We start from the raw sequence: 56,957 nt of genomic DNA, 5'->3' as shown, positions 1-56,957 counted from the left end.
GTGCTGTGCAGCGCTCACGGCATTGCGCTCAACGGTATTGGCGAGCCATTCCTGGTAACCACCGGTCGCCAGCTGCGCGACACAGGCTGGCCGCCAGGTGTGGACACGCTCGTCGTCATGCTTGACGGGCAATGCTCCTTCCAGCAAGTAGCGCAAGAGCCGGGCGCCACCATCTACTGGGGCGCCTACCTGGGCATGCCGCAGCAGTTGCTGATGCACGGGCCTTTGGCGCAGCTGGCGCCGGGGATTGTGCAAGCGCGGCAAGCGGCGCGGGAGCGGCATGGGTGGATCATGGATATTTATTTGTTGCGGAAAGGGGGCTGACTGGGCTGAGTCAGCGGGGCAGGTTTTGATTGCTTGCAGCTGCTGACCGGGGCTTGCGGCGGACGCGTGGCGGCGAGCCACTGTTGTCTCTACAAGGAGGTCTGCGCTTCGCGCAGAAGCCGGGATTTCGCCCCGGCGGGCGACTGACTTTCTTGCTGCACGTCCGGTGTGCCGGCCCAGAAGAAAGTCAGCAAAGAAATGTGCCCTACATCCAGCGTCCCCGACCGCCCCGCGAAGCGGGGCAATCGGGGCAACCTGCGCTCGAAGCAAACGGCGGCGTGCGGCATAACTTACTGCGCGCCAAGGCGCTCCGTTCGAACAGATGCCGCAAGTCAGTTCACGAAGTTTGGCTGTCCTGCGGCAGCCAAACCGCCGCCGTTTACTCCGATCGCAGGCGCTGGCTGAAAGGGTGGGGAGGGACATCCTGAACAGCCAACAGCCCGCGAGAGCTGCGCTCACTGATCTCGGTATATGCGTGGCGCTGCCATCCACTCACGGCGCAACGCGCCATGCCATAACATCGATTTCTGCCGCGTTGGCAGCCCTGGGGCGCGCTTTTGCAAACCGCCAAATCAACAGTGCTATCCCATTGCATGGGCATTGCAGGCGGCAAGGCGAGCAATGCAAATGAAAAACTGCACAGGGCGAACCGTGCGCAGTGGCAGTGTTTTGCGGCTGTAACGGGCGCTGCGCAGGGCGTGTGCAGCGCCTTTTGCTCAGGCGCGGCGGCGCAGCACGCCTGCGCCCAGCACTGCTGCGATCAGGCTGAGCAGCGCCAGCGCGGCCGGGTGCAGTGTGGGAATGGGTTTGGCTGCGACCGGCGTGGTGCCGCCGTTGCCGACGCTAAAGCTTTGCGTTGCCTCTGCTGCGGCCAGCCAGCTGGCATTGCCGGCCTGGTTGGCTGCCAGAGTGCAGGTGCCCGCTGCGTGCAGGGTGACGAGGCCGTTGGCGTCGACCGTGCAGACGCTGGGCGTGGTGCTGGTTAGCACCGCGGGCAAGCCGGAGGTGGCGCTGGCCGTGGCCTGGTAGGTGCCGCCTGTTTGTGCAGCGGTTGGCGCTAGGCTGGTGAAGCTGACCGTTTGTGGCGCTGGAGCCGGTGGTACGGGTTTGACGCTCACCACAAAACTTTGCGTTGCTTGTGCTGCGGCCTGCCAGCTGGCATTGCCGGCCTGGTTGGCTGCCAGGATGCAGGTGCCCGCTGCGTGCAGGGTGACGAGGCCGTTTCCGTCGATCGTGCAGATGCCGGGGGTCTGGCTGCTGAGCGTGGCGGGCAGGCCCGATGTGGCGCTGGCTGCAGCCTGGTAGCTGCCCCCGGCGTAAGCCGGTGAGGGCGCCGTGCTGGTGAAGCTGACGGTTTGTGGCGCCGGTTGCTTTTTAACGACCAGCCAAACCTCGTTAGGCACCGAGGTGTCGATCTGCACCGTCAGCCCCAGCGGCGTGAGCAAGCTGCTGTCGAGCGTGGCGCTGTTGCTGAGGTTGCCGCCGTAAGTGAAGATTTTGTAGGCGCCTTCGGCCATGCCCGGGCTGGGAATGGGCCGGATGGTGCCGTTCATCAACAGATCGCCACTGACGGCGACGAAGTCGCCCGTGCCGTCGGCCACGGGCGTGCCGGTGGTGGGCGTGGCAGCGGTGGGGTCGTTGAGCTCAAACTGGCTGGTGGAGCTGGCATCGAGCTGCAGCGGGCCGTTGACGCTCAAGGTGCCCATGCTGCTGGTGGCCGTGGGCAGCGAATTGCCGGGGGCAAACTGGCTGCCCGACTGGGCCACGACAGGGCCGAGCACGCCGTCGCCGCCCAGCGTGGCCCCACTGAGCACGGTGGTGGCCGAGGTGGCGATATTGCCTTGGCCTATGCCCGATTTGATGACCAGCAGCGTGCCCGTTTGCACGGTGGTGGGGCCGGTGTAGACCATGGGCATGCCAAACACGGTGGTGCCTGCCGAGGTTTTCAGCACCTGGCCGGCACCTTCAATAAAGGCGTTCGAGCCAGCCGGCCCGTAGACATTCAGAAAGGTTTGCACGGTATTGGCGGCCGGGTCCAACTGCACCGTGCTGCCCAGGTTGTTGGTGATGCTGCCGCTCAGTCGGCCGGTGTTGTCGGTCACTTGCACCAACAGCAGCCCGGGTAAAGCACCGCTGGGGCCATTGACAAAGGCGTTGGGAGCGGAGCCTTCAAAGTCGGTGTTGGAGGTGGCTGGCGCTACGCCCGGCAGAACAATGTAGGTGCCACTGTTGTGAAAGGGGGCACCCTGGCTGATGCCGGTGGTGTAGTTGGTGAAGTCGCCGCTGTTGCTCATGGTGCCGGTATTGACCACGGGGAAGAGGGTGCTCCAATAGCTTGTCGAGGTGGCCAGGTTCAAGGTGCCACGGTTGATCCAGGTGCCGCTGTTTTGAAAAGTAAGCGTCGCAGGCGAATTAACCGACAGGTTGACTGTGGATTGCGTGCCATCGTTGGTGATGGTTCCTGCGTTGCTGATGTTGTCGGTCAGCAGGGAAGAGCCGCCCGCATTGACAGTCAACTGGCCCGTGCTGTTGACCGTGAGGTTGGCGATGTCGACGTTGCCGCCACTGGCAATGGTGTATTTGCCGTCGATGGTGCCGGGGTCGTAGTACTGGCTGCCAGATTCGGTGATGTCGTCGCTGCTGTTTACCACCAGCGCAGTCTGGCCCCAGGCCAAGCCGGCTCCGGCCGCCAGGCCCACAGCAACGGCATGGCGCAGGGCACTGGCCCAGGGGCGTGTTGGCAATGGGGGGCTGAAAGCAGCGAGCAGCTTGCGTTGGGGAAGGCGGTGCATGACGAAGGGTTCCTCAAGAGGCCATGTGCTGCAACAGAGATGAATGCTGGCTGAGCGAAACGGGAGCTGATGGGTTCGGCAGCGCTTTCAGCGCAGGCCACAGGCACAGTTTCAGTGGCCCTTTGAGGCTGCATTTTGGGCCCTGAGGCCGCGCCAGACAAGGGTTTTGAGCTTGGGGCCACGGCGCAAAAACGACAGCGCCAGCCCGCTGCCTGGGCTGTGCAGGCAGCTTGGAGTACGGCGCAAAAGTGAAAAGTGAAAAGTGAAAAATGATGAACCGCGCAGGGCAAGCCTGCGCAGTGCTGGTGTTGGTGGCTAGCGGCGTTACAGGGCCTTGCACAGGCGCTGCGCCGGGTGGCGCAGTGGCAAGGCCTCAGCGCATCAGGCCTTCTCGCCCAGCATGGCCAGGGCCAGCTCCAGGCCGGAGACAAAGGCGTCTTCCACGCGGTAGCCCAGGCACCAGTCGCCAGCTATGCCGACGGATTGGCTCGCATCCCAAAGGTGGCTGCGGGCTTGGCCTTGGGCGTCTTTGGGCAGGGGGTTGATGGTTTTGGCGTAGCCCCATTGAACCACGCGCATTTCGGTGGGCGCAGCGTGGATGCGGGTGAGCTCGGCAAAGGCTTGCAGCATTTTGGCGGCAACGCGCTGGGGTTCGTCGTTTTCGTGCTTGCGCGCCCAGTCGGGGCTGGCTTGTACGGTCCAGCGCTCCATTTTGCCGCGGCCGGGTTTGGACGATTCGCGCGCCAGCCAGGTGATGCGCGGGTGCTCTGTGCGGGCGGCGTTCCACTGCGGGCCCATGCTGGTGATGCTGGGGTCGACCGCGTGGCCAAAGCTGAGCAGCAGCGTCCAGCTCGGGGCGATGTAGACCTCGCCCAGGTTCCAGCTGGCGGGGGTGTCGATTTCGCTGTCTTGCAGCAGCGCCTCGGCCTCAGGCGCGGGAATGGCGAGCACCACGCCGTCAAGCCCGGCGTAAACGTGCACGCCGCCGTCGCGGTCTTCGGTGCGGATTTGCCACTGCGTGGGCTCGAGCGCATCGCGCTCAAAGGCAATGGCTTCTTGCGCCAGGTAGATGTTGAGCGGCGCAGCCCAGGCTTGGAGCAGGCTGTCCATGGTGGGCATGCCTACCAGGTGCGGCTCCATGGTGGCCTGGCTGATGACGGCTTTGCCGCCCGCGTCGAGCGTGCGGATGGCGTTGACGCTCCAGCGCCGGGTGGCGCCGGGCACGGTGTCGAGCGCGGTCTGGAAGCGCGGGTCGCGCACGGTGAAGAACTGCGCGCCCAAGTCAAAGCTGCCATGGTTGCCTTCGCGGCTGGCCATGCGGCCGCCCACATGGGCCTGGGCCTCGATCACGGTCACCTGGTGGCCCGCCTGCTGCAGCGTGCGGGCGCAGACAATGCCGGCCATGCCGGCGCCGACCACGGCGAAGTGCTTGCGCTCGGTAGCGGCAGCAGCCTTGCTGGCTGCAGGTGCGCCAGCGCGTTTGCGGGTGGCGGTGGTTCGTTTGGGTTTGGAGGGGATGCGAGCAGGCATGAAGGGCTTTCGGTTCTGTTTCGGCTAGCGGGTTATGTGCGGTGGGCGCCAGTGCAAGCACGGCGCCGGGCAATCCACTCTACACGGTCTGGAGAGCGGTTTTGCTCAGGATTTATCCGGTACGCTCAAAAGGTGTCTCTGGCATATCCCGATGACAAGCTTTCGTTCAATCCAGGGGCGGCCTTTCCCGGTATTCCGCGACGATCTTAAATCGCTGGCGGGCACAGGCCACAGCGTGTTTTCAGCCCACATAGTGGTTGTTCAGCAGCGATTCGCGCGTAGTGGGCGATTGCAGCTGGTCCAGCCACCATTGCAGAGCCTTGCCGGGCGCAGTGTTGCACCAGGCGTAGCGCAGTTTGATTTTGCGCGGCGGGCGCATCAGCTCGCGCTCTACCAGCTGGCCGCTGCGCAGGTAGGGCAGGGTCATGTTGTCGGGCAGAAAACCGCCGCCAATGCCGCGCAATTGCGCTTGCAGTTTGGCTTGCATGGTGTCGACGGTGAGCACGTCTTGCCCGTTGAGCACGCCCATGGTCTGGCCATGGCCGCTGCGCGAGGAGTCGGCCACGGCGATGATGCGGTGCTGGCGCAGCACGTCGTCGCTGATCGGCTGCAGCTCGTCGGCCAGGCGGTGGTGCGGCGCCACCACGTAGCGGAAGGTGATGTCGCCCAGCTCCAGCTGCTGCAGACCGGAGACGTTGGAGGCATCGACCGCAATGCCAATGGCCAGATCGGCCCGGCCGGAGGTGAGCGCCTCCAGCGTGCCGGCCAGAATGCTGTCGATGATTTTCAGGCGCGTGGGCGGCGCAATGGCGTAGAAGGCTTCCACCAGCTCCAGCAAGGTGGTGCGCGAGATGACGCCATCCACCGCAATGCGCAGCTCCGGCTCCCAGCCGGTGGCCACGCGGCGCACGCGGTTGGCTACGGCATCCACCTCGTGCAGCAGGCGCGCGCCCTCGCGCAGCAGCTCTTCGCCGGCCTCGGTGGGGCGGGCCTGGCGGGCGCTGCGGTCGAACAGCAGCACGTCGAGCGCGTCTTCCACCTGACGGATGCGGTAGGTCAAGGCGCTGGGCACCAGGCCCAGTTTGCGGGCGGCGGCGGCAAAACTGCCGGTGTCGGCCACCAGCTGCAGCAGGGCCAGGGTGTCGGGGGTGAGTACGTCGCGGTCGCGCAGGCGGGCCATGGCAGGGCTTTCTCTAGTCGCTCAGAATTTTTGAATGATGCCATCAAACCGGCTGTCACACAGGCGAGGCGCGCAGTTTTACAGTAACGGACATGGTGATGAACAGCCCATATCGGTGCTGTTTCACAGACAGGAGATCAAAAATGTTGATGGTTCGTAAATCTGCTGATCGTGGCCATGCCGACCATGGCTGGCTGCGTTCCAATCACAGCTTCTCGTTCGCGGGCTACTACGACCCCCGCTTCAACGGCTGGGGCAATCTGCGCGTGATCAATGAGGACCGTGTGGCACCAGGCAAGGGATTTGGCACCCATGGCCACCGCGACATGGAAATCATCAGCTACGTGCTGGACGGCAATTTGGCCCACAAGGACAGCATGGGCAACGTCGAAGGTCTGCCACCCGGCGAAGTGCAGCGCATGAGCGCCGGCACCGGTGTGCAGCACAGCGAGTTCAACCATGCTGAAGGCCAGGAGACGCATTTTCTGCAAATCTGGATCGAGCCCAGCAAGCGCGGCATTGCGCCAAGCTACCAGCAAAAGGCTTTTACCGATGCAGAAAAACGCGGCAAGCTGCGCCTGGTGGTGTCGCCCGACGGCGCAGACGGCTCGCTCTCGATGACGGCAGACGCCCGCATGTACGCCGGCTTGCTGGACGGCAGCGAAACCGCCGAGGTGGCCATTGCGGCCGGCCGCAAGTCTTATGTCTATGTGGTCAAAGGCCAGGTGTCGGTGAACGGCACGCCGCTGCAAACCGGCGACGCCGCCTACATGGACAACGAAACCGCCGTCAAGCTGGACCAGGCGCACCAGGCCGAAGTGCTGGTGTTTGACCTGGAGGCCTGAGCCAACTGACAGACTGCCAGCCAGCTGGCAGTTCTGTAAAAACGCCGGGCGCCACGCGCTCGGCATCCCGGCCTACAACCCGTTCACGATCGGCTCGCTACGCTGTGGTGAGCCGATCCTAAACCGGTGGTGGCATTCAAAAAGACAAAGAAAACATCATGAACGCACTGCAAAACCCTCTGGCCCTGCTGGGCCGCATTCTGATTGCCTGGTTTTTTATCATCCCAGGTATTGGCAAACTGACCGGCTTTGCCGGCGCCGTGGGCTACGCCAAATCGGCAGGCATGCCGCTGGCAGAAGTGGGAGTGGCCATCGGCCTGCTGATCGAGATCGGCGGCGGCCTGGCCCTGCTGCTGGGCTGGGGCACGCGCTATGCGGCTGCGCTGCTGGCCTTCTTCACGCTGGTGGCCACCTTCATCTTCCACGCCTACTGGAGCGTGCCCCCCGAAGCCGTGGCCGTGACCAAGCTGCTGTTCAACAAGAACATCGCCATCGTAGGCGGCCTGCTGGCTTTTGCCGCCTTCGGTGCCGGGGCTTGGAGCTTGGACGCCAAGCGCCGGTAATACCGGGGCCCAGTCTCTGCGCAATCCTTTGCAAAAAACCGCTGCCCGAGCAAGGCAGCGGTTTTTTGTTTCTGGCGGGAGCCGCGTTGGCTCCCCGTCACCTAAACGAGCGACTGTCTGCACCACCCATGGCACCATAGCGTGAGTCGAGTGTGTGCCAATCCATAAATAAAGACAGAGACAAGCTCAGTGACCGAGACAAGCCATACCACGCCCCGGCTGGAGCCAGGGCGAATCGAACGGACCCATTTGCTGGCGCGCCTGAGCGAGGCGCGGCACAAGAGCTGTGTGCTGATCCACGGCCAGGCGGGCAGCGGAAAAACGTCGCTGGCGCTGCAGTGGCGGGCGCAGGCACTCACCTGGGGGCACGATGCCGCCTGGGTGACAGCGCAGCCGGGCGACGATGGGCAGGCGGTGCTGACGGCCTTTTTTGCCTCGTTCGACCGCATTGACCCGGAGATTGCCCGCGAGGCGCGCCTGCTCGCCAACCGGGGCAGTGGGGCGCGGGCCGACGCTATTGCCATCGCCTTGCTGCGCGCTTTTCTGGCACGCAAGCGCCCGTTGCAAATGGTGATCGACGATTGGCAGAACGTGGAGGACGAGCACGCCCAGCGCGTGCTGCAGACGCTGCTGGATTTTGCGCCGCCGGCGATGCGGTTTGTGATTGTCTCGCGCAGCCTGCCGCCGCTGTCGTTTGCGCGCCTGCGCGACCAGGGCCTGCTCGAAGAAATTGGCCCCGGCGAGCTGCGTTTCACGTTGGACGAGGTGCAGAGCTTTTTGCAATCGCGGCAACTGCGCACGCCCAGCGCGGCGGTGGCGCGCCAGTTGCTGGAGGTGACCGATGGCTGGGCCGCCGGTTTGCAATTGCTGGCGCTGCAGCCGCGCGCACCGGCCTCGCCCGTGCAGAACGCACAAGACTTTACCGCCTACTTCAACCGCGAGGTGCTGTGTCGTGTAGACAAGGCCGAGATCGACGCCATGACGCGGCTGGCCGCGGCGCGCTGCTTCAACCAGGCTTTGGCCATTGCAGTGGCAGGCGAAGAGGTGGGCGCCGTGCTGCTGGAGCGCTTGCAGCGCGAGAACCTGTTTGTCTTGCCTTTCCAAGAGAGTGCCGGCCAGGGCTGGTACCGCTTTCACCCCTTGTTTCGCGAGCTGCTGCTGGCGCGCTTTGCGGCCTTGCCGCAGGCCGAGCGCCAGCAAACCCATGCCCGCTTGGCGCAGTGGCTGGGTGCCCGCAAGCATTTGCGCGATGCCGTGCACCATGCGGTGGAGGCGGGCGAGCCGGCGCAGGCGGCCGACTGGGTGGAGCGCTGGGCGCGCGAGCTGTTTTTGAATGGCGAGCTGCAGCAACTGGTACGAGCCGTGTCCGAGCTGCCGCGCTCCATCGTCAACACCCGGCCGCCCTTGCTGCTGTGGTGGGCCTGGACGCAGCTGTGCTACTACCAGTTTGCCGCCTGCCACGAGACCTTGGCCGCCTTGCGCAGCCAGCTGCGGCCGGCCGACCACGAAGGCCGCGCCCACTATGTGCTGCTGGCTTTCTCGCTGGCTTTGCAGCAGGACGATCTGCGCACTGCCCAGGCTTTGCTGCCCGAGCTGATGGCCATCCAGCAAGGCGACGACGCGGTGCTGGTAGGCGGCAAGCGCAACCTGCTGGGCTGGATGTACGCACACAGCGCCGAGTACGAAAAAGCCCGCGAGGTATTGCAAGGCACGCCGCCTTTGCGCGAGGACGGTGCGCCGCTGCTCGATTCGGCCTTTGGCTATTTGATGACGCAAGCGTTGCGCGGCCTGTCCTGGCTGTATGCAGGCGATGTGCGCAGTGCTGAGCCGGTGTTGCGCGATGCGCTGGCGCAGTCCGAAAAAGCGCTGGGCCGCTATAGCGAAATGGCCTGCAACGCCGCCGCCTACCTGGCCGCCGTGCTCTACGAGGCCAACGAGCTGGACGAGCTGCGCCAGTTGCTCGACGGCCGGCTCGACACCATGGAGCGCGTGGTACTGCCCGATGCGCTGGTCACGATCGCGCTGGTCTGCTCGCGCCTGAGCCGGAACGACGGCAACCCGCGCGAGGCCCTGGAAGGCCTGGCCCGTGTCGAAGAGATTGCCCAGCGCCGCGAGCTGGACCGCTTGCAGGCCTTTGTCTTGAGCGAGCGCGTGCGCTGCCTGATGCAGATGCAAGACATGGCGGGTGCGCAAAATGTACTGCAGCAACTTTGGGCGCTGGCGCAGCGCCAGGGCGACAGCGCGAGCCCGGTGAGCCTGCGCATTGGCGGCGTGGCCCGCTACATCCAGGCGCTGGTGCACGATGCGCAATTGGAAGACCGCGCCGCGCTGGCCGACCTGGGCGAGCGCGGCCGCGACGACACACCGCTTTTGCAGCGGCGCGACCACTGCGCCACGCGTGTGCTGCGCGCCTTGCTGCTGCAGCGCCAGGGCCGGAACGACGAAGCGCTGGAGGCCATGCGCGAAGCACTGCTGCAAGGCCACCAACTGGGCCTGGTGCGCACGGTGCTGGATTTTGGCGCACCCGCGCTGGCCTTGGCGCAAGCCTGCGTGCAAGCGCATGGCGCGGCCGACCCGATTTTGGCCTTTTATGTCGACCAGTTGCAGCAACAAGCCTTGCGCTACCAGACCGCCAGCAAGGCGCCTGGTGCCCAGCTGGCCGAGCCCCTGTCCGAGCGCGAGCAAGAGATTCTGCGCGCCCTGGCCAGCAGCATGTCGAACAAACGCATTGCCCAGGTGCTGGGCATATCGCCAGAAACCGTGAAATGGCATTTGCGCAATGTCTACACCAAGCTGCAAGTGGTGGGGCGCGACGATGCGGTGGCGCGGGCACGGGATTGGGGTTTGGTTTAAGCGTTGCTGGGCGCAGCATGGCACTTTTTTGGGGTGAGATTGCGGCTCTTGTGCTAATTGCTTGCAGCAGCTGGCCGGACCTTGGCAGGCGCAAAGTGCAAAGGCACCGCCGTCATCCGAGCAATGAGCCGGTGGAAACCCGACCCACCCAGATCGGGTGGGGGTAGGTGGGGGCGGGGGGCTGCAATATCGGGCCAGAAACCAAGCAGGGGCGAAGGCAGCAAGCCAGCCCGGTAAAAAACCGAGACAGGAGACACACCATGAACCGATTCCCCAGCAGCACGCCTCCGCCCAGGCTGGCGTTTTTTTTGACGTCTGCGTTGCGTCGCTCCAGCCCGCTGCTGAGCGTTTAAACCCTCCGGCCATTGCCAAATCAGAGAACACCGCTTGCCCAGCGGTGGGGAGCAACTCGTCCCCAACTTGTTGCTGCCGCTCGGCACTCGGTGCCTGGCTTGGTTGGGCTGGCCTGTATTTGGAGAGCTTTGCCTTATGAATTCGCCTACCCCTGCTTCTGCCGCCGCGCTGGCGTTTGATCCGCAGCGGCTCGACCAGTTTTTGCGCGCCCAGCTGCCAGGGCTGAGCGGCGCCATGCAGTTGCAAGCCATTGGCGGAGGTCAGTCCAACCCCACGTTTTTTGTGAGCTATGGCGAGCGCCACATGGTGCTGCGCAAAAAGCCGGCTGGTGAGGTGCTGCCATCTGCCCACGCGGTAGACCGCGAGTACCGCGTGATGCAGGCTTTGGCCAACAGCACGGTGCCGGTGCCGCAAATGCTGCTGTTCCATGCCGACAGCGATGTGATTGGCACGCCCTTCTATGTGATGGAGCGTGTGGACGGCCGTGTTTTCGATGCCAACGATCTGCCCGGCATGGCGCCTGCCGAGCGCCGGGCTATTTATCTGGCCATGGCCGATACCTTGGCTGACTTGCATGCGGTGGATTGGCGCGCGGCTGGCTTGGAAGGTTTTGGCCGCGAAGGCGGTTACTTCGAGCGCCAGTTGCAGCGCTGGCAAAAGCAGTGGGATTTGTCGCGCATGCAAGCCAACCCGGCCATCGACGAGCTGCTCGTCTGGCTGAAAGCGAACTTGCCGGCGGATGACGAAACCACGCTGACGCACGGCGATTTCAAGCTGAACAACTTGCTTTTTCACCCCACGGAGTCGCGTGTGGTGGCGGTGCTCGACTGGGAGCTGTCCACCTTGGGCCACCCGCTGGCCGATGTGGCTTTCAACACCGTGGCCTGGCGTACCTTGCCCGAAGAGTTTGGCGGCTTGCGCGGCCTGGATCTGGCGCAGCTGGGCATTCCGTCTGAGCAGGATTACCTGGCGTACTACTACCAGCGCGCCGGCCGCACGCAGCCCGGGCAACAGGCCACGGCTTCCCACTGGGCCTTTGCCTTCATGCGCTGGGCCGTGATTTTTGAAGGCATTGCCGCCCGCGCTGCGCGGGGCAATGCCATAGCGAGTAACGCCGCCGAAGTGGGCGCTATCGGTGGCGCTTTGGCGCAGCGCGGGCTCGAAGCCATGCGCACCGCCATGCCTGTGAACTGACCAAGGAGAGTGACTTGAACTTCCAATACCCCGAAGAAACCCAGCAGATGCAGCGCAGCATGCGCCAGTTCATGGAGCGCGAGGTGCTGCCCCAGTACCAGGAGTACGAGCGCCTGGCCGCCAGCGGCGTGTACCCGACGGCGGTGGTCGAGCCGCTCAAGGCCAAAGCCCGCGCTGCCGGCCTGTGGAACCTGTTTTTGCCGGGCCTGCGCGACGACGAGCCGGGCACGCGGCTGACGAACATGCAGTACAGCCCGCTGGCCGAAATCATGGGCCGCGTGCCTTGGGCATCGGAGGTGTTCAACTGCAATGCGCCCGACACCGGCAATATGGAGCTGCTGCACCTGTTTGCTACGCCCGAGCAGCGCGAGCGCTGGCTGCAGCCGCTGCTGGAAGGGCAGATTCGCTCCTGCTTCTCGATGACCGAGCCCGATGTTGCCTCGTCCGACGCCACCAATATCTGCACCACGATCCGGCGCGAGGGCGACGAGTACGTGATCAACGGCCGCAAGTGGTTCACCACCGGTGCGCTGCACCCCAACTGCCGCTTTGCGATTGTGATGGGCGTCAGCAACGAGAGCCCAGATGCCGCCCGCCACCAGCGCCATTCGATGGTGATCGTGCCGCTCGACACGCCCGGCCTGCAGATTGTGCGCAACGTGGCGATCATGCACCACCATGCGCCCGAAGGGCATTGCGAGGTGACATACACCAACGTGCGTGTACCGGTGAGCCATTTGCTGGGCGAAGAGGGCGCCGGTTTTGCGCTGGCGCAGGCCCGCCTGGGGCCGGGGCGCGTGCACCACTGCATGCGCAGCATTGGCCAGTGCGAGCTGGCGGTAGAGCTGATGTGCGAGCGCGCCCTGACGCGGCGCGCCTTTGGCAAGCACCTGAGTGATTACGCCAATGTGCAGGATTGGATTGCGCAGTCGCGGGTAGAGATTGACCAGGCGCGGCTGCTGGTGCTGCAAGCGGCCTGGAAGATGGATACCTACGGCAACAAAGCGGCGCATGTCGATGTCTCGGCCATCAAGCTGGTGGCGGCGCGCTTGCAGACGCAGGTGCTCGACCGTGCCATCCAAGTGTTTGGCGCCATGGGCATTACGCCGGATACGCCGCTGTCGTACCTGTGGTCTTGGGGCCGGGCCATGCGCTTTTTTGACGGGCCGGACGAGGTGCACCTGCGCGCCATCGCCCGAGCCGAGCTGGCCAAGGCACGCGAGAACCTGGGTTCAACCGCCGCTTATTACAGCGCGGTCTGAGGTCTGATTCACCGCGAGATTTTCCCAACCACCGCACCATCACCATGAAAACACGCATCACCGAATTGCTGGGCACGCGCTACCCCATTGTCCAAGGCGGCATGCAGTGGGTCGGCACCGCCGAGCTGGCGTCTGCCGTCTCCAACGCTGGCGGCCTGGGCGTGCTGACCGCGCTCACCCAGCCCAGCCCCGAGGCACTGGAGCGCGAGATTGCCCGCTGCCGCGAGCTGACCGACGAGCCGTTTGGCGTGAACCTGACGATTCTGCCCTCGGTCAAGCCGCCGCCGTACGAGGCCTATCTGGACGCAGCCATTGCCAGCGGCGTGCGTGTGCTGGAGACGGCGGGCAACAGCCCGGTGGCGTTTATCGAGAAAGCCAAGCGCAGCGGGATGCGCATCGTGCACAAGTGCACCAGCGTGCGCCATGCGCTCTCGGCCGAGCGCAATGGGGTGGACGCCATCAGCATCGACGGTTTGGAATGCGCCGGCCACCCGGGCGAGGACGATGTGAGCGGCCTGGTGCTGATCCCGTTGGCCGTGCAGGCTTTGCGCATACCGGTGATCGCCTCGGGCGGCATTGCCGACGGGCGCGGCATGGCGGCCGCCATGGCGCTGGGCGCGGAGGGCGTGAACATGGGCACGCGCTTTTGCGCCACGCAGGAAGCGCCAATCCATGCAGACATCAAGCAAGCCCTGGTGCAGGCCAGCGAGCGCGACACGCAGCTGATCTTCCGCTCGTTTCGCAACACCGGCCGGGTGCTGAAAAACGCAGTCTCCGACCAGGTGGTGGCCGCCGAGCGCCGCCCTGGCGGCTGTGAGTTTGCCGAGATCCAGCCGCTGGTGGCCGGCCAGCGCGGGCGCGCCGCACTGCAAAGCGGCGATGTGCATGGTGGCCTGGTCTGGGCGGGCCAGGTGGTGGGCCTGATCCGCGATCTGCCCAGCTGCGAGCAACTGATAGAGCGCATGGTGGCCGACTGCCGCGCTGCACTGGCCCAGGCCAGCCAACGCGCCGCGCAAACCAGCGCCGTGGCCCAGGAGGCATGAGCATGGCGCAAACCCGACTGGAACAGCATTACGGCCAGCGCGTGGTGCGCTGCTTTGTGGAGCGGCCGAGCGATCTGCTCAGCCTGTGGCAGCAAACCGTGGAGCGCCGGCCCGATGCGCTGGCCCTGGTATGCGGCGCGCAGCGCCTGAGCTGGGCGCAACTGCACGAGCAGGTGATGCGCCTTGCCGCTGGCCTGCAAAGCCTTGGCGTTGGGCGGGGCGACCGCGTGGCACTGCTGCTGGGCAATGGCGTGGAGTTTGTGCTGGCCAGCTACGCCAGCCTGGCTTTGGGCGCGGTCGTAGTGCCGCTGAGCGTGCGCGAGCAAGCCGCCGGCATTGGCTACATATTGCGCAATTGCGGCGCGAGCGTGCTGGTGCACGAAGCAGCGCTGCAGCCGTTGGTAGACAGCCTGGTTGAGACGCCTGCGCTGCAACACCGCCTGGCCGTGGCCGGCCCTGGCGATGCGCCGAGCGCCGCACCTAATGCCTTCACCGCCTTGCTACAGCACGCGCCCTTGCCGGCCTGCGTGACCGTGCAGGAAGAAGACCTGGCCATGCTCGTCTACACCTCGGGCACCACGGGCTTTCCCAAAGGCGCCATGCTCACGCATCTGGGCATCGTGCACACCATCTTGCATTACGCGCTGGCGCTGGGCCTGGACGACCAGGTGCGCGGCTGCGCCGTGGTGCCGCTGAGCCATGTGACCGGGCTGGTCGCCATCATGGCGGTGACGCTGGGCTTGGGCGGCACGCTGGTGGTGGTGCCGCATTTCAAGGCGGCCGAGTTTTTGCCGCTGGCAGCGGCCGAGCGCATCAGCTTCAGCATCATGGTGCCGGCCATGTACCAGCTCTTGCTGCTGCAGCCCGATTTTCAGCAACACGATCTGTCGGCCTGGGCGGTGGGCGGTTATGGCGGCGCACCCATGCCGCCCGAGACCATCGACCGGCTGGCGCACTGGTTGCCGGGGCTGCGCCTGTCCAACTGCTATGGCGCTACCGAAACTACCTCGCCCGTGGCTGTGATGCCCGCACACCTGACCCGCGACCACCTCGACAGCGTGGGCCCGGCCTTGCCTTGCGCCGAGATCGCGGTGATGGACGAGCAAGGCCGCGCCGTGCCCACGGGCGAGATTGGCGAGCTGTGGCTCAAAGGCCCGATGGTGGCCCGGGGCTACTGGGACAACCCGCAGGCCACGAACGAGCAATTTGTAGGTGGCTACTGGCGCAGCGGCGATGTGGGCCGCATGGACGAACAAGGCTTTGTCTACGTGCTCGACCGGCGCAAAGACATGCTCAACCGCGGTGGCTACAAGATCTTCAGCGTGGAGGTGGAGAACACCTTGTGCGAGCACCCCGCTGTGCTGGAAGCGGCCGTCGTAGGCAAGCCCTGCCCGGTACTGGGCGAGCGCGTGCACGTGTTTGTTACCTTGCGCGATCAGCAATCTGCCGAGGCCGATGTCTTGCGCCGTTTTTGCGCCGAGCGCCTGGCCGATTACAAGGTGCCCGAGAGCTACACGCTCAGCCACCAACCACTGCCCCGCAATGCCAATGGCAAGTTGCTCAAGCGCGTGCTGCGCGAGGCCTTGCTGGCCAGCGCCGCCTGAGAGACAAGGAGACACCCATGCAAGAACCCGCTGCTTCCATCCATGCGCTGGAGCCCGGTATCGCGCTCTTACGCCTGGAGCGCCCCAGCCGCCTCAACGCGCTCAGCGTGCCCGATCTGCAGTCGGTGCACAGCCAGCTCGACCAGGTGTTGGCCGACCCCGCTTTGCGCGTGCTGCTGCTTACCGGCGCAGGCAAAGGCTTTTGCGCTGGGCTCAACCTGCAATCGCTGCTGGGCGAAGACGGCGCCATGCACGCCACGGTGCGCGAAAACATGGAACTGCAACACGCCTACGCCGGCCTGGTGCAACGCCTGCGCGATACCAGCGTGGCGGTGATTGCCGCCGTCAACGGCGTGGCAGTGGGCGCGGGCATGGCGCTGGCTTTGGCGGCCGATGTGCGCTTTGCGGCCGAGCAGGCTTCGTTCCACATTGGTGCCATCAAGATCGGTATCACCGCGGGCGAATGCGGCATCAGCTACCACTTGCCGCGCTTGGTAGGCGCTGGCCGCGCCTTTGAGCTGATGCTGACGGGCCGCCCGGTGACCGCAGACGAGGCCTTGCGCATTGGTTTGGTGGCCGAGGTGGTGGGGCAAGACCAGTTGCTGGAGCGCGCACTGCAATGCGCCCGCCAGATTGCGGCCAACGCGCCTTACGCCACGGCCCACACCAAGCGCCTGATGTGGCAAAACCTGGATGCCCCCAGCCTGCAAGCCGCCATTGAGCTGGAGAACCACGCCCAGGTGCTGGGCCTGATGACCGCCGATTTCCAAGAAGCCGTGCAAGCCTTTGTGCAAAAGCGCGCGCCGCAATTCCAAGCCCCTTGAGGAGACAAGATGGATCAGCTAGCCACAGAGCAAACGCGGCGCACGCCGGTTTGCCACGATGTCCCAAGCCTGCTGGCGCTGGTGGGCCAGCCGCTGTACTGCAGCCCCTGGCTGGAAGTGGGGCAGGAGCGCATCAACCGCTTTGCCGAGGCGACGGGCGATTTTCAGTGGATCCATGTGGAGCCCGAGCGCGCTGCGCAAGAGTCGCCTTTTGGCGGCAGCATTGCACACGGTTTTCTCACCTTGGCGCTGCTGGGCAAGCACTACGAAGACTTTCTGCCGCAGCTGCTGCCGTTTTGCGACATGGGCATCAACTACGGCCTCAACCGCGTGCGCTTTCTGCAACCGGTGCCCGCTGGCAGCCTGGTGCGCAGCCGTTTTGAGCTGGCCGACGTGACCGAGGTGCCAGGCGGCGTGCAAATGCTCTTCAACGCCACGGTCGAGCTGCAAGGCCAGAGCAAGCCCGCTTGCGTGGCCGAATCGGTGGTGCGCCGCATGTTCAAGAACGGAGGCCAGGCATGAAAGCATTGCTGTGCCAACAGTTTGGCCCGCCCGAGTTGCTGCAGGTTGAAGAGCTGCCCGCCTTGCAGCCGGCGGCGCACGAGGTGGTGGTAGATGTGAAGGCAGCCGGCATCAACTACCCGGACACACTGATCATCGAAAATCGCTACCAGATCAAGGCGCCACTGCCTTTCAGCCCTGGCGGCGAGTTTGCCGGCGTGGTGCAAAGTGTGGGTGCTGATGTGAGCGGTATCAGCGCCGGGCAGGCGGTGATCGGCTTTGTCGGCTGGGGCGCCTTTGCCGAGCAGATCTGCGTGCAGCCACCAGCGCTTTTCCCCATGCCAGCCGCTTTGCCTTTTGAGGTGGCCGGCTCTTTCTTGATGACTTACGGCACCGCTTACCACGCGCTGCGCGACCGTGCTGCGCTGGCCGAAGGCGAGACGGTCTTGGTGCTGGGCGCTGCGGGCGGCTTGGGCATTGCCTCCATAGAGCTGGCCAAGGCCCTGGGTGCTCGGGTGATTGCCGCAGCTTCGTCGCCCGAAAAGCTGGCCGTCTGCCGGGCCCACGGCGCAGACGAAACCATTGACTACGAGCGCGAAGACCTGCGCGAGCGGCTCAAAGCCTTGACCGGCGGGCGCGGAGTGGATGTGGTGTGCGACGCCGTAGGCGGCCGCTACAGCGAGCCCGCTTTGCGCAGCACCGCCTGGCGGGGGCGCTTCCTGGTACTGGGCTTTGCAGGCGGCGAGATACCGCGCATTGCGCTCAACCTGCCACTGCTCAAGGGCTGCGCCATTGTGGGCGTGTTCTGGGGCGATTACTTGAGCCGCGAGCGCGCCAACGTGGAGGCCGATATCACAGCCCTGGCCGCGCTCTACCAGGCGGGCCGCATCCGGCCCCTGATCTCGCAACGCTTCAGCCTGGCCGACACCCCGGCGGCGCTCCAAGCCATGCGCCAGCGCCAAGCCATTGGCAAAGGCGTGGTGCTGCCTTAGCAACCAGTTCTCTGTTTTTTCGGCGTTGTTGGCGACCCTTGTTTCAGAGGTTGCAGCGCCAGCTTACCCGTTCACCGCAGCGGCCTGTGGGTCGCATTTTCTTCCACGCAAACTTTCTGATGGGACGAACCATGACGAATGCACATTCTCTGAGCGCCGATGCCGCCTTGCCGGCCACCGAAAGCGGAACGCCTGCAGACGCCAAACGCGCTGCGGTGTCGGGCTTTGTCGGCACGCTGATCGAGTACTACGACTTCAGCTTGTACGGCTACATGGCGGTGGTGATTGCGCCGCTGTTCTTCCCCAGCGGCGACCCCACGGTCTCGCTGCTGGCGGCCTTGGCCGTGTTTGGCACAGCCTATGTGGTGCGGCCTTTGGGCGGCATTGTGTTCGGCCATATTGGCGACAAGTACGGCCGCAAAACCGCGCTGCTCGGCACCTTGGTATGCATGGGCATTGGCAGCACGCTGATGGGTTTGCTGCCGACGTATGAGCAGATGGGCTACTTCGCCACCGCCTTGCTGGTGCTGGTGCGCTTGCTGCAAGGCTTCTCGGCGGGCGGCGAAGTGGGCGGCTCGGCCACCTTCATCTCCGAATCTTCGCCGCCGCACCTGAAGGCCACGTTCGGTGCCTTCACGCCGCTGGGCTCGACCGGCGGTTTTGCGGTGGCAGCGGCTGTGGCTGGCGCGGTGACCGCCTTCACCACGCCCGAGCAAATGAGCAGCTGGGGCTGGCGCATACCTTTCCTGCTGGCTTTCCCGCTGACCTTGCTGTGTATCTGGGCGCGCACCCGCGTGAAAGAGACCTACCAGGACAAGAAAGAGAAGACAGAGCATTCGCCGATCAGCGCCATTTTCCGCTTTCAGGGCCGGGCGCTGGCGCAATCCACCGCCATCAGCGCTGCCACCAATGGCACGGCCTACATCGGGCTCACGTACATGAGCATCCACCTGGTCAAGCAGCTCGGCTACCCCGCAGGCAGCGTGTACTGGGTGGCAACGCTGGCGATTGGCTTGTCCGCATTGCTGATGCCGCTGGGCGGCTACATTGGCGACCGCATCGGCCTGCGCCGCCTGATGATGGTGGGCCTGATCGGCTACATCATCCTGACCTACCCGATGATGGGCCTGATGGAGCGCAGTCTGAGCGTGGCCGCCTGGGCCTATGTGGTACTGATGCTCAACACCGTGGCCACCCAGGTGAGCGCCTATACCTTGCTGCCGCAGCTGTTTGAGCCGCAGTACCGCTACACCGGCGTAGCCACGGGCTGGAACCTGGGCGTGATTGTGGCCGGCGGCACCGCGCCCTATGTGGCGGTAAAGCTGGTGCAGATGACCGAGAACAAACAGTCGCCTGCCTACTTTGTAGTGGCCGCCGCGTTGGTGGGGTTGGTGGCGATTCTGTCGGTACGGCAGAACCAGATGCGCGCCACTTCTTAAGCGCAGGCGCTGGTAAATGTGTGGGGCAGAGCAGGCTGGGTTCAGCCTGCTTTGCCCTTTTTGGGTTCATCACGGATTTGTGGGGCTGCGCTTGAGCGTCTTGGTTGAGCGGTATTGAAACAGCACCCTTTAGCAGAGTAGCTATGAGCCGGAACTCCGCTTCAATGGCAAGATGGCCGCTCAGGCGTAGATCGCATAGTCGCAGGCAGTACTTTGGTACGGCAAGACTATGGGAGTACGCATGAGTGGTCATATTGCCACTCTCAAAACGAAGACTCTGTACTAAGCACGAACGATGAGTTCGTCACTTAGCTTGCATACCCCTGTAACCCGTCATGAACCTTTTGGGTTTGCTTAACCCAGCTTCAGCGCCGTCTTGTGCAGCTCGTCATCCACGGCGCGGCGCTCGTCAAACACAAAACAGCTGCCCTGGTAGCCGCTGCCGTCGGTCTCTTCAAAGTATTTGAGAATGCCGCCTTCGAGCTGGTAGACGTTCTCCACGCCTTCTTCCTGCATCAGGATGGCGGCTTTCTCGCAGCGGATACCGCCGGTGCAATAGCTGACCACGGTTTTGCCCGCCAGATCGGCCTTGTGGGCGCGCAGCTGGGCCGGGAACTCGGTGAACTTGCGAATGCGCCAGTCGATAGCGCCAACGAATGCGCCTTCGTCCACCTCGTAGTCATTGCGTGTATCCAGCGTTACCACGGGGCGGCCTGCGTCGTCGTGCCCCTGGGCCAACCAGCGCTGCAGATCGGCCGGTTTCACCGAAGGCGCGCGCCCGCTGGCCGGGCGGATCGCCGGGTGGTCCATGCGGATGATCTCGGGCTTGACCTTGACCAGCATTTTGCGAAAAGGCACTTGCTCCGACCAGCTCTCCTTGGGCTGCACATCAGCAAAACGCGCATCGCTGCGCAGCGCATCCACCCAGGCGTGTACCGCCTCGGCCGGGCCGGCCAGGAAAAAGTTGATGCCTTCCTCAGCCAGCAACACTGTGCCCTTGAGCGCCCAATGCGCCGCCCGTTCGGCCAGCAGCTCGCGCAGCTCGGCAGCGTCGGGCAGGGGAACGAACTTGTAGCAGGAGATATTGAGAATGGCGGGCACGGTAGCTTGGTCCGGGGCTGACAAATGGATAGCGGTTAGCGCTGGCTGGCCCAGCGCCGGGCGGCCATTTTAGCGAAGAACGGGTGGTGAGCTTGGCGCTAGCGCCTTGAAGCGCGTTGGCTGCTGCGCTGCTGGCTTAGGCGCTGTTATTGGATTAGCGGCGATAGGGCAGGGAGCCACTTGTGGGCGCTCGATACTGGCTTTTGCTTGCAGGCCAATGAGACGTGTTTGTCTGCGCAGGCCCGGGGTCTAATTTTCTTCACGATTTTTCAATTTCTTCAAAAAAGCATCAGCCGTCAATATTGATCCATGATCATCATCAACAAGCGCAGTGGTGCCATTGGGGATATGGCCCATGAAGTTTTCAAGAATCTCATCGCCCTTCCATTCTATGATGTAAAAAACTGGTTTCTCAATGATTGATTTTACTTTGCCTATTTCGTCATCATCGAATTCAAAATATACTGAATCGTCTTCAATGACTGAAATCCATGCATCACCAATGGCCAAATTGTATTGATTGAATTCATATATTGCATCGCCGCCATTTTGCTTGAAATAGCTAATGGGATCCCAGTTTTCGGCTTTGCTTTTTATGAGAATAACTGTATTCATGGCCTGGCGCCTTGATTAATGTGTTTTCAATGAATTGCTGCGCTGAGTCGAAGAGTTGAAGGTCTTGTGTTTGGGTTGTATTGGATTTCTAATAGACTTTTGCGTTATTAATTAAAAGCTGCATTTAAATCGTTTAAGAAATCAAAGCTTGTGCACTTTAGTGATCCTTGGTATTGGGCTGTGAGGACGCCATCATTGGTTATGTTTGATGAGTGTTTGGCATCAATAGGCCATTCGTTTAGCCAAACTCTTGCAATCTTTTCATTTGAAAGTTTGAATTCCTTCATATGATTTTCTATCCACGTCTATGTCCAATGGTGGAGGGTTGTAGATGAGTCTTGTTTTTCTGACTTTCAGGATAATTCTTAGCGCAGACAATAGATTGTCAAAAATTGAAACCGTAGTCGACACGTGTTATTTTGATGAATCAAGTATGAACCGAGCTTGTGTTAGCGGCTCTTAATGTGTTGCGGTATGATTGTTAATCAAATGGTGATTCAAATATATCTAATTCATTCTCGTCAAATCTCATGCTCGAAGCGACAATTAAAAATTTACTATTTGATGATGAAATAACAAAAATTGATGCAATATTTATTTTCTTTCCAAGAATTTTTTCTATTTCAAGTTGTTCGATAATTGTTGGCTCGGATATTTGAATTTTCTTCATTGTTCTTGGAATTGAGATATATTCAACACCTGTGAGCAATAAGTCTATATTTGTATTGTGCGTTTCATTTTTTGGGCTGCGGATTAGTAATGATCCATGGCTCACTTTGTATTCCCAGAACTGAAAAGTTCTATCGCTAATTTTATTTAAAAGGATTTGGAGCGTGTTGTCCATTTTCCCAAAATTGCAAACTATCCCAATACTGAGGATTTCTATTTATCTGTAGCAACTCCCAATCGGTTGCCCCACCACATCCTGCAGAAGCTCGTTGAACACCATTCCATACATTGACGCCATCAAGGTTAAAATGAACTGGTTGACGAGGATTTAAAAGAGCATCTGTAACCCCAGACTTCCATTGCATTGGATTTGGTAAATATTTCCAAGTCATTGCCCCTCTGGCTTGTGCGAATTCGTCAAGGTGTTCATTTATTCCTAGTGCAAATGGTCTAATGTTCGCAGAGCAATAGGCACCCGTTTCAACAGCCTCCGTGATTCCCGCAGCCACCGGCGTCATCCTGGACGCATACATGGGAATCTGGGCAAGCAGCGGATTCACTGGTGCTGCAGCCACCAGCGTGCCATTGACCCCCGACATCTCATTGATGAGTTGGACTATCGCAGGGCCGTAGCGGTAATACTGGCTTTGGCCGCTCGTTACAACTCTGTTGGCGACAACAACTCAGCCTCGCTGCATCAGTAGAAATGAACGAGTATTGTCCTGCAGCTGTTATTTATATAGGATTTTCATATCCTTCCAATGGTCAAGGCTAAAGAAAACATTGGGAGCATTTTTGGGAGAATTGATGATTATTGAGTCTGGCGTGATTAAGATATCCAGGTGTTCTTCACCTTGAATGGAATAAATTTTATCACCAAGAGATTGGTTACTGCTGACTGCTTTCTTTTGGGCGTAAACGTTTTTCACAACAGCTGTTGTTGCACCACAATCTCTCTTGGTTAAATTCAAGGTTACCAAGCCGTTTTCAGAGTTTATTTTTTCATAAATATTCTCGCTACAATCCATTTCAGAGAAGATGGGGGAGCAGGCGCTCAAGAGGATGAGGGGCGGTAAGATGGAGTGAACAAATTTCATTGAATGCCATGCCTCTGTGAAATCTATTTCATCATTGATTTGGGCTTGTTCATCTGAATCATCCCTGTAAGCGTGTTTTCGTAAGAATGCTGAAACTGAAATAAGTTGCGGTCTGCAGTAAATCGTCTGAATTATCCGTCTTGATGTCCGGAGTCGCTATTTCACCATTTTCATATAGACCCTGGTTGTTTGTAAATTCACTACCTTAATAGCTATTCAGACAAATTTGAGTAATGCGCGTCTACATACTAACACGCTGTAAATTATTTTCCGTGCGTAACGCGAATAATTCTTCCATCCACCTTGGAAAGGTAGACTTCAAATGTTCCGCCCAGGAAGTTCGGAGGGATGGTTCCTGAAATTTTCCAAACTTCACCATTAAGCGCTGCTTGGAAGGGTTTTTGCGCATCAACTCTAGCATCTCCATATATTTTTTTGGCAATCAATTCTGCCATTTTCATCGCTATTTCTTCATCTGATACAAAACCATTTTTTGGTACATACGAATGGCCATCATCGATATCAATATATGAGTTTTTTGCCAAAAACAAAGTTGCAACGAGGCACAGAAATACGAACGACAGCGATATAAGTACTTTGAATAAAATTTTTATTTTTATATGACTATTGGATTTGCTAAATGATTCTGACATATTGATTCGCTGCTGGTTGGGGTAGCGAAGGTCGAATATCGCTTTCAGTGTAGCTTGGAACAGCACTTATAGAGCACTTTCAGCCTATAACCCAAAGCTCTCTTCTTGACCCACTGGAAAGTGCACTAGATATACATTCGGTTCCGACATTACAAGCCTCATCGCTTACAGTTCTTTTTTATCTTGCTGAACTCTGATTAGGTCTTGTAAAGACTCATCGTCACCAATGTAGTCAAGGGGTGTATCGCCATAGTCATTTTTTTTCAATAGGCTTGCGCCTGCTGAAATTAGTATTTTTGCCATTTCTTTATTTTTTCTAATAATCGCATAGTGCAGAGGGGAATTTCCATTGTCTCCTTCAATATCAATGTTCAATACATATAGTATCATCGCCTTAGCTGCTTCTAAGTCTCCATCAAAAGTGGACATGTGGAAAGGTGTATCTCCATCTGGGCCATGGACCTCTGGAGAGGTTAAACTTACACCTTCAAACATATCTACTTTTGAATACTTGTCTAGTGCTAATTTTAGTTTTTTATCAGCAATTGTCTCCGCATTCATCTCTAAGCCTCTCAAGGATACGATCAAGATTCGCTTGATCTAATGCATTAAAAAGTTGCATTCAATCTTAAAAATATGGCTCTCCACTGGGCCACTCAATATTGTTGTTTTCCAAAATACCACGTAGAAGATCATCGATAAATTGAATTGCAATTTTCATGGAATCAATAAAATCAATTCCTCGAATGGGTTCGATATCTTCAAAGAGGCCTTCGATAACCACCGGGCAAGCCGCTTCGATGTTGCTCAAAACCCAATATGGGGCACCTATTTTTATAACAATCGCTGTTTTTTTATTTAAATCATTTTTATCAGAGACAAACAATCGACGCTCCGCGATATAAGTGATTTTCATTTTCTATAAATGTCAATGGCAATTTTTCAAGCAATTTGTATAGACCTTCGCGGCGTTTGCATAACAAAGGCTTCTTGCTCGTGGTTTATTGGGTATCTAGTAAATTTAGAATCATGCGGAAAATATGCTATTGCAACTCTGTCTGTTTTGAGATGTTGTCGCAGATTTTTGATCGCTTATCTCTAAAGGAAACGACTTCAAACAGCCAAAAACAAGCAAACCCGATTGATAAACCTATTGGTGTTGATGTCCAGTTTACAATCATTTGTATGATATTTAATTGCTCATCTTTTCCATAATTTACTCCACTTCCAAGATATGGGGATAGCAATTGAGCAGCACTGAACAGATCTTTTGCATATATATATTAATATATCTCCGTATCCATTGCGCAGAGATTACTGTTGCTGATAAAGATGCTATTGAAAATATTAAAAATCTAGAAATTATTTTTATCATGGTTATTTGATTGTGATCGTTCTGAAATATGGTTTGACATTTTTGGGTGTTTGATTTTAGTTTGATGTATTTTGTGGAAAACTAAGCTGGTTTGTATCAGATTGGTGCAGTGCTGCTCGTAGTGGATAAAAACGCAGGCACTAATAAAAAAACCACCTGAACCCCAGCCGTTGCGGCTGACATGGGGTTGTAGGTGGAATTTTGTTTATTAAATCATTTTTGATGCTCTGATGTATTTTTCTCTTGCTTGAGCTTATGTCGCTTCTTCATCTGATGATGAATCATCGAAAGATGACCAAAGACAGCTAGCGATAAATGCAAAACAAAAATACCAAATAACCCAATTAATGTCGCGCCCCACCGCGTGTAATCGGGTGTGAACGCTTTGTATAACCAAAGCCAAAATAAAAAATATAAAGCACCATAGAAAATAGTAAATCCTGTCATGCGACTATCTCCGGCAGCTGCACTTCTCTGAGTCGCTTGTCAAGACCGTTCCACCATTTAATTTTGGTGCTAGCCATCTGAATACAGGGGTGGGGTTTGTGCGGTATGTCAACCCAATACGTTGATGGCAAGCTGAGTTGATCCAAATTTTTTGAGCGAGGCCCCATTCTTTTTAAGAATGCATGAATAAATGTGAGTATATAAATTTTTAATGGCGCACTTATCCGGGGTAAAGTTGTCAATTTGTTGCGTCATCCCAATATTTGATGCTCACAGCATTTCCTGCTGCAAGTGATTTGGCTACACCCATATCCGCAACTTCATAATATGAGTGTGTTAGTTCTGTCCCATCTCCTGGTCTATCCATATCTATATCCAATGGCGATGGATTATATATGGATCTGATTTTTCTAACACCTAAGAAAATTCTCTCTGCAGGCAATCCGTCATATAAAATGTCATCCTCAGCCGATGCATGTTCTTTTCCTATTTTTTTTGCTTTTTCCATTGCGGCAATATGCGAGTCAGCCTCTATTAAGAAAAAATCTTCAAAAACAGGCACAACATCTTGCTTGCCAATTTTTAATTTGACTGCACTAATTAAGCTTGCGGTGTACCAAGTCATAATTATTGAAACCTATCCTTTCCATCGCAATTGTAGTATTTCATTGCGGCTTTAATTTTCAATTTTTTCTGTGGATCAATTTCGGATTGATATTTATTGCGTAAATAAGAACACGGATCGCAATCTTGTCCCTGCCCTTGAACCTCTCTAACGTATTCATTGGCAATATTTTGCTTGCCACCCTTTGCCATTTCGACATTAATAGGCGGAGCATAGGAGGAGGGAGGCCTTGGAAAGAGCCTCTCAACGACATCAGTAATTGTTGGCTCAATCACAGGATAAACCAGGGAGCCCAATGCATATCCACCAGCGCCGGCCAACACAGGCCCGCAAATCCAAGGACTGCTCAAGCAGGCATTAGTCAGTGAAGGGATAGCTGCACCTCCACCTAGTATTGCTTGTAACGTATCATCCGCAAGTCCGAAAGAATCGGTAGTGTTAAGCGGACTCCCGCCCACATAGCCAAACCGATTCCACCCGCCATCAAGCCCAATGGGGTCCGCCTGAATATACCGACCTTCCTGAGGATGGTAGTAGCGGTTCATATTGAACGCCAGACCCGTCTCCTCGTCCCACTGCTGGCCGGGGTAGCGCAGGTTGAACGTCACATCGGGCGCGTAGCTGGGCAGCCCTGCGGCTGCGCTGTCTGCCTGCACATAGCCGTTGGCACCCGTGGTCGGGTTCACTTCACCAAACCCTGTCAGCAGCCACTGCCAAGCCACTTGGCCTTGTGCGTTGGTGAGGCGCCTTGGCGTGTTCAGGTGGTCGCTGTGAATGGCATAGAGGCGCCCGTTGATCTGGGCTGCCACCGGCAGCAAGCCCTGGGCCGTGGGCAGGTAGAGCACTTCGGTGCTGTCCAGCTCGCCAGCAGGCGCAGCCGAGCTGGCGCTGCGTAGGTTGCTGTAAGTGCCCAGCAGTTGCGCAGCGTCTTCTTCGCTGTAGAGCGCGTGCTCCATGCGCGGGGCAGTGGTGCTGCGGCGGGCATCGGTTTTGAGGATGCGTTGGCTTGCGCTGTTGTAGAGGTAGCTGACTGCGCTGGGGTCTGCACTGCTGGCCGTGGTGGTGATGCGGGCGATGCGGCCATTGGGGCCGTAGTGCAGGTAGTGCTCGGCGCTGCCGATGGCGGTGGTGAGCGAGCCGCTGGCGTCATAGCCGTAACTGCTGGAGGTAGTTGCTGCACCGGTAGCGCTGCTCACCCCCACCAAGCGGTTGGTGCCTGCTGCGATGCTGTAGGTTTGGGTGGTGGTGCGGGTAGCACCCGATGCAGGGGTTTTGACGATGGAGGCCGAGGCACGGTTGCCATTGGCGTCGTACGCATAGCCCATGGAGTTGTAGCCTGCTACATCGAGCAAACCGGTGCCCGCAGGCCAGGCGACTGCAGGGCTGGCTTTGAGGCTGTGGCCACTGGCGGTGATGCGGCCTGCTGCGTCGTAAGTGTAGGCACTGGCAATGCGGGCGTTTTGCGCGGGCTGGCCAGCTGCGCTGCCGGGCACCATTTGGCTTTGTTCTACGGCGGTGACACGGCCTGCGGCGTCCCAGCTCAGCTCCAGGATGGCGGTGTGGGTGAGCTGCCCTGCGGTGTTGTAGCTGCGCGCTTCTGCCAGGGCGCTGCTGCTGCCCGCCGCACTGAGGACGCCCGGCCAGCTCCAGCCGGTGGGCATGCCCAAGGCGCTCCACTGCAGGTTGGCAAGCAGGAGCGAGCCATTCCACTGCATGCCTGTTACCAGGCCGGTGCTGTCGTACTGGTAGCTGAGCTGTTTGCCCGAGGGGTAGGTGATGCTTTGTACGCTGCCTGCGCCGCCTTGGCCTGCGGGTACATAGCTGTAGGCGATGGATTGCGTGCTGCCGCCAGCCAGGATTTGGGTTTTGCGTACGACACGGCCCAAGGCATCGCGCTGGAACTGGGTGGTGACGCCCGGGTCTTGCACTTCACTGAGCTGCCCAATGCTGGCATGGGGCGAGCCCGCTGCGTTGTAGGTGGCGCCCGCCAAGTCGTAGCGCAGCACGGACGATGTGCCGTCGTTGTAGTTGAGCTGGGTGAGCCGGCCCAGGGCATCGCGCTCGAAGCCGATGGTGCGGCCGGTGGCGTCGGTGGTGCTGGCGAGCAGGCCGTTGGCGTCGTAGCTGGAATGGGCGGTGCCGGCATCAGGGCTGGCTTCTTGGCTGGCGTTGCCAAAGGCATCGCGCGTGTAGTCCGTCAGCACGTCCTTGAAGTCTTTGGCCTGGGTGATGGCATCGCCCTGGTTGTAGCGGATGGCGGCTTGGGCACCCAGGGGGTTTTTCTCGGAAACCTGGCGGTGAAAGGCGTCCCAGGTGTAGTTGCTGCGCTGATCCAGGCCGTTGCTGGTTTGAATCAGATCGCCTGCGTCGCTGTAGCCATAGGATTCGCTTTGGTTGCCGGCGATGGTTTCGCGCGATACGCGGTTGATGGTGTTGATATTGCGCAAAAGCTCGAAAGCTGTGTTGCCCGCCGAATCTTGGGTGCGCTCTGACGTTCGGTTGCCCATTCCATCCAGAGCGTATTCGCCCTGGTTGCCACGGCTGTCGTTCCATCCAATGAGCCGATGCGCACTGTCATAGTTGTACAGAACGGTGTAGCCATCAGGGCGTGTAATGGACGATACCAAGCCGGTAGGCCGGTAGGTCATGGCAGTGACCAAACCGCCCGTAGATTGGGTAAGCAGCCTGCCGCGCAAATCATAGGTGTAGCTGGTGAGCAAACCACTGGCTTCGGTTTGGCTTAACAGGTGGCCTGCCGCATCGTATTGGTTGAAGGTTGTGGTAAGGCCTGCGCTGTTGGTGAGAGTGCGCAGCTTTCCTTGTGTATGTGCGTTGGCGGTGCTGTCGTAATAAGACAGGGTGGTGCGTGCAGAGGTGGGGTCGATTGCAGACAGTAACTGGCCGCGTTCGTTATAGGTGTAGGCCCAGGTGCGCGGCGCAGTGCTGGGGTCTGGGCTGGCACTGAAGCCTTCAAGACCGTTGGGGTCGAGCGTGGCTTGCTCGGTGCGCGAGCAAATGACACCGAGTGCTTGTAAGCCTCCGTCGATATGGGGAACGGTGGCGCTTTGTGGGGCGCAGTAAACCCCGTTGTCTCCATTGAAGGTCCAGCGGGTTATTTTGTAAGGCTCTGCCTGTTGAATGGGAAGGCGCCAATACGCATGCCATTGCGTGGACAGGGCTCGGGCTTCGGGCGTTCCAACCGCCTGTACGCGCTGTATTTCCAGGTTGCGATCGAGGTCGTAGGCATAGTTTGTTTTGCTGCCATTCAAACCGGTGCGAGATGAAACATTGCCATTGCTGTCGTAAGTGAGTGCGACATTGGCACTGCTGCCCGTTTGAGCTTGCTGGGTGTTGCGAGCGACGCCGCGCACTGCTTGGTGCGCATAGGTCCAACTGGTACCCAACGGGTCAGTAACAACGGTATTGTTGGTGTTGAATGCAAGGCTGTATTGGCCTGCATTGTTGCCAAGGGATTCACCGATGGCGCGGCCCGAGCTGTCGTAGGTGTAGCTGATGAAGCGCACCCCGTCTTCGTCGGTGATGCTGGTCAATGCGTTTGGCAGCGATGCGCCGCTGGTTTGCCCAGGTTCGTTGTAGGCATAGGAGCGCACGGAGCCGTCAGCGTGGCGAACGCTGGCCAGGTTGCCATTGGCGTCGTATTCGTATTCGATGGAGCCGCCCCCAGGCAGCGACAGGCCGCTCAGGCGATTTTCATCGTTGTAGCTGAACGTGATTTCTGTGCCATGGGTGTTTTTGATGGAGACCAGGAACCCGTTTGCGCGGCTGAGTTGCCAGGCTTGGCCGTCCCGGTTCACGATGCTGGTGAGCCGACCATAAATATCGTAGAGCTCAATTTGCGACGTGCTTTGATCGGTGTAGCGCCAACCGGTGATGACGCCAGCCTCAACAATCTGGCTGACCTGTTCACCCCCGCCAGCGCTGGGTTGAAAATATGCTCCGCTGCGCACTAAATTGATTTGGCGGCCATCGGCACGGTAGGCGGTGATCGAGTTATTGGTTTCAAAGCTGAGCGAGCGGTCGAGGCTGAGCTTCCACCTTTCTCCCAGTTGTGTGGTGTAGTAGCCGCCCAAAGAGTTGTAGTGCCGACTGATCTCCAAGCCGTCCAAGAGCTCACTTTGTACATCGACCTCAGCCAGGTATTTGTTCCCGCCGATATAAGCGATAGGGTGGGGTGTGGCCAAGCACTGTTGGCCCAGTAGCTCAGGCGTGTTGACCGGATTGAGGCGACGTTCACACCAATAAGGCCCGAAGAACCCGCTTGCGTTTTCTGCTACCCCCCGGTCACTGCCATAAGGGCCGCTGGTCCCGCTAGGGCAACGAAAATTACGCCAAAATGAAAACGAATCGCTTTCCGGTGGGTCACCTGGGAGGAAACTTATCAGGCCTGTTGCATGTACGCCTAATATGAGATTCCAGTCGTAATATCCCACTGAAAACTGTTCATCAGGAAAAGCAGGAATCTCGTAGGAGGTGTGATAGCCTGACATTTTCCATTGCGCGAATTCCTCAGCGCAAGTGCGGTCTGGATAGATGTCGTTCCCCGCATAGAAAATGACGTTATTAGTAGGAGGCTCGCTCCATTCAACAAACCATCTGCCGCAATACCAGTGTTTTTTAAGGGGCGCGGTGCAATCTTCGGTTGCACCAGGGTTGCCAGATTGGCGGCATTTGCTGTGAAATGTTGGCCCTTGCGCGTAGGCCGTTTGTTGGGGCCATAAGATAAAAAGTAATGCAATAAATATGGCAGTTTTAATGCAAGCATAGATGCTGAAAGAATCAGCTTTAAGCAGATTTTTGATGGCTAAGGTATTTTTATTGTTTGCGTGAATATCATATTGGCTGAGGTATTGCATAGGGTTGCTTGTTTCATGGTGGCGCGCTTGCTGGGAGTGGTTGTTGGTGCTGTATGGCTAGTTGTTAATAGCCTGTTGTTGATTTGCCGGGGATTATGATTGGTTATTTATTTTGTATGTAATTTTGATTGTATGGAAATGAAATAATTATCATATTAATTTGTGTCAATTTCGCAGTGATTTTGGGATTTTTTAGAATGAAGCTTTGTCCCGTTGGGGATGCAAGCTGCTCCAGCCCCTGAGCGGCATGGCGCAGGATCGCTGTGCGGTTGGCCGCCCGCGTTGCGTGCGGAGGGCGGATGTCTGCACCTGTAGCACGGAGGGCTTGGTTGGGGCTCGCCTTTTTCTGGCGGAGCATGGGCGAACGCCACGAGCCGGGTTGATGCCGGCCCTTTGTATGGCACGGATGAATGCAAAAGGTCTGAGCACAAGGCCGTACAGCGGCTCAGCTGTAACGCGATGGGAGATGCTGCGCAGACACGGGAAAAAATGGATGGGTGGTAGGCGAAGGCGCGGTTGTGCGGATTGCGCCCTGCCTGTGGCTCCGCACTAGCAGGGCTACGGCTGCTGCTGCGCCACCATTTTCAGCATGCAGTGCGCGCTATGGCGACGATCCAGCCAGTTTTAGGGCCTGAGCTGGCGCTGGCTCGGCCCTTGGGCAAGCGTGAGGCGCGGTAGCAAAACGCCCTAACTTAAATGACGTACTCCACCTCAGCCCCGTTGTTGCGCTTGTTCATGGCCTGTAGAAACTCGGCGTCGGTGCGGTAGAGGCGCAGCTCGGGGTTGTCTTGCAGCAGGCCGGCGCGTTTGAGGCGTTGTTCTACTGGCAGTTTCATGCCGACTATGTGCAGCTGGCCGCCGCGCTTGGCGGCCATGCGTTCCAGGCGCACAAAGGCTTCGAGGCCGGTGATGTCGATCTGGTTCATGGGCTGGGCCAGCAGCGCCAGTTGCTTGTAGTGGGGATTGCGCGCCCAGTCGTTGGCGGCGCGGGTTTCCAGTGCGGCGGCAGAGGCAAAGTCCAGCTCCGAATCCATGCGCAGTGCGAGCAGATCGGGGGCGATCAGCGGCAGCTGCCAGAGGTGGCGGTCGCGCATGCTGCCGTCGGGGTGTACGCCTACCTCGACAATGCGCGGGTGTAAGCGGTTGTAGAGAAAGTAGCAGGAGCTGAGCAAGATGCCGGCGAGCACGCCCCAGTAAATGCGTGGCGCGGTAAGGATGGTGATGGCAAAGGTGGCTACGGCAATGCCGCCTTCGATGCGCGAGATGCGGAACAGGTGCAGGATGGCGCGCGGTTTGACGAGGTTGGCCACCGCCGTCATCACAATCGCGGCCAGCGCGGCTTGCGGCACGTGGTAGAGCGCGGGAATAAACCACAGCACCACGACCACCACGAGCAGAATCGAGAAGATGTTGGAGTAGCCGGTTTTGGCGCCGGCCAACAGGTTGACGGCCGAGCGCGAGAAAGACGCGCTGGTGGCAAAGCTGCCAAACAGGCCGGCGCTCATTTTGGACAGGCCCTGGGCAACCAGCTCCTGGCTGCTGTCCCAGCGCGTGCCCGCTTGCTGGTGTTCCACTTGGGCGCTGGATGCGGTTTCCAGCGCGCTCACCAGCGAGATCACCAGCACCGGCATGACGAGCAGGCCAAACTGGTCCCAGCCCAGCATGCCGGGCCAGACAAAGTGCGGCAGGCCTGAGGGCAGGTGGCCGACCACCGCGCCGCCTTTGTCGGCAAAGCCGGCCAGGTAGCTGATGATGCCGGTGATGCCAATGACAAAGATGGCCGAGGGAAAGGCAGCGCGCCATTTTTTGGCCAGCACCAGGCCAACGATGCTGGCTGCGCCAAACAGAATGGAGCGCCAGTCGAAAAGGCCAAGCGAGGGCGTGTCCCACACGGTGGCCCAATCGCTTTTCATGCCCAGCAGGCTGGGCAGCTGCGAGGCGAGAATGAGGATGGCCGCCGCCTGCGTGAAGCCGGCCAGCACCGGTGAGGTCACCAGGTTCAGCAACCAGCCCGCCCGCACCAAGCCCAGCGAGAACTGCACCAGGCCGGAGAGGATCGCCATCCAGGCTGCGAGTTGCACCCATTGCGAGGAGCCGGGCTCGGCCATGCCGACCAGCGACGCCCCGATGAGCAAGGCCGACAAGGCCGTTGGCCCGACACCCAGGCGTGGCGAAGGGCTGAACAAGATGGCGACCGCTGCCGGGATGATGGAGGCGTAGATGCCAGTGATCAGCGGCATGCCCGCCAAATGCGCGTAGGCCACGCCTTGGGGCAGCAGCATCAGCCCGACGGTGAATCCGGCCATGGCTTCGCCGCGCAGCAGCTGCAAAGTGGGCCGGGGCCAGGTGAGAAAGGGGAAGATTCGGTAGAGCAGCGGTGCCAACATGCGGCTATTGTCGCCGCTTGCGCTGGCTTATGCCGGTGACTTATTTGCATATGCGACATGGGCACTTGGCTGTATGCCACAGAGCGCTTGGTGGCGGCTTGGTGAATGGCCGTAATGAAAAGCGGGCGAAGTGTTGCGCACCGGCGAGCTTTGCACCACGGTGCTGCCGAGGCTTGGCACGCCGCGCCAACTTGGCAACAATGGCGCAAACACAAGCGCTCTCCAAAGCACCATGACCCCAAACCCGCCCGATCCCTCTGAGCCCACCGGCGCCCCTGACCGCGCTGCCTCCGCCTTGGTGCTGGCATTGGCTGCAGCGGCGGTGGTGGTTTTGGCGCTGTGGCTGGTGCATGAACAGACGCGGGGCGTGGCCCAGTTGGAGGAGCTGCGGCACTGGGAGCAGCAAGCGCACCAGCGTTTGCGCAGTGCCGGTGCACGCGTGAATGCGAGCGTGCAGCAATCGGCCCGGCAGCAACGTGCATTGGCCGATGACGACGCGATAGCGGCCGCCGTGAGCGATGCATTGCAAGCTGCGCAAAGTGACGAGCTGAACGCCTTGGATGTGGAAACCAGCCATGCCATGGTGACTTTGCGCGGCACGCTGTCGTCGCCAGAGCTGCGCGACCGGGCGCTGGCCATTGTCCGGGCCGTGCCCGGCGTACATGGCGTTTTCGGCTTGATTGAAGTGGGGGCGCCTCAGTTGGGGCCGACTGAGGTGGGGGCGCCAAGTGAAACCAAGCCCGCTGCTGGCGGTTGATTTCTTGTGAGCCGCGCCCAGGCTTAGCGCTGCCGCCCGGTGAAAACGGGCGCTTGGGCGCATAATGCGAGCCATTCTCGGCAGCGGCCCGGCCGCTGTCACCACATTTTCAGGGGCGCCTCAGCGGCGGCCCGACAGCGCCACCATGCACCAGCACGACGACCATTCGCACGACCATGAGCACGATCACGGCCATTGCGAGCACCCGCATTGCGACCACGACCACCACCACGGCCCGCGCAGCATCTATATCTATTCGCCCTCGGGGGCGGTGCGCGACAAAAAAGGCTTTCGCCGTGGCGTGGCGCGCCTCAAGGAAATGGGCCACACGGTTGAGGTGGACCCGGCGGCGCTGGATTCCTGGACGCGCTTTGCTGGCGACGATGAAACGCGCCTGGCGGCCATTCAACGCGCTGCACAAAGCGGTGCCGATGTAACGATGATCAGCCGCGGCGGCTACGGTATCTCGCGCCTGCTGCACCGCATTGATTACGAGCAGATTGCCCGCTCCATCGAAGGCGGCACGCAGTGGTTGGGCTTGAGCGATTTCACAGCGCTGCAATTGGCGCTGTTTGCCAAGACCAAGGCGGTCACCTGGGCCGGCCCGGCGCTGGTGAGCGATTTTGGTGCTGAGGCGGGCATGGACGACATCATGCTCGACTGCTTTGACGACCTGCTCATGGGCCACGGCGAAGGCGCTGGCTGGCGCACGCTGGCCGAGCGCGCAGGCACGGTCACCGGCGCTTCGGCGGCCGATGATACTTACATTCCCAAAGCCACGCTGTGGGGCGGCAACCTGGCCATGCTGGCCTCGCTGGTGGGCACGCCTTACTTGCCCAAGGTGAAAAACGGCGTGCTGTTTATCGAAGACGTGGGCGAAACCCCGTACAAGGTAGAGCGCATGCTGAGCACCTTGCTGCATGCCGGCGTGCTGGCTCAGCAAAAAGCCATTGTGTTTGGCCAGTTCAGCGAATACCAGCTGACGCCGCATGACAAGGGCTTCAAGCTCGCCAGCGTGGTGCAGTGGCTGCGCCAGCAAGTGGCATGCCCGGTGTTCACCAACCTGCCTTTCGGCCATGTGGCTACCAAGGTGGTGCTGCCCGTGGGCGCCCAGGTTTCGCTCAGCGTGGAAGGGCGCGATGCCTTGATTTATTGGGGCCATCTATAGGCTTTGCGGGTTTTTCGACTTCCGTGCGCGGGTGTGTTGCGGGTTGGCAGGCGTTGTATGCCCGCATCAGCCACACCGGGCTGTGTAAGTTTGTTAATAGTGCATATGCGTGCCGCGCCGCTTGCCGATAGGCGTTTGCGGTGTAATATGCGGCCATAACAATTCTTTCCGAACGGGGCTGCGCCGGGGGAGGTGGTAGCCGCGTTCTCAGCAAACGATCCATGACAACTGTCGCTACCGTGGTATTTATCGATATCTCGGGCAGTACTGCTTTGTTCGAAACCTTGGGCAATGAGCGGGCTGCACGGGCGGTCGCCAGCATGACGGATGCCTTCAAGCAGGTCGTCGTGCAGGCGGGCGGGCGCGTCGTCAAGACGCTGGGCGACGGTGTGCTGGCCATCTTCAACAGCAGCGCCCTGGCTGTCAGTGCCATGAGCATGCTCATGCGCCGCCATTACGGGCAGTGGGACACGCTGCCGGCTTCGCAAAAATTCCATGTGCGCGTAGGCATGAGCACCGGCGAGGTGGTGCTGATGGAGGGCGATTGCTACGGCGATTCGGTCAACGTGGCTTCGCGCCTGTGCGAGAAAGCCGGCCACCGCGAGATCTGGGCGAGCACCTCGACCATGGAAGCGGGCTCGCGCTCAGACACCAGTTTTGTGCCCATGGGCTGGATGGAAGTGCGCGGCAAGGCCGAGCAGCAAATGCTCTACCAGGTGCAGTGGAACGAGCCCGAAGCCCAGGAAGTGGTGACCGCCTACGATTCATCGCTGCCCATGCAGCCCGATGCGGTGGTGGAAGTGCGTTTGCGCTTGGCGCTGGCCGGTGCGGAAAAGTTTTTTGCCACCAAGGACATGCCGATTTTTATCGGCCGCGCCTCAGAGTCGGAATGGGCGGTGCTCGACCGGCGGGTCTCGCGCCAGCATGGCCGCATCGATTGGCGCGGCGGCAACCTCATCTATACCGACCTGAGCCGCTACGGCACCTGGGTCAGCTTTGGCGGCAGCCCGGCCACTGCTGTACGGCGCGAATCTGTCCAGCTGCACGGCAACGGCGTGCTGTATTTTGGCGTGCCTCCCGACGATGACACCGCGCCAAGCACGGCGTTTTCAGTGAAGCCGGTCTAATCCGTTTCCAGCCAGGCGCTTCAGGCTTGTGGGCTGGCGGCCCACAAGTTGCCAATGGCCTCTTGGCTGGTTGGGCGCACCACGCGGGCTACTTCTTGCCCATCGCGCAACAACACCAGGCTGGGCCAGAGTTTGATGCGGTAGCTGCGCCCCAGCGGTTTGCCCGCACCGTCTTCCACTTTGATATGGCGCACCTCGGGCCGCGCTGCCAAGGCCTGCTCGATCAGCGGCTGGGCGCCAATGCAATGCGGGCACCAAGGCGTCCCGAACTCCAGCAGGGTCCAGCCGGGCAGGGCGTCGACCTCGGTGCGTGCGGGTTCCTGGGCCAGGTGTTGGGCGGCGTAGCTCATGACAATCTCCGACATGTTTTTATGGGTTGCACGGGGCGCGGTTTTGTATAGCGCAGGCGCAGAATTTTATGCGCAGCCGAGTGCTTGGCGCGGGCTGGCGATCAGGTCTGTAATCGGTTTTGCAGTCGGCTTTGCAGTTGCTCCAGCTCCGGCAAGGTGTTGGCATTGCTGAAAGCGGCGGCATCGTCAAACAGCGCCAGCGCGCAGCGGTGCTGCATGGCCCATTGCCGCACTTTGCGCCCGCCTTGCGCTACAAAAGCGCGGCAGCTCTCAGCCAGGCTGGCATGCAAGAGGCAAAAGGTAGGCTGCGGCAGCGGGCGCTGATCACCGCCGGGCTCGGGCGGCGTACAAACCATGGCCACCAAGGCCGATTGCTCAGCGGCCGCTTGCGCCAGGCGCGGCGCCAGATCGGGCGGGAAAAACGGCGTATCGCAAGCCACCGTCAGCAACCACGGCGTTGGGCACGCGGCCAGTCCGGCCGCAAACCCGGCCAGCGGGCCGGGGTAGGCTTCGTCAGCCACCGGCTCATCGGCCACCACTGGCCAGCCGAGTGCGCTGTAGGCATCCAAGTTGCGGTTGGCGTTAACGAGCACCGTCTGCACTTGCGGCGCCAGCCGCTGCGCGCAGTGCTGCGCCAATGGCAATCCGCCAAGCAACTGCAAGCCTTTGTCCACTCCGCCCATGCGCGAGCCTTGGCCGCCGGCTAAAACCAGGCCGGTGATCTGGTCGCGTGGGATGGCGGATGTCAGGGCAGAAGACATGCAAGCAGCGTGGTTGAAAGCGGCCTTATCAACCGCCGATATAGCTCATCTCGATGCGCTTGCGTTGCTGCGCCAGCTCGGGCTGGGCGCTGCGTTGTTCGCTGTAGTTGTCGCGGCGCTGGCCCCAGACTTGGGCGATGGCCTCGGCAATCTCGGCATCGCTGGCGCCGTTGCGCAGCAGGCTGCGCAGATCCCAGCCTTCGCTGGCAAACAGGCAGAGGAACAAACGGCCTTCGGTAGAGAGGCGAGCGCGGTTGCAATCGCTGCAAAAAGCGTGGGTGACGCTGCTGATCAGGCCTATCTCGCCCAGGCTGGCGTCGTGCTGGCCGTTGCTGCCCACATAGCCCCAGCGCACGGCGGTTTCGCCGCGAACGCTGGGTGAGAGCGCGGTGAGCGAGAACTCGGATTGCAGGCGCGCCAGCAACTCGTCGGATGGCAGCACTTCTTCCATGCGCCAGCCGTTGGTGGCGCCTACGTCCATGAATTCGATAAAGCGCAGCGTCACGCCGCTGCCGCGAAAATGGCGCGCCATGCGCAGCACTTCGTGGTCGTTGAGGCCGCGTTTGACGACCATGTTCACCTTGATATTGGCAAAGCCCACGGCCTGCGCTGCCTCAATGCCTTGCAGCACGCTGGCAACAGGGAAATCCATGTCGTTCATGCGCCGGAAGAGCGCATCGTCCAGGCTGTCCAAGCTGACCGTCAGGCGCTGCAGGCCAGCGTCTTTCAAAGCCTGGGCTTTGCGCGCGAGGATGGAGCCGTTGGTGGTGAGCGTCAAATCCACCGGTTGGCCTTGTGACGTTTTCAGCTGCGCCAGTTGGGCAATCAAAGCTTCCAGGTTTTTGCGCAGCAGCGGCTCGCCCCCGGTAATGCGCAGCTTGCCCACGCCTTGGCCGACAAAGATGCGCGCAGCGCGGGCGATTTCTTCAAAACTGAGCAGCGCGCTGTGCGGCAGGTATTGGTGGTCCTTGCCGAACACATCCTTGGGCATGCAGTAGCTGCAGCGGAAGTTGCAGCGATCAGTAACGCTGATGCGCAGATCCCGCAGCGGGCGCTGGCGCTGGTCGCGCAATTCGCCGGCAAGCTGGCCCGTCAGCGCAGCGCCCGTGACCAACGGCATGGCGCGGGTGGCGGGCACAGGCGTTTGGCGTGCATCGTGCAGCGGAATGATCGGGTGGGACATAGGCGCCAATGGTAACGCAGCGCAAGCGCCAGAAAGCCCGGCAAAGCCGCATGAACAGGAGTTATTTGGCTTGGTGTGCCTGCGTTTGAGACGCACCGGAGGCGCCGGCAAGTGCCAGCGGTTGGGGCCAATCAGCCTTGGCTGGGTTCGGTGCTGGCGGTGCTTGCCGGCGCATCGCCGGCCTTGGCCTTGGGTGCGTTTTTCCAGCCGATGAATTGCGGGTAGATGGTGGCAACGCCCGTGCCGTTGAAATCCCAGCCCGTGCATTGGCCCAGGTGGCGCGGCGGCTGGCTGGGGTCTGTCGAGATGAAGGCCTGGTGCACGCTTTGGAAGGCGGCTGTGGCCATGTTGAAGAGCAGCTCGCGCATGTGCGTGCAGCCTGCCACATTGCCCAGATGGGTGTCGATGGCTTTGCGCCAGCCGCGTGCCATGCTGCTGCCCACCATTTTTTGCATGGCTGGAAGGGCGTGCGGGCAGTCGCCCAGCGGGTGTGCGTCCATGGCCACTTCGATGGCTTTGACTTCCAGCTCGGTGGTGATGGTGCAGCGAATCCACATGTGGTGAATGGCTTCGCCGGCCTTGCGTTTGCGCTCGCCCGAGAGCACCAAGTCGTAGGCCTTGGTGTCGATCAGCTCGCCCTCGATGTCCCACAGGCCGTCTGCACGTTCAAAGCTGCGAAAGCGCACATCGCGCATGTGTTTGGGGGTGCGGTCGGGGATGGGAGACAAAGGCATGTTTTTATTGGTGTGGGCTGGCGCGTGGGGCGCGGCCATGCGGTGGAAACACTATGCGCCCGGTGTCAGGGCTTGTCTGTGCAGCAAGTGACACAGATCAAGCGGACTGGCGCACTGCAGCGCCGGGCTGCGCGATGGCCTATTGTAAAAACAAATGCGGCAATATGTTGCAGTGCGGCAAAAAGCGGGGCTGATGGCTAGCGGCGCGGCGTGTGGCCACAGATCAGCATTTGCCGGATTTGCAGGAAAAGCGAGACAGTGAATGACTGGCATTCAAACAGCAATGCTTCGCAGTACAGCGGGCGCTGGAATCTTTCACCCCAATGGTGAGATGGACCCGTAGGCTAGGCGCCTGGGGCGCAGACAGTACACGTGTACGGCAAGCCTCAGCAACAACGCATACGGGTTCATATCACCACCTTAAAACGAAGACTTTCGGAATAAGCACTGTTGCGGGCCTCGTCACAACGCTAACGCCACTTGATGAGCCAAGGCAAACAATAAAAAACCGGGTCTGGTGGTGAAACCTAGACCCGGTGAGGAGTGATGGTCAAGATGCGCTTGAGTAGTTGTTGCAGCTTGCAAGTGGTTCCCATCCTGTCGGCACCTGCTTGCAAAGTCTCTTAATTTTAGCAAAAACGTGCGCAATGGTGGGAAAAATCCAAAAACGACAGGGGCTTGGCGTTTTTTGGTGCTTTATTTGTCGTATTTTTGATGAATTCGCGGTCGCCCTGGCGTCAAGCTTTTCTCAAATATCGTCTTTTAGCGTGTAGGGCAGGCTCAGCAGTTGCAGGGCGGGGCCGCTGCTGCTGCCCAGGTGCAGGGCTTCGCTGCTGGCGTCGATGCGCATGGAGACCAGCGCTTCAAAGCCGCCTTGCGCGGCAGCTGCGGCTTGCACCACGGTGCCCACGGGTTGCTCGGCGTCGCTCGCCACAAACACTTCCTGGCCCACGGCCACGGGCTCCGTTGAGGCCACGCGGTACATGCGGCGCTTCAGGGTGCCACGGAACTGGCTGCGTGCCACCACTTCCTGGCCGGGGTAGCAGCCTTTTTTGAAGCTCACGCCTTCGACTGATTCGAAGTTGACCATTTGCGGCACAAAGGCATCGACCACCGGCTGGGTGATCAGCGGCACGCCGGCTTGCACCAGCGAGAGCTGCCATGCCGCTGCATCCAGCGCCGGGCTTTGCGACACGCTGGCGGGCAGGGCGCTGCCGGCAGGTGCGGCCAACAAGGCGCGGCTTTCGCCACTGGCGGCAAACAGGCGTACTACGGATGCATCGCCCAACAATACGGTTTGCCAGGGCGCCAGATATCGCGCTTCGGTGGGCACGGCGTCGCCCGCCAGGCCCACCAGTTGCACGGCTTCTGTGGCATCGCTCAGTTTGACCTTGGCGCGCAGCACAAACATGGACAGGCGCTTCAAGGTGGCGGCCAGCACATCGCGGCTGGTGAGCAGCCAGAATTCGCTGGCGCTACGTTTGATAACAATAAAACTGGCCTGCATGCGGCCCTTGGCCGACAAAAATGCCGCCAAGCGAGCTTGGCCTACGGGCAGCAGCTGTACGTCGTTGCTAAGCTGGCCTTGCAGAAATACGGCGGCGTCTTCACCCTCAGCGCGGATCACACCCAGGTGCTGGAGCGCCAGTTGTCCTTGTAATGCTTGTGTCATAGGTGAATTATGATGCGCGATCCATTGCACAGAGGCGGTAGGGTTGTGAAGCGTTTATTGGTGTTGATCGTGGTGGCGGCGCTGGCCGTGGCGGGCGCAGGCTACTGGTGGCTGCACCAGCCTATCGTTGCTGGCGACAAGGCGATAGAGCTGGAAATTGAACCCGGCACGGCGCCGCGTGCGGTGGCGCAAGCGGCGCAGGCTGCGGGCCTCGGCGTGAACGCCGATCTGCTGTACTGGTGGTTCCGCCTCTCGGGGCAGGACCGCAAGATTCGCGCTGGCAATTACGAAATCCCCGTGGGCACCACGCCGCAAAGTTTGCTGACGCGCTTGGTGCGTGGCGAGGACAGCCAGCGCGTGCTGACCATCGTCGAGGGCTGGAACTTCCGCCAGATGCGCGCAGCGCTGGCCAAAGAAGAAAACCTCAAGCACGACAGTGCGGCGATGACGCCCGAGCAGATCATGGAAGCGCTGGGCCGGCCTGGCGTGGCGGCGGAAGGGCGCTTTTTCCCTGATACCTACGCTTTCTCCAAAGGCAGCAGTGATTTGGCCGTGCTCAAGCGCGCCATGCACGCCATGGACAAGCGCCTGGAGGCCGCCTGGTCGCTCAAAGAGGCGGACAGCCCGCTCAAAACCCCGGAAGATTTGCTGACCTTGGCCAGCATTGTGGAAAAAGAAACCGGTAAGGCGGCCGACCGAGGTTTGGTGGCAGGCGTGTTTGCCAACCGCCTGCGCATTGGCATGCTGCTGCAAACCGACCCGACCGTGATCTACGGCCTGGGCGAAAAGTTTGACGGCAATCTGCGCAAGCGCGATCTGCAAGCCGACACGCCTTGGAACACCTACACCCGCGCCGGCCTGCCGCCCACACCGATTGCCATGCCGGGCAAGGCTTCGCTGATGGCCGCCGTGCAACCCGACAAAACCAAGGCGCTGTACTTTGTGGCCAAGGGCGATGGTAGCAGCCATTTCAGCGAAAGCCTGGACGAGCACAACCGGGCGGTGAATGCCTATATTCGGGGGCGTTGAGGCAAGCGATGAATACGGAGCTGATTCCAGCGGTCCAACAAGACCATGCCTTGCAGGTGGGGCTGTCGCCCGCGCAATTGGATCGCTTGCTAGATAAGCTCCTATGGCTGAAAGCCCACCCTGAAGGTCATGTGCATATGACTGCGGAACCCGTAGCGCAAAGCCGTGGCGTTGTTGACCAGATGTTTTTTGTGGAGTCCGACTGAGGCTCCGGGGCTGCGTACAATCTCCCGCAGCATGATTTCCACTTCCCCAGCCACTCCATCGGCCGGCGCCCAGCGCGGCCTGTTCATCACTTTTGAAGGTATCGACGGTGCCGGCAAGTCCTCGCACATCCAGGGCTTGCACGATGCGTTTGTGGCGGCAGGCCGAACGGTGGTGAGCACGCGCGAGCCAGGCGGCACGCCCTTGGCCGAGAAGCTGCGCGAGCTGTTTCTGCACGAACCCATGGATCCGCTGACAGAAGCCCTGCTGGTATTTGCCGGCCGGCGCGACCATTTGCAACAGGTGATCGAGCCTGCGCTGGCCCGTGGCGATGTGGTGCTGTGCGACCGTTTTACGGACGCTACTTTCGCCTACCAAGGGGGAGGACGCGGTTTTGATCTGCAAGTGCTGGCAACGCTGGAGCACATGGTGCAAGGCGTACCGGGCTTGGCGCCAGGTGCTATCCGCCAGCCAGATTTGACGATCTGGTTCGACCTGCCGACCGAAGTGGCCGCCGAGCGCCTGGCCCACGCCCGCGTGCCCGACCGTTTTGAATCGCAACCGCAGGCATTTTTTGCGCAGGTAGCCGCCGGCTATGCTGCCCGCGCTGCCGTGCAACCCGCACGGTTTGCGCGGATTGACTCCAACCAGTCTAAGCCTGAGGTGTGGCTGGCAGTGCGGGCTGCAGTGGCCGGCCAAGGCTGGTTGCCAAGCTTGCCCAACGGTGGTGCGGCGGAGGCTTGAAGATGGCGACTTCGGCAAAAAATTCCGCCTCTGAGAACGGTGCAGCAGCTGCGCCAGCCCTGCATTCGGTGGCGCCCTGGATTGCCGTGCAGCGCAATGCTTTGCTGCAGCAACGCGGCCACGCATGGTTGTTGCATGGGCCTTCGGGCCTGGGCCAGTTTGCATTGGCCATGGAGCTGGTGCGTGCCTGGTTGTGCGATGCGCCCACGCCGCATGGCGCCTGCGGCCACTGCGCAAGTTGCCACGCCATTGATGTGCATGCACATACCGATTTGTGCGTGCTGATGCCCGAGACGCAGATGCTGGCGCTGGGCTGGCCGCTGCCGGAGAAAGCCCAGGCCGAGATCGACGACAAAAAACGCAAGCCGAGCCAGGAAATCCGGGTGGATGCGATGCGCGATGCGGTGGAGTTTACGCAGCGTACATCGGGCCGCGGCAAGGGCAAGGCGGTGCTGGTGTACCCGGCCGAGCAGATGAACGCGGTCACCGCCAACGCCTTGCTCAAAACCCTGGAAGAGCCGCCTGGCGACGCCCGCTTTGTGCTGGCGACCGAGGCCGCGCACCAGTTGCTGCCCACCATCCGCAGCCGCTGCTTGGCGCACACCATGCAGTGGCCCAGCAGCGAAGCGGCCAGTGTTTGGCTGGCAGAGCAGGGCGTGCCAGCCGAGCAGATTGCCGGCTTGCTGCAAGCGGCGGGCGGCCGGCCCGAAGATGCGCTGGCGCAGTTTGCGGCCGGGCGCTCGCCCCTGGTCTGGAAAAAGTTGCCCAAAGAGCTGGCCAATGGCCAGGCTGGTGCGCTGGCCAGCTTGGCTGCGCCGCAGGTGGTGGATGCTTTGCAGAAGCTGTGTCACGACCTGTTGATGCTGCGCGTAGGCGCGGCGCCACGCTTTTTCGACCCGGCCGATTTGCCAGCGCCGCCCACTGTGGCCGTGCTCACGCGCTGGAGCAAGGCGCTGACGCAGTCGCAGCGCACGGCCGATCACCCCTTCAACCAAGGCTTGATGCTGGAGGCGCTGGTGGCGCAGGCTGCGTCGGTGCTGCAGTCGCGGCGCTGATGCGCTTCAATCGTCAAGCATGTTGCGCCAGCTGCGGCGCAGAGCGCGTAAACACCGCGTCTTGCTTGCTGGCCGCCCCTACAAACAGGTATGCTTGGGGGCTATGAACAGTCCTACCCCCGCATCTGCTGCTGCCGGCGCCCGCCCCAGCGTTTTGCAACTGGCCATCAAGGAAAAAGCTGCGCTGTACGCGGCCTACATTCCCTTGTTCAAGGAAGGTGGCATTTTTGTGCCCACCAACAAGGACTATGCGCTGGGCGACGATGTCTACCTGCTGCTCACGCTGCCGCAAGACCCGCAGCGTTACCCGATTGCCGGCAAGGTGGGCTGGGTAACCCCGCCGGGCGCCAGCGGCAACCGCACGCAAGGCATTGGCGTGCGCTTTCCCAAAGACCCCAAGACGGACGAGCTTCGCTACAAAATTGAGCAGATTCTGGGCACCGCCTTGCAGGCCGACCGCGCTACGCAAACCATTTGATGGCGCCTCGCCTTCGGTAGCTCACAACCCTGTCTGACAGGGTTTTTCTCTTTCTGGACTGCAAAGCCAGTCGCCAAGCGCGGACAATGGCGGCAGTTTTTGCCTTTTAGGCGGGCGCTTGTGTCGCACCGCGTTGTTGACCACCGATGTTTACCGATTCCCACTGCCACCTGAACTTTCCTGAACTCGCGCAGGACTTGCCCGCCATCCGCGCCAAGATGGCCGAGGCGCAGGTTACGCGCGCACTGTGCATCAGCTGCACCATGGAAGAGTTTCCGGCCGTGCACCAGCTGGCCACCGATTACGACAATATCTGGTGCAGCGTGGGTGTGCACCCAGATACCGAAGGCCTGACCGAGCCGAGCGTGGACGATCTGGTGCAGCGCGCCGGTTTGCCCCGTGTGGTGGCGATTGGCGAAACCGGGCTGGATTACTACGGCATGGAAGACCGCAAAGGCGGCCGCACGATTGCCGATCTGGAGTGGCAGCGCGAGCGTTTTCGCACCCACATCCGTGCTGCGCAACAGGTGCAAAAGCCGCTGGTGATCCACACGCGCAGCGCGTCGGAAGACACCTTGCGCATTCTGCGCGAAGAGGGCGAAACCGGCGCTGCTGGCTGTGCGGGTGGCGTGTTCCACTGCTTTACCGAAACCATGGAAGTGGCGCGGGCGGCGCTCGATCTGGGGTTCTACATCTCTTTCTCGGGCATCGTCACTTTCAAAAGCGCGGCCGATCTGCGCGAGGTGGCTGCCTTTGTGCCCGAAGACCGCTTGCTGATCGAAACCGACAGCCCATATTTGGCGCCCGTGCCTTACCGTGGCAAAACCAACTCGCCGGCCTACGTGCCCTTTGTGGCCAAGCAAGTGGCCGAGGTGCGTGGCACCACCGTGCAAGCCGTGGCCGAGGCCACCAACCGCAATTTTGACCGTCTGTTCTCCGGGGTGTTGTCGTGAAAAAATTCCCCAAAACGCTGTTCATGAAACCCGCGCAACAGGCGCTGGCGGCACTGGCTTTGGCGCTGGCTGCCGGTGCTGCGCAGGCTGGCTCGTTCGACGATTTTTTCACGCGCATCATCCGTGACGATGCGCCCGGCATTGCCAGCCTGGTGCAACGCGGTTTTGACCCGAATACCTTGAACGACAAAGGCGAAACCGGGCTGACGCAGGCTTTCAAGCTGGATTCGTTCCGGGCTGCGCAGGGGTTGATCAACACGCCGTCGGTCAACGTCAATCTGCCCAACAGCAAAGGCGAGACGCCGCTGATGATGGCGGCCATCAAAGGCCAGGTCGACCTGGCCAGGGCCTTGATCGCCCGTGGTGCCGACGTGAACCGCCAAGGCTGGACGCCGCTGCACTACGCTGTGTCAACGCCCAGCGAGGACGGCTCGGATGTGAAGATGCTGGCGCTGTTGCTGGACAAGCATGCGTACATCGACGCCGCATCGCCCAACGGAACCACGCCGCTGATGTTGGCCGCGCAATACGGCACGCGCAGTGCGGTGCAGGAACTCATCAAACAAGGAGCCGATGCCAAGCTGAAAAACCAGCAAGGCCTGACCGCTACCGATTTTGCCCAGCGCGCCGAACGCCCCGAGGTAGTGGGTTGGCTGGCCCAGGCCGGTGGCGCGGCAGCGGCCGCTTCTACGACGGGCGCAGCGGCCGCCAAAGCCAAGCCAACTGCGGCTGCGCCCGGCGCATATGTGCCGCAGCAACCGGCTTTTCCGCAAGAGGGCCGGCGCAAGATCCAGAGCAACTGGTAAGCCGGCCGATCAGGCCCAGGTCGCTTGCTTGCGCTGCGCTATTTGCGCAATCCAAAGCCTGAAGCGACAGGCCAGTTGGAAGTCCAACAAAAACGCCTGCGACTCGTGTAGAGCGCAGGCGTTTTTGGGGCGGTAACCGGGCTTAGTGGGGCCGTGTTTGCAGCCGCGCGTACAGCCCGCCCAGCTCCAGCAATTGCTGGTGCGTGCCTTGCTCTGCCACTTGGCCGCGCTCCATCACCACCACGCGGTCGGCGTGCTCGATGGTGGACAGGCGGTGCGCAATCACCAGCGTGGTGCGGCCTTGCATCAGGCGTGTCAGCGCGTCTTGCACCAGGCGTTCGGATTCGGTGTCGAGCGCGGAGGTGGCTTCGTCCAGAATCAGAATCGGCGCGTTCTTGTACAGCGCGCGCGCAATGGCCAGGCGCTGGCGCTGGCCGCCTGAGAGCTGGTTGGCGTTGTGGCCCACCAGGCTGTGAATGCCTTGTGGCTGGCGCGCCAGATAGTCTTGCAAATTGGCCGCTTCCAGGCATTGCAGCAAGCGGGCTTCGTCCACCTCGGCGCCCAGCGCCACGTTGGCGGCGATGGTGTCGTTGAACATCACCACATCTTGGCTGACCATGGCGAACTGGCTGCGCAGGCTGTGCAGATCCCAATCGGGCAGCGCTACGCCGTCGATACTGACGCTGCCTTCCGTGGGCTCGATAAAGCGCGGCAACAGGTTTACCAAGGTGGTTTTGCCCGCGCCCGAAGGGCCCACCAGCGCCACGACTTCGCCCGGGTGAATGGTGAGCGAGACATGGCGCAGTGCTGGCGCTTTGTCATCGCCGAAAGAGACGCTGACGTCTTTGAGCTCAATGGCGCCTCGCGCTTGCGCGGCCTGGTGTTTGCCGCCTGCCTCGGCAGGTACTTCTTCCATCAGGCCCAGGCCGCGCTCCAGCGCTGCCACGCCGCGGGTCAGCGGGTTGGCCACATCAGCCAGGCGGCGGATGGGCGCGATCAGCATCAGCATGCCGGAGATGAACGAGATAAAGCTGCCTACCGTAACGGCTTGCGCGTTGATGGCGGTGGAGCGGCTTTGCCACAGGGCGATGCAGATCACCACCGACAGCGCCACCGCAGCCAGCAACTGGGTCAGCGGCGTCATGGCAGCCGAGGCGATGGTGGCCTTGATGGCCAACTGGCGCAGCCTGCGGCTGAGCGCCTGGAAGCGGCTTGCCTGGCTGGGCTGCGCGGCGTGGATGCGCACCACGCGGTGGGCGAGCACGTTTTCTTCGACCACATAGGCCAGCTCGTCGGTAGCTACCTGACTGGCTTTGGTGATGTGGTAGAGCCGCTTGGAGAGCTTTTTCATGATCCAGGACACGCTGGGCAGCAGCACGGCGACGATCAGCGTGAGCTGCCAGTTGGTGTAGAGCAGATACAGCAGCAGTGCAATCACGGTGAAGCCGTCGCGCGAGAGCATCAGCAAGGCCTGCACGATCAAGGTGGCGCCGTTCTGCACCTCGTACACCACGGTGTTGGACAAGGCGCTGGCCGATTGCTTGGAGAACAGGCTCAGGTGGGCGTCGAGCACGCGGTCAAACAGGTTCTCGCGCAGGCGCATCATGCCGTCGTTGGCAATGCGTGCCAGCGCGTACTGGTTGATGAACTGGGCCAGACCGCGGATGAAGAAAACGCCCACAATGGCCAGCGGCACGGCCCACAGCGGCAAGGTGCCGCCGGTGAAGCCTTTGTCCACCAGGGGCTGGAGCAGGGCGGGGATGGCAACTTCGGTGCCGGCCACCACGATGGTGGCCAAAACCGCGAGCACCCAGGTCCAGCGCTGGTAGCCGAAATAGGGCGTCAGCCGGGACAGGCGTTCGCGCAGCGTCAGCTGTGCCACCGTGCTAGCAGGAATGTTGCCAGTTGTTGCGGGCGCATCTTTAGATGCATGTGCCAAAGATGGTTTTTCTGTTGTGGACATGTGTGCGAGATTCTAAAATGCTCGGCTGTCTCCCTTGGGCGATAATAATGATTTTGTGGGGTGTGTAACATCCTGCAGCCACTCGGCAATGTTCGTCATGAATTGCGCATATATGATGGTCGGTAATGACTAAAACTCGCTTCCCATCTGTTTTCTCGGAGGCGGCCACGCCGCTCATCCATCGTCGCCACGTTGTAGGTGCTGCCTTGGCAGCCCCGGCCCTTCCGGCCCTGGCCCAGTTCCGTGTGGACGTCGTGGGCGTCGGTGTCACGCAGTACCCGATTGCCTTGGCGCCGTTCAGCGGCGAAGCCTCGTCTCCCCAAAAAATCTCTGCCATCGTGCAGGCTGATCTGGTTCGCAGCGGTTTGTTCAAGGCCATTGATGCCTCGGGCGAGCAGCTCGACGAATCCTCGCGCCCCGATGTCGCCAAGTGGACGGCCAAGCACGCCGACTACCTGACGGTCGGCAGTGTGACGCGCGGCAGCAACGGTTTCAGCGTGCGCTTCCGGCTGTGGGATGTGGTCAAAGGCGTGGACCTGGGTGGCCAAAGCTACAACGTGCCCCAGGCCGATCTGCGCCTGGTAGCGCACAAGATTGCCGATTACATCTACGAAAAAATCACCGGCGAAAAAGGCGTGTTCTCCACGCGCATTGCCTACGTCACCAAAAACGGTGCGCGTTACACACTGTGGGTGGCTGATTCGGATGGCGAAAACGCCCAATCGGCGCTCTCCAGCCCCGAGCCCATCATCTCGCCCACCTGGTCGCCTGCCGGCACGCAACTGGCCTATGTGTCGTTCGAATCGCGCAAGCCCGTGGTCTATGTGCACGAAGTGTCGTCGGGCCGTCGCCGCTTGATCGCCAATTTCCGCGGCTCCAACAGCGCGCCTGCCTGGTCGCCCGATGGCAGCACGCTGGCCGTCACGCTCAGCCGCGACGGCGGCTCGCAGCTCTACACCATTCCTTCGAGCGGTGGTGAGCCACGTCGCCTGATGCAAAGCAGCGGCATCGACACCGAGCCCACGTACTCCAAGGATGGCCGCTACATCTACTTTGTGAGCGACCGTGGCGGTGCGCCACAAATTTACCGTGTCGGTGCCAGCGGAGGCGGCGCAGAGCGCGTCACCTTCAGCGGCTCCTACAACATCTCTCCCTCTATCAGTCCTGACGGCAAAACCTTGGCCTACATCACCCGCGCCGGTGGTGGCTATAAATTGCAAGTCATGGACCTGGCTTCCGGCACCCCGCTGTCTGTCACCGACACCAGCAGTGACGAAAGCCCCAGCTTTGCACCGAACAGCCGACTCATCGTCTATGCAACCCGCGAAGGTGGCCGTGAAGCCCTCATGACCACCACGCTCGACGGCAAGATCAAAGCACGACTGGCCGGGCAGAATGGAGACATTCGTGAGCCCGATTGGGGCCCATACCAACCCTAAGAATTAGTATTTAGTTTTTTGTTCTGAGTCATTATTTTTTACACGAGAAATCGTTTCGGAGAGTTTTACATGTTGTCGTTCAAGAAAGCTTCGTTGGCCTTGGTGGCCGCTGCCGTGTTGGCTGGTTGCAGCTCGGCTCCTTCGCTGGATAACGCCCCTGTCGAAGACAAGGGTGCTGCTACCGCCGCTGGTGGTGCAGGTGCAGGTGGTGCAGGCCAAAGCGGCGTGGGTGGTGTTGACCTGAACGCCAACGGCGCCAACGGCCAAGGCCCTGTGGGCGTTGCTCGCGTGATCTACTTCGACTTCGACAGCTACACTGTCAAGCCCGACTTCCAATCCACGCTGGACCAGCACGCCAAGTTCCTGAAGGCCAACCCTGCACGCAAGGTCATGCTCGAAGGCAACACCGACAACCGTGGCGGCCGCGAATACAACCTGGCCCTGGGCCAAAAGCGTGCTGAAGCCGTGCGTCGTTCGCTGAACGTGCTGGGCGTGTCCGACAGCCAAATGGAAGCCGTTTCCTTCGGTAAGGAAAAGCTGGCTGCTGAAGGTAACTCGGAAGACGCACACGCACAAAACCGTCGCGTTGAACTGAACTACCGTTAATAGGCTCCATGACCCTCACTCGCAGTACTCCTCGTTTGCTCGCGCTGGCCGCTTTGCTGGCCTGCGCTGGCGCCTCTCAGGCCGCCTTGTTTGAAGACGCCGATGCGCGTCACGCCATCATTGAATTGCGCCAACGCGTCGACCAGCTCGCGCAAGGCAGCAACCAGGCTGGCGAAGACACCTCGCAGGTGCGCCGCAGTCTGCTGGATTTCCAGACACAAATGGAATCCATGCGCTCGGAAATGAACAAGCTGCGCGGAGAAAACGAGACACTGCGACGTGAGGTGGCCGACCTCAAGCGCGGGCAAACCGATCTGGCCAAAGGCATGGAAGCACGCCTGCAACAGTTCGAGCCCGTCGCTGTGACAGTAGACGGCCAAGAGTTCAAGGCCGATCCGGCCGAAAAACGCGATTTTGAAGCGGCGCTGGCCGTGTTCCGCAGCGGCAAGTTTGCCGATGCGGCCGGTGTGTTCAGCAGCTTCATCCAGCGTTACCCCAAGAGCGGCTATGTGCCCTCGGCGCGTTTCTGGCTGGGCAATGCCTACTACGCCACACGCGATTACAAGCCTGCGATCGGCAATTTCCAGCAGATCCTGGCTACCGCCCCGCAACACATGCGCGCGCCTGATTCGGCCCTGTCGATCGCCAATTGCCAGATCGAACTCAAGGACACCAAGGCAGCCCGCAAAACCCTGGAAGACCTGATCAAGGACTATCCAGCCAGCGACGCGGCCACAGCGGCCAAAGAGCGCCTCTCCAAACTGAAGTGATATGAGCGTACCGTCTCCTGCGGCGCCCGATCGGCTGGACGCCGGGGCAGACGTTGACATGCAGCGCCGCTTTGGCGGCCTCGACCGCCTTTTTGGCGTTGCGCCCGCCGCGCAAATGCGCTCGGCCTGTGTGGCTGTGGTGGGCATTGGCGGCGTGGGCTCCTGGACAGCCGAAGCGCTGGCCCGCAGCGGCGTAACGCGGCTGCGCCTGATTGATCTGGACAACGTGGCCGAATCCAACGTCAACCGCCAGATCCACGCACTCACCAGCACCATCGGCATGGCCAAGGTTGACGCCATGCGCGAACGCATTGCGCAAATCAACCCACATTGCCAAGTGGAAGTGGTGGAAGATTTTCTCACCCCCGAAAACTGTGCCGAATTGCTGGCCGGTGTCGATGGCTTCATCGACGCCTGCGACCAAGTGCGCGCCAAAGCCGCCATGGCTGCCTGGGGTTTGCGCAACAAGCGCCCTTTTGTCTGTATTGGTGCCGCTGGCGGCAAGCGCTTGGCCTGGAAAGTGGAGCAAGACGATTTGGCCCACACCACGCACGACCCGCTCTTGGCCCAGGTGCGCTATCGCCTGCGCAAAGAATACGGCGCACCCAAGGACGGCAAGAAAATGAATGTCGCCTGCATCTTCAGCAAAGAAGCTGTTGCCGGCCCCGATGCATCGTGCGCCATAGAGGGCGACGGCACGCTCAATTGCCATGGATACGGCTCGTCCGTAGCTGTTACCGCGACCTTCGGCATGTGCGCTGCAGGCTGGATGATGGAAAAAATCGCGTTTTCCAAAAAGTGACAAAAAATTGACGCTATAATTTGAATCTGTTGAGAACGACGCAGTACATAAAAGCTGCCAAGTTCATCAGGTCGGGTCTTTAGCTCAGTCGGTAGAGCAGCGGACTTTTAATCCGTTGGTCGCGAGTTCGAATCTCGCAGGACCCACCAACAAATTCAAGGCGCTACAGCTTTCATAGTTGTAGCGCCTTTCTTGTTTTATTCCTACGGTGGGAATATTCGTAGAACAAATGCTGCCATCAATCCTCATGCCAGTGACTTGCGCTTGATGACCTTCGATCGGTCTTAAACCATTGCAGCAGTTGCTGAGTTGGCATGCTTATCAGAGCAATTGCCGAACTTGTTCTTGTGCATTGTTGTGTAATAGGCACGGAGATCGTGGAACGTGAAGTTCCTTGTGATGATGCCCATCTCCTTTGCTTCCTCCTTCGCACGCCCCCAGCCTGAATTGAAGCCTTCTTCCGTGACTGGGTTGTTGTCTTGGTTGATGAACACATGTTGGGATCTTTCTGGTCTGGGCAGTGTGAACATGCGATGAACCAGGTCCAACATGGCTGGACCCATCACAATGTTCTCGACCTTTTTTGTACCCATGCTTAGCACCGAGTAGTCGGATAACACCATTCTTAACGATAGGTGATTAGCCCATCTTTGCGTGGAAGTGCAACTATGCGCGGCAACTAACCAAACCCAGAGGCTTGCTCTCGCCTACGTTCCATTCTTACTTACTCCATTTAATTGCTGATCGGCTAAGCAAGCGCCCAAGCCGTGGTACGGCGGCTGCATGCACCGCCCGGCCGGAGGTGTGGCGGGCCGACCCCTGAAGATTGCCGCGCAGATGCTGGGCCGCTGGGGTAAGCAATTGGGTGAGTGACATGGAGAGTCAATATTGCTTGCACCAGCTGTGTTTGCGCGATGTGTTGGCCCAAGAGCCTGCAACTTGCTCAGCTAGGGTCATTGCCTGTCATGCTTCTCAGGCCGACATTCAGATGCAATAAATACAAGCGTAATTGGTAGAGAGGCTGTTCCAACTGTTTGAGATCAAGCGCTCCTGTTGTAGGGCATCTAGCATGGTGAAAGCACAGAGCAAGTAGCTCCATCGAGTGCCTTCTTCATCCATCTCAGCAAGGCGGTCCCATGGCAATCACCTCGACAAATCTGACACCACCTGGCGTTGAATTCGTGGCAGACAACGCAACCAAGAAAATTGAACTTCCTTCCAGGTCGTTTCGTTACGGCTCCACGTATTCGGCTACCAACTACGAATTGATCCATGTGGCGACGCCCCTGCCTTTGTTTCTGAAGCCGTCATCGAACCGCCACACGGTGGCTATAGATATTCGCTTTGAGGATGACTATCTGAACGCTGCATACCACGGTGGTGTGATTTCACGGCACTCTGGTTTGAACTATTCCGGGCCAGGTGGCAATCGATCGGGTGCAGTCATCTTTGGCGGCTTGCCTGGCATGGATCATGCGGTGAGTACGGAGGAGATAGAGATCTCTGACGCATTCACCAATGTTCACCACAACATGGTCAGCAATTTGCTTCAAGGGGACCGGTGGTATCGCTTTGCAGTGGACACCATCTACAACGATGGTGCTGTTGCAATTGAAGCCCGAGTGTGGGATTTAGATGCCGGCAACGCAGAGAAATATGTTTTGCATACGACCGTCTCTGCGTATCCGCACAACTGGGGAAGCGGCCACAATGCTTCGCTGTTCAATACCGGTGAGGCTCAAAATGGAAGTTTCCGCTTCCGCAATTGGAAGGGTCACTGGTCTAACTTCAATGAGTGGGTGGCCTCACCTTAATCCGAGATGCCGAATATCTAGAAATCCGAACCAGAGTGCCTCCGGAGCTTGCTCTATGTATCACGGAAAGGTAAGTTTATGGCGATTATTTCCCATATGAATAGCGCTACCGACATCCAGGCATCGCTGCTCGACAAAATCAACCGTACTGACAGATATTCGCTTCGCATCTGGGCCAATGCTAGCGGTATGGAACTCACTCCATTCAGTGGCTGGTACGCCAGCGACTACACCGGAAGTAGTGTTCCGTACTATGGAGAAAACACCCAGGTGAAAGCGGACGGAACCGTTGGCGCAACTTGTGCCGACCTGGGTGCGGGTCAATTCGGCCTGTTCATGAATGGCTTTGAGACGGCTTGTGCACCAGGCCAGCAATCCTGGGCGCTAGGCTGGGGCGGCCCGGTACGCAACAAGGTGAAGAACTGGCAAGATGGTAGCCAATTCCGTTATACCTACAAGGAAAAGTTCGCTGCCAGCTACTGGGTTCAACAGGGCACGGGTGAGTTTACCTATTTGAGCGTTTTCATTCGTGACACCACCTCTGTTACCGACCAGTACGTCAGCCTCACGATTTACAGCTGGGATCACCGCACAGAGGCGGAATATTCCTGGACGGATCAACTTGGCTTGGCCCCGCTGACGGATGCGAGTGGAAAGCTGACCGGCGTATTGCCATTTCTGGGCGTTGCCTTGGGCAAGAACAACACGTACGTCACCAGTCATGCTGATCCGTACACTCCTGGCCCACGAACTCCAGGCGACACCTTTACCCGGACTGGCGCTATCTCTTGGGCACAGATGGCAAACATCATTGCAAAGTTCAAGACGCTCAGCTTGCAAGCAGGCGACTATGACGCCAAAGGTCAGGTTGAAATTGCCAACCATATCCGCGCTATTGCGAATTTGTCCGACAATCCTGATGATTACGAAATCTTCGAAGTGTTCATTCAGGGTGAGCAATACCAGACGAACCCTGGTCTTAACAAGCCTAACTGCCACTTCGGTGTGAGCTACAGCGATGTGGATATCTACACGCTGTGAACATAACCGGGTACTAGGCTAACTTTTTTTCAAGCTGTGCTGAGAGGGTGATTCCTTGATAAGCGAAGACGATTTCGTACGCAATAGGGGCTGGAAAATCTGACATGTAGGCTTGTCGAAGTGTGGCCTATGCTGGAAAAATTTCAAGACTTTTTTCTTGCAACTTGTATCGCAATGTCGAGCTTAGTGGCTGATGTTTTTTGATGCATTGTCGCTGTCAAAGTTAAGCATTGATCTGGATACATATATCTCTACTCGATCTGTCCTATCGTGATGATGGCGCGCTACTTAAGACAGCGCATTCATCGAACTTGAAGGAGTAGAGATGCTTGGTCACAAAAAAGTTTTTAGCACACTAGCTCTAGGGATGTTAGCTGGGTTGCCTGTCATGGGTTTTGCTCAAACGAGTTGTAGCGTCTCCCCACAATCCACAGAGACTACAGCCACATCTGGAGCATTCAGGATTACTGCATCAGGTGTTGCATCAGATGTTGTAAGAATGCGTTTCCCGACCTGGGGAAGTCCTGGAGGGCAGGACGATATTGTTTGGTACGAAGGCATCAATGCAGGTGGTGGAAAGTGGTATGTCGACGTAAATTTGGCGCGACACAAAGTAGGCAACCCAGAGTATGGAAGCTTCACCACCCACGTCTACGCGATTCAGAACTCCGGGGTAGAGACACTGTGCGCGGCAACCAACTGGTCACGGGTGCAGCCTCAAGCGCCCAGCTGCACCTCCGCTGATCCGAGTGTGACAACGACCTATGATCACTCTGGCTTCCTGCGTATTTATGCACGAGGCGTAGCAAATGCACAGAGCGTGCGGTTCCCAACTTGGGGCAGGATGAATGATCAGGATGATCTGGTTTGGTATCAAGGAACGAATGCAGGTGGTGGCAATTGGTATGCGGATATAGATCTGTCAAAGCATAAGCCTGGTAGTCCGGAATACGGTACTTTTAGCACTCATGTGTATGTAAAGTCGGCCGCAGGAGCAGAGGCTTTATGCGCGAGCACTCAGTGGCAGCGCCCACAGGTCATTGCTTTTGCAACTGGAAATGTCATCAACGGATGGCGTGACTCTGAAGTGCGGCCAAACGGACAGTTGGCAATGGCGGAGGATCTTCGTAATTCATTCTGTGCCCCGAACTGCCCAAGTGGGCGTTACCGAGTAGGTATGGAATATATGGTTGACTTAATGAAGGATGGTGCTAAAGCGCGTAAGCCAGGAGTGCTTGCGGAGTTGAACGCGCTGGTGAAGTCAGCCAAAGTAAACGAATTTCCTTTTTTCATTCACGTCAATCATGAATGGGCGCTCGACCCTGGTTCAAACCCAATAGGCGTCCCCACTTGGAACTGGGCAGAGTACACAGACTGGAACGTACCACTAACCACCTACAGCGTTGGATGGGGAGGGGATACAGAACAAGGGTTGAAGCCTAACTTTGAGAGCACTGCAGTGCGCAACAAAGTTAAGAGCGATATTGCGTTTGTTTCTAACTTTGTCGTCAACAATATCTTGAACGATCCCGCTGCAAAGAAGCTTTTCATGGGAGTGGACTTTGGCTGGGAAACCGAGGTGATGCCATCTGCATTCGGTGACACCCGCATCGGCTATGCGGCACTGGCTGCTCGGGTTAATCCAGCAAATGGACAGCCTTACGGTCCATCTAACCCACCCGCAGACTTCGATGCTGCTCTAGGTGATGTGGCGCGTGACTTCGTCGTATTTGCTGCGAATGAATATCAGGCTAGGGGCGTGCCCAAGTCATTGCTGTTCACCCACGTAGTTGCAAACCAGGGTCAGGAAATCGGTCGAAAGAAAAGAACCCCATTCAATGCCAACGTATTGGCTGGGGTGAACTTTGGCGTATCGTCCTTTGGGCCACCGTTTGACTACCCTCGCATCAATGCACAACGCGGATCCGCACCTTGGTATGTCAAAGAAGCCGATCCAATGGGCGCACTTGCAGCAGTAAATGGCGGAAGTGGCTCGCCACCTCCTGCAACTATTACTGTCTACAACTGGTCAGACACGATGCGAAATCCATTCAATGAGCAGAATATGATTCCTGCATATCAGAATCTGTTCCAGACGCCATAACGCTGATTAAAATCAATGAAGCCGCCTCAGGGCGGTTTTTCTATTTCTTGAGAGCCTGTGGCGCATTTCCTCAAATGAACATCTTTTAGAGATAGTGCGCGCCGAAAATGCAATAGCCATATGTAGTGTCGGGCAGCTTTAGTCGGACTGCTTGGGAATGCACATCAGCCCACGCGTGGCGTTGTTGCATAAATCGATTTCAGGCCAAGCTCCCCCAAACCCCAGCCGTGGCTATGCCACGGCTGCCGTCTGAG

General features: G+C 59.6%; 52 protein-coding genes and 1 tRNA gene (1 of these 53 running past the window's edge). 30 read left to right on the top strand and 23 right to left on the bottom strand.

The genetic code is table 11. The features are described 5' to 3' along the window. A protein-coding gene (gene cobF / locus ACFIQF_RS22420; protein ID WP_393945879.1) for a precorrin-6A synthase (deacetylating) crosses the window boundary here: on the top strand, positions 1-324 show its 3' end. 441 nt of this gene lie to the left of the window's left edge; 324 of the gene's 765 nt are visible here — the last part of the coding sequence; the start codon falls outside the window, past its left edge; the stop codon is at positions 322-324. Positions 325-1,040: 716 nt separating this feature from the next. Here the strand turns inward: cobF and ACFIQF_RS22415 are convergent. The 3 genes from ACFIQF_RS22415 to ACFIQF_RS22405 all read right to left on the bottom strand — a co-directional run bounded on the left by ACFIQF_RS22415 (position 1,041) and on the right by ACFIQF_RS22405 (position 5,826). Further along, positions 1,041-3,116: a hypothetical protein gene (locus tag ACFIQF_RS22415; RefSeq protein ID WP_393945878.1), complete on the bottom strand. Its 2,076-nt coding sequence runs from the start codon at positions 3,114-3,116 to the stop codon at positions 1,041-1,043. A gap of 381 nt (positions 3,117-3,497) precedes the next feature. Next, positions 3,498-4,646, bottom strand: coding sequence for an NAD(P)/FAD-dependent oxidoreductase (locus tag ACFIQF_RS22410; protein WP_393945877.1), 1,149 nt, complete (start codon positions 4,644-4,646; stop codon positions 3,498-3,500). Positions 4,647-4,887: 241 nt separating this feature from the next. Further along, positions 4,888-5,826: a LysR family transcriptional regulator gene (locus ACFIQF_RS22405; RefSeq protein ID WP_393945876.1), complete on the bottom strand. Its 939-nt coding sequence runs from the start codon at positions 5,824-5,826 to the stop codon at positions 4,888-4,890. A gap of 143 nt (positions 5,827-5,969) precedes the next feature. Between ACFIQF_RS22405 and ACFIQF_RS22400 the strand changes: the two genes are divergently transcribed. The 11 genes from ACFIQF_RS22400 (at position 5,970) to ACFIQF_RS22350 (ending at position 19,300) form a co-directional block, all read left to right on the top strand. Further along, entirely contained in the window at positions 5,970-6,671 is a 702-nt protein-coding gene (locus tag ACFIQF_RS22400; RefSeq protein ID WP_393945875.1) for a pirin family protein, read from the top strand. A gap of 155 nt (positions 6,672-6,826) precedes the next feature. After that, positions 6,827-7,234: a DoxX family protein gene (locus ACFIQF_RS22395; RefSeq protein ID WP_393945890.1), complete on the top strand. Its 408-nt coding sequence runs from the start codon at positions 6,827-6,829 to the stop codon at positions 7,232-7,234. 189 nt (positions 7,235-7,423) lie between these two features. After that, on the top strand, positions 7,424-10,087 hold the full coding sequence (locus ACFIQF_RS22390; RefSeq protein ID WP_393945874.1) for a winged helix-turn-helix domain-containing protein: 2,664 nt from the start codon (positions 7,424-7,426) through the stop codon (positions 10,085-10,087). Between the two features lie 489 nt (positions 10,088-10,576). After that, positions 10,577-11,635, top strand: a complete 1,059-nt coding sequence (locus ACFIQF_RS22385) for a phosphotransferase family protein (RefSeq protein ID WP_393945873.1) — start codon at positions 10,577-10,579, stop codon at positions 11,633-11,635. A 14-nt stretch (positions 11,636-11,649) separates the two neighbouring features. Further along, positions 11,650-12,897, top strand: coding sequence for an acyl-CoA dehydrogenase family protein (locus ACFIQF_RS22380; RefSeq protein ID WP_393945872.1), 1,248 nt, complete (start codon positions 11,650-11,652; stop codon positions 12,895-12,897). Positions 12,898-12,941: 44 nt separating this feature from the next. Then, positions 12,942-13,940: an NAD(P)H-dependent flavin oxidoreductase gene (locus ACFIQF_RS22375; protein WP_393945871.1), complete on the top strand. Its 999-nt coding sequence runs from the start codon at positions 12,942-12,944 to the stop codon at positions 13,938-13,940. Positions 13,941-13,942: 2 nt separating this feature from the next. Further along, positions 13,943-15,544, top strand: a complete 1,602-nt coding sequence (locus ACFIQF_RS22370) for a class I adenylate-forming enzyme family protein (RefSeq protein ID WP_393945870.1) — start codon at positions 13,943-13,945, stop codon at positions 15,542-15,544. A 17-nt stretch (positions 15,545-15,561) separates the two neighbouring features. Next, positions 15,562-16,368: an enoyl-CoA hydratase/isomerase family protein gene (locus ACFIQF_RS22365; RefSeq protein ID WP_393945869.1), complete on the top strand. Its 807-nt coding sequence runs from the start codon at positions 15,562-15,564 to the stop codon at positions 16,366-16,368. A 9-nt stretch (positions 16,369-16,377) separates the two neighbouring features. Beyond that, complete coding sequence (locus tag ACFIQF_RS22360) at positions 16,378-16,890, top strand: MaoC family dehydratase (protein WP_393945868.1); 513 nt, start codon at positions 16,378-16,380, stop codon at positions 16,888-16,890. Next, positions 16,887-17,861 (top strand): NADPH:quinone oxidoreductase family protein, encoded by a 975-nt coding sequence (locus ACFIQF_RS22355; protein ID WP_393945867.1) that lies wholly within the window; start codon positions 16,887-16,889, stop codon positions 17,859-17,861. Before ACFIQF_RS22360 ends, ACFIQF_RS22355 begins: the two co-directional genes overlap by 4 nt. Before the next feature lie 131 nt (positions 17,862-17,992). Further along, positions 17,993-19,300 (top strand): MFS transporter, encoded by a 1,308-nt coding sequence (locus ACFIQF_RS22350; protein ID WP_393945866.1) that lies wholly within the window; start codon positions 17,993-17,995, stop codon positions 19,298-19,300. A gap of 354 nt (positions 19,301-19,654) precedes the next feature. Here ACFIQF_RS22350 and ACFIQF_RS22345 read toward each other — a convergent pair whose 3' ends face one another. From ACFIQF_RS22345 to ACFIQF_RS22285, 13 genes are all read right to left on the bottom strand, one after another. After that, positions 19,655-20,401, bottom strand: coding sequence for a sulfurtransferase (locus tag ACFIQF_RS22345; RefSeq protein ID WP_393945865.1), 747 nt, complete (start codon positions 20,399-20,401; stop codon positions 19,655-19,657). Positions 20,402-20,650: 249 nt separating this feature from the next. Further along, complete coding sequence (locus tag ACFIQF_RS22340; RefSeq protein WP_393945864.1) at positions 20,651-21,016, bottom strand: hypothetical protein; 366 nt, start codon at positions 21,014-21,016, stop codon at positions 20,651-20,653. Positions 21,017-21,497: 481 nt separating this feature from the next. Then, positions 21,498-21,860 (bottom strand): hypothetical protein, encoded by a 363-nt coding sequence (locus ACFIQF_RS22335; RefSeq protein ID WP_393945863.1) that lies wholly within the window; start codon positions 21,858-21,860, stop codon positions 21,498-21,500. Further along, positions 21,829-22,284, bottom strand: coding sequence for a hypothetical protein (locus ACFIQF_RS22330; protein ID WP_393945862.1), 456 nt, complete (start codon positions 22,282-22,284; stop codon positions 21,829-21,831). Before ACFIQF_RS22330 ends, ACFIQF_RS22335 begins: the two co-directional genes overlap by 32 nt. A 132-nt stretch (positions 22,285-22,416) precedes the next feature. After that, a complete protein-coding gene (locus tag ACFIQF_RS22325; protein WP_393945861.1) occupies positions 22,417-22,782 on the bottom strand; it encodes a hypothetical protein in 366 nt (121 codons plus the stop codon). A gap of 263 nt (positions 22,783-23,045) precedes the next feature. Then, positions 23,046-23,501, bottom strand: a complete 456-nt coding sequence (locus tag ACFIQF_RS22320) for an NTF2 fold immunity protein (RefSeq protein ID WP_393945860.1) — start codon at positions 23,499-23,501, stop codon at positions 23,046-23,048. Between the two features lie 99 nt (positions 23,502-23,600). Then, a complete protein-coding gene (locus tag ACFIQF_RS22315; RefSeq protein WP_393945859.1) occupies positions 23,601-23,996 on the bottom strand; it encodes an ankyrin repeat domain-containing protein in 396 nt (131 codons plus the stop codon). 67 nt (positions 23,997-24,063) lie between these two features. Beyond that, positions 24,064-24,351, bottom strand: coding sequence for a hypothetical protein (locus tag ACFIQF_RS22310; protein ID WP_393945858.1), 288 nt, complete (start codon positions 24,349-24,351; stop codon positions 24,064-24,066). Positions 24,352-25,023: 672 nt separating this feature from the next. Next, positions 25,024-25,257, bottom strand: a complete 234-nt coding sequence (locus tag ACFIQF_RS22305; RefSeq protein ID WP_393945856.1) for a hypothetical protein — start codon at positions 25,255-25,257, stop codon at positions 25,024-25,026. Between the two features lie 238 nt (positions 25,258-25,495). Then, entirely contained in the window at positions 25,496-25,882 is a 387-nt protein-coding gene (locus tag ACFIQF_RS22300; protein ID WP_393945855.1) for a DUF4288 domain-containing protein, read from the bottom strand. Between the two features lie 2 nt (positions 25,883-25,884). Then, complete coding sequence (locus ACFIQF_RS22295; RefSeq protein ID WP_393945854.1) at positions 25,885-30,756, bottom strand: RHS repeat-associated core domain-containing protein; 4,872 nt, start codon at positions 30,754-30,756, stop codon at positions 25,885-25,887. A gap of 103 nt (positions 30,757-30,859) precedes the next feature. Then, positions 30,860-31,114 (bottom strand): hypothetical protein, encoded by a 255-nt coding sequence (locus ACFIQF_RS22290; RefSeq protein WP_393945853.1) that lies wholly within the window; start codon positions 31,112-31,114, stop codon positions 30,860-30,862. A gap of 334 nt (positions 31,115-31,448) precedes the next feature. Next, positions 31,449-33,143 carry a SulP family inorganic anion transporter gene (locus tag ACFIQF_RS22285; RefSeq protein ID WP_393945852.1) on the bottom strand — a complete coding sequence of 565 codons (1,695 nt, stop codon included), beginning with the start codon at positions 33,141-33,143 and terminating at the stop codon, positions 31,449-31,451. 232 nt (positions 33,144-33,375) lie between these two features. Between ACFIQF_RS22285 and ACFIQF_RS22280 the strand changes: the two genes are divergently transcribed. From ACFIQF_RS22280 to ACFIQF_RS22270, 3 genes are all read left to right on the top strand, one after another. Beyond that, entirely contained in the window at positions 33,376-33,900 is a 525-nt protein-coding gene (locus ACFIQF_RS22280) for a BON domain-containing protein (protein WP_393945851.1), read from the top strand. Positions 33,901-34,045: 145 nt separating this feature from the next. Next, positions 34,046-35,068, top strand: coding sequence for an LD-carboxypeptidase (locus ACFIQF_RS22275; protein ID WP_393945889.1), 1,023 nt, complete (start codon positions 34,046-34,048; stop codon positions 35,066-35,068). Between the two features lie 221 nt (positions 35,069-35,289). Then, entirely contained in the window at positions 35,290-36,195 is a 906-nt protein-coding gene (locus ACFIQF_RS22270) for an adenylate/guanylate cyclase domain-containing protein (RefSeq protein ID WP_393945850.1), read from the top strand. A 20-nt stretch (positions 36,196-36,215) separates the two neighbouring features. On the opposite strand, the gene ACFIQF_RS22265 is transcribed toward ACFIQF_RS22270, so the two are convergent. The 5 genes from ACFIQF_RS22265 to ygfZ form a co-directional block, all read right to left on the bottom strand. Then, a complete protein-coding gene (locus ACFIQF_RS22265) occupies positions 36,216-36,545 on the bottom strand; it encodes a thioredoxin family protein (protein ID WP_393945849.1) in 330 nt (109 codons plus the stop codon). Between the two features lie 101 nt (positions 36,546-36,646). Then, positions 36,647-37,306 carry a molybdenum cofactor guanylyltransferase MobA gene (gene mobA, locus ACFIQF_RS22260; protein WP_393945848.1) on the bottom strand — a complete coding sequence of 220 codons (660 nt, stop codon included), beginning with the start codon at positions 37,304-37,306 and terminating at the stop codon, positions 36,647-36,649. A 28-nt stretch (positions 37,307-37,334) separates the two neighbouring features. Beyond that, positions 37,335-38,489 carry a GTP 3',8-cyclase MoaA gene (gene moaA / locus ACFIQF_RS22255; protein WP_393945847.1) on the bottom strand — a complete coding sequence of 385 codons (1,155 nt, stop codon included), beginning with the start codon at positions 38,487-38,489 and terminating at the stop codon, positions 37,335-37,337. Positions 38,490-38,620: 131 nt separating this feature from the next. Then, positions 38,621-39,223, bottom strand: coding sequence for a DUF2889 domain-containing protein (locus ACFIQF_RS22250; protein ID WP_393945846.1), 603 nt, complete (start codon positions 39,221-39,223; stop codon positions 38,621-38,623). Between the two features lie 748 nt (positions 39,224-39,971). Next, positions 39,972-40,895: a CAF17-like 4Fe-4S cluster assembly/insertion protein YgfZ gene (gene ygfZ / locus ACFIQF_RS22245; RefSeq protein WP_393945845.1), complete on the bottom strand. Its 924-nt coding sequence runs from the start codon at positions 40,893-40,895 to the stop codon at positions 39,972-39,974. 9 nt (positions 40,896-40,904) lie between these two features. On the opposite strand from ygfZ, the gene mltG reads away from it, so the two are divergent. From mltG to ACFIQF_RS22210, 7 genes are all read left to right on the top strand, one after another. Further along, positions 40,905-41,924, top strand: a complete 1,020-nt coding sequence (mltG, locus tag ACFIQF_RS22240) for an endolytic transglycosylase MltG (protein ID WP_393945844.1) — start codon at positions 40,905-40,907, stop codon at positions 41,922-41,924. 8 nt (positions 41,925-41,932) lie between these two features. Beyond that, complete coding sequence (locus ACFIQF_RS22235; RefSeq protein WP_393945843.1) at positions 41,933-42,130, top strand: hypothetical protein; 198 nt, start codon at positions 41,933-41,935, stop codon at positions 42,128-42,130. Between the two features lie 31 nt (positions 42,131-42,161). Then, the gene (gene tmk, locus ACFIQF_RS22230) at positions 42,162-42,872 is read left to right on the top strand and encodes a dTMP kinase (protein WP_393945842.1); all 711 of its coding nucleotides are present in this window, start codon (positions 42,162-42,164) and stop codon (positions 42,870-42,872) included. A 2-nt stretch (positions 42,873-42,874) separates the two neighbouring features. Further along, complete coding sequence (locus ACFIQF_RS22225) at positions 42,875-43,927, top strand: DNA polymerase III subunit delta' (RefSeq protein ID WP_393945841.1); 1,053 nt, start codon at positions 42,875-42,877, stop codon at positions 43,925-43,927. 103 nt (positions 43,928-44,030) lie between these two features. After that, the gene (locus ACFIQF_RS22220; protein ID WP_393945840.1) at positions 44,031-44,405 is read left to right on the top strand and encodes a PilZ domain-containing protein; all 375 of its coding nucleotides are present in this window, start codon (positions 44,031-44,033) and stop codon (positions 44,403-44,405) included. Between the two features lie 146 nt (positions 44,406-44,551). Continuing rightward, a complete protein-coding gene (locus ACFIQF_RS22215; protein ID WP_393945839.1) occupies positions 44,552-45,358 on the top strand; it encodes a TatD family hydrolase in 807 nt (268 codons plus the stop codon). Further along, positions 45,355-46,164: an ankyrin repeat domain-containing protein gene (locus ACFIQF_RS22210; RefSeq protein ID WP_393945838.1), complete on the top strand. Its 810-nt coding sequence runs from the start codon at positions 45,355-45,357 to the stop codon at positions 46,162-46,164. Before ACFIQF_RS22215 ends, ACFIQF_RS22210 begins: the two co-directional genes overlap by 4 nt. 142 nt (positions 46,165-46,306) lie before the next feature. Here ACFIQF_RS22210 and msbA read toward each other — a convergent pair whose 3' ends face one another. Continuing rightward, on the bottom strand, positions 46,307-48,127 hold the full coding sequence (msbA, locus tag ACFIQF_RS22205; protein WP_393945837.1) for a lipid A export permease/ATP-binding protein MsbA: 1,821 nt from the start codon (positions 48,125-48,127) through the stop codon (positions 46,307-46,309). Between the two features lie 125 nt (positions 48,128-48,252). On the opposite strand from msbA, the gene tolB reads away from it, so the two are divergent. The 5 genes from tolB (at position 48,253) to ACFIQF_RS22180 (ending at position 51,893) form a co-directional block, all read left to right on the top strand. After that, on the top strand, positions 48,253-49,566 hold the full coding sequence (gene tolB, locus ACFIQF_RS22200) for a Tol-Pal system beta propeller repeat protein TolB (RefSeq protein WP_393945836.1): 1,314 nt from the start codon (positions 48,253-48,255) through the stop codon (positions 49,564-49,566). A 69-nt stretch (positions 49,567-49,635) separates the two neighbouring features. Next, positions 49,636-50,172 carry a peptidoglycan-associated lipoprotein Pal gene (gene pal / locus ACFIQF_RS22195; protein ID WP_393945835.1) on the top strand — a complete coding sequence of 179 codons (537 nt, stop codon included), beginning with the start codon at positions 49,636-49,638 and terminating at the stop codon, positions 50,170-50,172. A gap of 8 nt (positions 50,173-50,180) precedes the next feature. Continuing rightward, positions 50,181-50,942, top strand: a complete 762-nt coding sequence (gene ybgF, locus ACFIQF_RS22190) for a tol-pal system protein YbgF (RefSeq protein WP_393945834.1) — start codon at positions 50,181-50,183, stop codon at positions 50,940-50,942. A gap of 1 nt (position 50,943) precedes the next feature. After that, on the top strand, positions 50,944-51,744 hold the full coding sequence (locus tag ACFIQF_RS22185; RefSeq protein WP_393945833.1) for a tRNA threonylcarbamoyladenosine dehydratase: 801 nt from the start codon (positions 50,944-50,946) through the stop codon (positions 51,742-51,744). A 73-nt stretch (positions 51,745-51,817) separates the two neighbouring features. Further along, positions 51,818-51,893: transfer RNA gene (locus ACFIQF_RS22180), tRNA-Lys, on the top strand. A gap of 135 nt (positions 51,894-52,028) precedes the next feature. Here ACFIQF_RS22180 and ACFIQF_RS22175 read toward each other — a convergent pair. After that, positions 52,029-52,337 carry a hypothetical protein gene (locus ACFIQF_RS22175; RefSeq protein ID WP_393945832.1) on the bottom strand — a complete coding sequence of 103 codons (309 nt, stop codon included), beginning with the start codon at positions 52,335-52,337 and terminating at the stop codon, positions 52,029-52,031. Positions 52,338-52,880: 543 nt separating this feature from the next. On the opposite strand from ACFIQF_RS22175, the gene ACFIQF_RS22170 reads away from it, so the two are divergent. From ACFIQF_RS22170 to ACFIQF_RS22160, 3 genes are all read left to right on the top strand, one after another. Next, a complete protein-coding gene (locus ACFIQF_RS22170; RefSeq protein ID WP_393945831.1) occupies positions 52,881-53,558 on the top strand; it encodes a hypothetical protein in 678 nt (225 codons plus the stop codon). Between the two features lie 78 nt (positions 53,559-53,636). Then, complete coding sequence (locus ACFIQF_RS22165; RefSeq protein ID WP_393945830.1) at positions 53,637-54,599, top strand: hypothetical protein; 963 nt, start codon at positions 53,637-53,639, stop codon at positions 54,597-54,599. 325 nt (positions 54,600-54,924) lie between these two features. Next, entirely contained in the window at positions 54,925-56,703 is a 1,779-nt protein-coding gene (locus ACFIQF_RS22160; RefSeq protein WP_393945829.1) for a GBS Bsp-like repeat-containing protein, read from the top strand. The last annotated feature ends 254 nt before the right edge of the window (positions 56,704-56,957 follow it).

Source organism: Comamonas trifloxystrobinivorans (assembly GCF_043359985.1).
In the GTDB taxonomy this organism is placed as follows: Bacteria; Pseudomonadota; Gammaproteobacteria; order Burkholderiales; family Burkholderiaceae_C; genus Comamonas; species Comamonas trifloxystrobinivorans.
This window is presented reverse-complemented; position numbering and strand designations above follow the sequence as displayed.

Bases quoted from the DNA above. Each gene is read 5' to 3' on its own strand.
- ACFIQF_RS22330 (WP_393945862.1), bottom strand. From the start codon at position 22,284: ATGTCGGGGGTCAATGGCACGCTGGTGGCTGCAGCACCAGTGAATCCG.
- ACFIQF_RS22365 (WP_393945869.1), top strand. From the start codon at position 15,562: ATGCAAGAACCCGCTGCTTCCATCCATGCGCTGGAGCCCGGTATCGCG.
- ACFIQF_RS22290 (WP_393945853.1), bottom strand. From the start codon at position 31,114: ATGCTCCGCCAGAAAAAGGCGAGCCCCAACCAAGCCCTCCGTGCTACA.
- ACFIQF_RS22220 (WP_393945840.1), top strand. From the start codon at position 44,031: ATGAACAGTCCTACCCCCGCATCTGCTGCTGCCGGCGCCCGCCCCAGC.
- ACFIQF_RS22280 (WP_393945851.1), top strand. From the start codon at position 33,376: ATGACCCCAAACCCGCCCGATCCCTCTGAGCCCACCGGCGCCCCTGAC.
- tmk (WP_393945842.1), top strand. From the start codon at position 42,162: ATGATTTCCACTTCCCCAGCCACTCCATCGGCCGGCGCCCAGCGCGGC.
- ACFIQF_RS22160 (WP_393945829.1), top strand. From the start codon at position 54,925: ATGCTTGGTCACAAAAAAGTTTTTAGCACACTAGCTCTAGGGATGTTA.
- ygfZ (WP_393945845.1), bottom strand. From the start codon at position 40,895: ATGACACAAGCATTACAAGGACAACTGGCGCTCCAGCACCTGGGTGTG.
- ACFIQF_RS22400 (WP_393945875.1), top strand. From the start codon at position 5,970: ATGTTGATGGTTCGTAAATCTGCTGATCGTGGCCATGCCGACCATGGC.
- ybgF (WP_393945834.1), top strand. From the start codon at position 50,181: ATGACCCTCACTCGCAGTACTCCTCGTTTGCTCGCGCTGGCCGCTTTG.
- ACFIQF_RS22170 (WP_393945831.1), top strand. From the start codon at position 52,881: ATGGCAATCACCTCGACAAATCTGACACCACCTGGCGTTGAATTCGTG.
- moaA (WP_393945847.1), bottom strand. From the start codon at position 38,489: ATGTCCCACCCGATCATTCCGCTGCACGATGCACGCCAAACGCCTGTG.
- ACFIQF_RS22265 (WP_393945849.1), bottom strand. From the start codon at position 36,545: ATGAGCTACGCCGCCCAACACCTGGCCCAGGAACCCGCACGCACCGAG.
- ACFIQF_RS22310 (WP_393945858.1), bottom strand. From the start codon at position 24,351: ATGAAAATCACTTATATCGCGGAGCGTCGATTGTTTGTCTCTGATAAA.
- ACFIQF_RS22375 (WP_393945871.1), top strand. From the start codon at position 12,942: ATGAAAACACGCATCACCGAATTGCTGGGCACGCGCTACCCCATTGTC.
- ACFIQF_RS22325 (WP_393945861.1), bottom strand. From the start codon at position 22,782: ATGAAATTTGTTCACTCCATCTTACCGCCCCTCATCCTCTTGAGCGCC.
- ACFIQF_RS22285 (WP_393945852.1), bottom strand. From the start codon at position 33,143: ATGTTGGCACCGCTGCTCTACCGAATCTTCCCCTTTCTCACCTGGCCC.
- ACFIQF_RS22340 (WP_393945864.1), bottom strand. From the start codon at position 21,016: ATGAATACAGTTATTCTCATAAAAAGCAAAGCCGAAAACTGGGATCCC.
- ACFIQF_RS22335 (WP_393945863.1), bottom strand. From the start codon at position 21,860: ATGGACAACACGCTCCAAATCCTTTTAAATAAAATTAGCGATAGAACT.
- ACFIQF_RS22165 (WP_393945830.1), top strand. From the start codon at position 53,637: ATGGCGATTATTTCCCATATGAATAGCGCTACCGACATCCAGGCATCG.
- ACFIQF_RS22275 (WP_393945889.1), top strand. From the start codon at position 34,046: ATGCACCAGCACGACGACCATTCGCACGACCATGAGCACGATCACGGC.
- msbA (WP_393945837.1), bottom strand. From the start codon at position 48,127: ATGTCCACAACAGAAAAACCATCTTTGGCACATGCATCTAAAGATGCG.
- ACFIQF_RS22215 (WP_393945839.1), top strand. From the start codon at position 44,552: ATGTTTACCGATTCCCACTGCCACCTGAACTTTCCTGAACTCGCGCAG.
- ACFIQF_RS22225 (WP_393945841.1), top strand. From the start codon at position 42,875: ATGGCGACTTCGGCAAAAAATTCCGCCTCTGAGAACGGTGCAGCAGCT.
- ACFIQF_RS22405 (WP_393945876.1), bottom strand. From the start codon at position 5,826: ATGGCCCGCCTGCGCGACCGCGACGTACTCACCCCCGACACCCTGGCC.
- ACFIQF_RS22360 (WP_393945868.1), top strand. From the start codon at position 16,378: ATGGATCAGCTAGCCACAGAGCAAACGCGGCGCACGCCGGTTTGCCAC.
- mltG (WP_393945844.1), top strand. From the start codon at position 40,905: ATGATGCGCGATCCATTGCACAGAGGCGGTAGGGTTGTGAAGCGTTTA.
- ACFIQF_RS22250 (WP_393945846.1), bottom strand. From the start codon at position 39,223: ATGCCTTTGTCTCCCATCCCCGACCGCACCCCCAAACACATGCGCGAT.
- ACFIQF_RS22305 (WP_393945856.1), bottom strand. From the start codon at position 25,257: ATGACAGGATTTACTATTTTCTATGGTGCTTTATATTTTTTATTTTGG.
- ACFIQF_RS22295 (WP_393945854.1), bottom strand. From the start codon at position 30,756: ATGCAATACCTCAGCCAATATGATATTCACGCAAACAATAAAAATACC.
- ACFIQF_RS22270 (WP_393945850.1), top strand. From the start codon at position 35,290: ATGACAACTGTCGCTACCGTGGTATTTATCGATATCTCGGGCAGTACT.
- ACFIQF_RS22300 (WP_393945855.1), bottom strand. From the start codon at position 25,882: ATGACTTGGTACACCGCAAGCTTAATTAGTGCAGTCAAATTAAAAATT.
- ACFIQF_RS22385 (WP_393945873.1), top strand. From the start codon at position 10,577: ATGAATTCGCCTACCCCTGCTTCTGCCGCCGCGCTGGCGTTTGATCCG.
- ACFIQF_RS22415 (WP_393945878.1), bottom strand. From the start codon at position 3,116: ATGCACCGCCTTCCCCAACGCAAGCTGCTCGCTGCTTTCAGCCCCCCA.
- ACFIQF_RS22370 (WP_393945870.1), top strand. From the start codon at position 13,943: ATGGCGCAAACCCGACTGGAACAGCATTACGGCCAGCGCGTGGTGCGC.
- ACFIQF_RS22315 (WP_393945859.1), bottom strand. From the start codon at position 23,996: ATGAATGCGGAGACAATTGCTGATAAAAAACTAAAATTAGCACTAGAC.
- pal (WP_393945835.1), top strand. From the start codon at position 49,636: ATGTTGTCGTTCAAGAAAGCTTCGTTGGCCTTGGTGGCCGCTGCCGTG.
- ACFIQF_RS22185 (WP_393945833.1), top strand. From the start codon at position 50,944: ATGAGCGTACCGTCTCCTGCGGCGCCCGATCGGCTGGACGCCGGGGCA.
- ACFIQF_RS22175 (WP_393945832.1), bottom strand. From the start codon at position 52,337: ATGGGTACAAAAAAGGTCGAGAACATTGTGATGGGTCCAGCCATGTTG.
- ACFIQF_RS22355 (WP_393945867.1), top strand. From the start codon at position 16,887: ATGAAAGCATTGCTGTGCCAACAGTTTGGCCCGCCCGAGTTGCTGCAG.
- mobA (WP_393945848.1), bottom strand. From the start codon at position 37,306: ATGTCTTCTGCCCTGACATCCGCCATCCCACGCGACCAGATCACCGGC.
- ACFIQF_RS22350 (WP_393945866.1), top strand. From the start codon at position 17,993: ATGACGAATGCACATTCTCTGAGCGCCGATGCCGCCTTGCCGGCCACC.
- tolB (WP_393945836.1), top strand. From the start codon at position 48,253: ATGACTAAAACTCGCTTCCCATCTGTTTTCTCGGAGGCGGCCACGCCG.
- ACFIQF_RS22235 (WP_393945843.1), top strand. From the start codon at position 41,933: ATGAATACGGAGCTGATTCCAGCGGTCCAACAAGACCATGCCTTGCAG.
- ACFIQF_RS22410 (WP_393945877.1), bottom strand. From the start codon at position 4,646: ATGCCTGCTCGCATCCCCTCCAAACCCAAACGAACCACCGCCACCCGC.